The 56635-nt window shown below is 65.8% G+C and carries 50 protein-coding genes, 4 tRNA genes and 2 pseudogenes (1 of these 56 cut by a window edge); 22 read left to right on the top strand and 34 right to left on the bottom strand.

All coding sequences use genetic code 11. From position 1 onward, the window contains the following. Positions 1-11: 11 nt before the first annotated feature. Complete coding sequence (locus PSm6_RS15825) at positions 12-494, top strand: Lrp/AsnC family transcriptional regulator (RefSeq protein ID WP_265167720.1); 483 nt, start codon at positions 12-14, stop codon at positions 492-494. 340 nt (positions 495-834) lie between these two features. Here the strand turns inward: PSm6_RS15825 and PSm6_RS15820 are convergent, their stop codons facing one another. The 5 genes from PSm6_RS15820 to PSm6_RS15800 all read right to left on the bottom strand — a co-directional run bounded on the left by PSm6_RS15820 (position 835) and on the right by PSm6_RS15800 (position 7314). Further along, positions 835-1761, bottom strand: a complete 927-nt coding sequence (locus tag PSm6_RS15820; protein ID WP_265167719.1) for a 5-oxoprolinase subunit C family protein — start codon at positions 1759-1761, stop codon at positions 835-837. Then, entirely contained in the window at positions 1758-2435 is a 678-nt protein-coding gene (pxpB, locus tag PSm6_RS15815) for a 5-oxoprolinase subunit PxpB (protein ID WP_021217734.1), read from the bottom strand. Before pxpB ends, PSm6_RS15820 begins: the two co-directional genes overlap by 4 nt. Further along, on the bottom strand, positions 2432-3178 hold the full coding sequence (locus PSm6_RS15810; protein ID WP_031287146.1) for a 5-oxoprolinase subunit PxpA: 747 nt from the start codon (positions 3176-3178) through the stop codon (positions 2432-2434). The genes pxpB and PSm6_RS15810 overlap by 4 nt, the downstream gene beginning before the upstream one ends. A gap of 125 nt (positions 3179-3303) precedes the next feature. Further along, positions 3304-5931 carry a sulfite reductase flavoprotein subunit alpha gene (locus tag PSm6_RS15805; RefSeq protein ID WP_265167718.1) on the bottom strand — a complete coding sequence of 876 codons (2628 nt, stop codon included), beginning with the start codon at positions 5929-5931 and terminating at the stop codon, positions 3304-3306. A gap of 219 nt (positions 5932-6150) precedes the next feature. Continuing rightward, the gene (locus PSm6_RS15800) at positions 6151-7314 is read right to left on the bottom strand and encodes a type III PLP-dependent enzyme (RefSeq protein ID WP_021217731.1); all 1164 of its coding nucleotides are present in this window, start codon (positions 7312-7314) and stop codon (positions 6151-6153) included. Between the two features lie 562 nt (positions 7315-7876). Between PSm6_RS15800 and PSm6_RS15795 the strand changes: the two genes are divergently transcribed. After that, entirely contained in the window at positions 7877-9460 is a 1584-nt protein-coding gene (locus PSm6_RS15795; RefSeq protein WP_265167717.1) for a peptide chain release factor 3, read from the top strand. A gap of 97 nt (positions 9461-9557) precedes the next feature. Next, complete coding sequence (locus PSm6_RS15790; protein ID WP_265167716.1) at positions 9558-10346, top strand: TatD family hydrolase; 789 nt, start codon at positions 9558-9560, stop codon at positions 10344-10346. A 115-nt stretch (positions 10347-10461) separates the two neighbouring features. Here PSm6_RS15790 and PSm6_RS30515 read toward each other — a convergent pair whose 3' ends face one another. The 5 genes and pseudogenes from PSm6_RS30515 to PSm6_RS15770 form a co-directional block, all read right to left on the bottom strand. Then, positions 10462-11166: a methyl-accepting chemotaxis protein gene (locus tag PSm6_RS30515; RefSeq protein WP_371877131.1), complete on the bottom strand. Its 705-nt coding sequence runs from the start codon at positions 11164-11166 to the stop codon at positions 10462-10464. Between the two features lie 153 nt (positions 11167-11319). Next, positions 11320-11610, bottom strand: a pseudogene (locus PSm6_RS30510) (HAMP domain-containing protein); the annotation flags it as partial. Between the two features lie 1165 nt (positions 11611-12775). Continuing rightward, a complete protein-coding gene (gene ampE, locus PSm6_RS15780) occupies positions 12776-13612 on the bottom strand; it encodes a regulatory signaling modulator protein AmpE (RefSeq protein ID WP_021221843.1) in 837 nt (278 codons plus the stop codon). Then, positions 13609-14172: a 1,6-anhydro-N-acetylmuramyl-L-alanine amidase AmpD gene (gene ampD / locus PSm6_RS15775; RefSeq protein ID WP_021221842.1), complete on the bottom strand. Its 564-nt coding sequence runs from the start codon at positions 14170-14172 to the stop codon at positions 13609-13611. The genes ampE and ampD overlap by 4 nt, the downstream gene beginning before the upstream one ends. A gap of 105 nt (positions 14173-14277) precedes the next feature. Next, positions 14278-16617, bottom strand: a complete 2340-nt coding sequence (locus tag PSm6_RS15770; RefSeq protein ID WP_265167714.1) for a DUF1631 domain-containing protein — start codon at positions 16615-16617, stop codon at positions 14278-14280. A 321-nt stretch (positions 16618-16938) separates the two neighbouring features. Between PSm6_RS15770 and nadC the strand changes: the two genes are divergently transcribed. Continuing rightward, a complete protein-coding gene (gene nadC / locus PSm6_RS15765; protein ID WP_265167713.1) occupies positions 16939-17787 on the top strand; it encodes a carboxylating nicotinate-nucleotide diphosphorylase in 849 nt (282 codons plus the stop codon). A 61-nt stretch (positions 17788-17848) separates the two neighbouring features. Here the strand turns inward: nadC and PSm6_RS15760 are convergent. Both PSm6_RS15760 and PSm6_RS15755 read right to left on the bottom strand, forming a co-directional pair. After that, positions 17849-17924, bottom strand: a tRNA-Thr gene (locus tag PSm6_RS15760). A gap of 39 nt (positions 17925-17963) precedes the next feature. Beyond that, positions 17964-19691, bottom strand: a complete 1728-nt coding sequence (locus tag PSm6_RS15755) for a Wzy polymerase domain-containing protein (RefSeq protein WP_265167712.1) — start codon at positions 19689-19691, stop codon at positions 17964-17966. Between the two features lie 155 nt (positions 19692-19846). Between PSm6_RS15755 and PSm6_RS15750 the strand changes: the two genes are divergently transcribed. The 6 genes from PSm6_RS15750 to yacG all read left to right on the top strand — a co-directional run bounded on the left by PSm6_RS15750 (position 19847) and on the right by yacG (position 25003). Continuing rightward, positions 19847-20272 (top strand): pilin, encoded by a 426-nt coding sequence (locus PSm6_RS15750; RefSeq protein ID WP_265167711.1) that lies wholly within the window; start codon positions 19847-19849, stop codon positions 20270-20272. Positions 20273-20397: 125 nt separating this feature from the next. Continuing rightward, positions 20398-22101 carry a type IV-A pilus assembly ATPase PilB gene (gene pilB, locus PSm6_RS15745; protein WP_265167710.1) on the top strand — a complete coding sequence of 568 codons (1704 nt, stop codon included), beginning with the start codon at positions 20398-20400 and terminating at the stop codon, positions 22099-22101. A gap of 3 nt (positions 22102-22104) precedes the next feature. Next, a complete protein-coding gene (locus tag PSm6_RS15740) occupies positions 22105-23325 on the top strand; it encodes a type II secretion system F family protein (protein WP_265167709.1) in 1221 nt (406 codons plus the stop codon). Beyond that, positions 23326-24195 carry a prepilin peptidase gene (locus PSm6_RS15735; RefSeq protein ID WP_265167708.1) on the top strand — a complete coding sequence of 290 codons (870 nt, stop codon included), beginning with the start codon at positions 23326-23328 and terminating at the stop codon, positions 24193-24195. Next, complete coding sequence (gene coaE / locus PSm6_RS15730) at positions 24195-24806, top strand: dephospho-CoA kinase (protein ID WP_265167707.1); 612 nt, start codon at positions 24195-24197, stop codon at positions 24804-24806. Before PSm6_RS15735 ends, coaE begins: the two co-directional genes overlap by 1 nt. After that, a complete protein-coding gene (gene yacG / locus PSm6_RS15725) occupies positions 24803-25003 on the top strand; it encodes a DNA gyrase inhibitor YacG (protein WP_265167706.1) in 201 nt (66 codons plus the stop codon). Before coaE ends, yacG begins: the two co-directional genes overlap by 4 nt. A 3-nt stretch (positions 25004-25006) precedes the next feature. On the opposite strand, the gene PSm6_RS15720 is transcribed toward yacG, so the two are convergent. The 4 genes from PSm6_RS15720 to PSm6_RS15705 all read right to left on the bottom strand — a co-directional run bounded on the left by PSm6_RS15720 (position 25007) and on the right by PSm6_RS15705 (position 26902). Further along, complete coding sequence (locus PSm6_RS15720; RefSeq protein WP_265167705.1) at positions 25007-25222, bottom strand: hypothetical protein; 216 nt, start codon at positions 25220-25222, stop codon at positions 25007-25009. Positions 25223-25329: 107 nt separating this feature from the next. Further along, positions 25330-26016, bottom strand: coding sequence for an energy-coupling factor ABC transporter permease (locus PSm6_RS15715; protein ID WP_265167704.1), 687 nt, complete (start codon positions 26014-26016; stop codon positions 25330-25332). Continuing rightward, complete coding sequence (locus PSm6_RS15710; protein WP_265167703.1) at positions 26013-26480, bottom strand: FAD/FMN-containing dehydrogenase; 468 nt, start codon at positions 26478-26480, stop codon at positions 26013-26015. Before PSm6_RS15710 ends, PSm6_RS15715 begins: the two co-directional genes overlap by 4 nt. Then, a complete protein-coding gene (locus PSm6_RS15705) occupies positions 26477-26902 on the bottom strand; it encodes a GNAT family N-acetyltransferase (protein WP_265167702.1) in 426 nt (141 codons plus the stop codon). The genes PSm6_RS15710 and PSm6_RS15705 overlap by 4 nt, the downstream gene beginning before the upstream one ends. Before the next feature lie 113 nt (positions 26903-27015). Here PSm6_RS15705 and PSm6_RS15700 point away from each other — a divergent pair, with 113 nt between their 5' ends. From PSm6_RS15700 to PSm6_RS15650, 10 genes and pseudogenes are all read left to right on the top strand, one after another. Then, positions 27016-27642: a DUF1780 domain-containing protein gene (locus tag PSm6_RS15700; RefSeq protein ID WP_021221827.1), complete on the top strand. Its 627-nt coding sequence runs from the start codon at positions 27016-27018 to the stop codon at positions 27640-27642. Between the two features lie 86 nt (positions 27643-27728). After that, positions 27729-27901, top strand: a pseudogene (locus tag PSm6_RS15695) (DUF3094 family protein). A gap of 63 nt (positions 27902-27964) precedes the next feature. Beyond that, the gene (locus tag PSm6_RS15690) at positions 27965-29266 is read left to right on the top strand and encodes an NAD(P)/FAD-dependent oxidoreductase (protein WP_265167701.1); all 1302 of its coding nucleotides are present in this window, start codon (positions 27965-27967) and stop codon (positions 29264-29266) included. Between the two features lie 312 nt (positions 29267-29578). Beyond that, the gene (locus PSm6_RS15680) at positions 29579-30589 is read left to right on the top strand and encodes a LysR family transcriptional regulator (protein ID WP_021221824.1); all 1011 of its coding nucleotides are present in this window, start codon (positions 29579-29581) and stop codon (positions 30587-30589) included. Positions 30590-30615: 26 nt separating this feature from the next. Next, on the top strand, positions 30616-31329 hold the full coding sequence (locus PSm6_RS15675) for a 2OG-Fe(II) oxygenase (RefSeq protein WP_265170534.1): 714 nt from the start codon (positions 30616-30618) through the stop codon (positions 31327-31329). 57 nt (positions 31330-31386) lie between these two features. Continuing rightward, on the top strand, positions 31387-31623 hold the full coding sequence (locus PSm6_RS15670; protein ID WP_265167699.1) for a hypothetical protein: 237 nt from the start codon (positions 31387-31389) through the stop codon (positions 31621-31623). Positions 31624-31633: 10 nt separating this feature from the next. After that, a complete protein-coding gene (locus PSm6_RS15665) occupies positions 31634-32179 on the top strand; it encodes a methylated-DNA--[protein]-cysteine S-methyltransferase (RefSeq protein ID WP_031288647.1) in 546 nt (181 codons plus the stop codon). A gap of 177 nt (positions 32180-32356) precedes the next feature. After that, the gene (gene ada, locus PSm6_RS15660; RefSeq protein WP_081711552.1) at positions 32357-33490 is read left to right on the top strand and encodes a bifunctional DNA-binding transcriptional regulator/O6-methylguanine-DNA methyltransferase Ada; all 1134 of its coding nucleotides are present in this window, start codon (positions 32357-32359) and stop codon (positions 33488-33490) included. Then, the gene (locus tag PSm6_RS15655; protein ID WP_043244216.1) at positions 33487-34101 is read left to right on the top strand and encodes a 2OG-Fe(II) oxygenase; all 615 of its coding nucleotides are present in this window, start codon (positions 33487-33489) and stop codon (positions 34099-34101) included. Before ada ends, PSm6_RS15655 begins: the two co-directional genes overlap by 4 nt. Before the next feature lie 3 nt (positions 34102-34104). After that, on the top strand, positions 34105-34386 hold the full coding sequence (locus PSm6_RS15650) for an Ada metal-binding domain-containing protein (RefSeq protein ID WP_265167698.1): 282 nt from the start codon (positions 34105-34107) through the stop codon (positions 34384-34386). Between the two features lie 805 nt (positions 34387-35191). Here PSm6_RS15650 and PSm6_RS15645 read toward each other — a convergent pair. The 15 genes from PSm6_RS15645 to PSm6_RS15575 form a co-directional block, all read right to left on the bottom strand. After that, on the bottom strand, positions 35192-36442 hold the full coding sequence (locus PSm6_RS15645; RefSeq protein ID WP_043244217.1) for an acyltransferase family protein: 1251 nt from the start codon (positions 36440-36442) through the stop codon (positions 35192-35194). Between the two features lie 25 nt (positions 36443-36467). Beyond that, positions 36468-37214, bottom strand: a complete 747-nt coding sequence (locus PSm6_RS15640; protein WP_265167697.1) for an SDR family NAD(P)-dependent oxidoreductase — start codon at positions 37212-37214, stop codon at positions 36468-36470. A 29-nt stretch (positions 37215-37243) separates the two neighbouring features. Then, positions 37244-38014, bottom strand: coding sequence for an aldolase (locus PSm6_RS15635; protein WP_021221815.1), 771 nt, complete (start codon positions 38012-38014; stop codon positions 37244-37246). A 58-nt stretch (positions 38015-38072) separates the two neighbouring features. After that, on the bottom strand, positions 38073-39791 hold the full coding sequence (locus PSm6_RS15630) for a GMC family oxidoreductase (RefSeq protein ID WP_265167696.1): 1719 nt from the start codon (positions 39789-39791) through the stop codon (positions 38073-38075). A 56-nt stretch (positions 39792-39847) separates the two neighbouring features. After that, on the bottom strand, positions 39848-40612 hold the full coding sequence (locus PSm6_RS15625) for an SDR family oxidoreductase (RefSeq protein ID WP_021221813.1): 765 nt from the start codon (positions 40610-40612) through the stop codon (positions 39848-39850). Between the two features lie 35 nt (positions 40613-40647). Continuing rightward, on the bottom strand, positions 40648-41124 hold the full coding sequence (locus PSm6_RS15620) for a cupin domain-containing protein (RefSeq protein ID WP_213628491.1): 477 nt from the start codon (positions 41122-41124) through the stop codon (positions 40648-40650). Further along, positions 41073-41372, bottom strand: a complete 300-nt coding sequence (locus PSm6_RS15615) for a hypothetical protein (protein ID WP_265167695.1) — start codon at positions 41370-41372, stop codon at positions 41073-41075. Before PSm6_RS15615 ends, PSm6_RS15620 begins: the two co-directional genes overlap by 52 nt. Before the next feature lie 36 nt (positions 41373-41408). Further along, on the bottom strand, positions 41409-43139 hold the full coding sequence (locus PSm6_RS15610; protein WP_265167694.1) for an FAD-dependent monooxygenase: 1731 nt from the start codon (positions 43137-43139) through the stop codon (positions 41409-41411). Between the two features lie 22 nt (positions 43140-43161). Then, complete coding sequence (locus tag PSm6_RS15605; RefSeq protein ID WP_021221810.1) at positions 43162-43875, bottom strand: methyltransferase; 714 nt, start codon at positions 43873-43875, stop codon at positions 43162-43164. 35 nt (positions 43876-43910) lie between these two features. Beyond that, the gene (locus tag PSm6_RS15600) at positions 43911-46358 is read right to left on the bottom strand and encodes an AMP-binding protein (protein ID WP_265167693.1); all 2448 of its coding nucleotides are present in this window, start codon (positions 46356-46358) and stop codon (positions 43911-43913) included. A gap of 56 nt (positions 46359-46414) precedes the next feature. Continuing rightward, entirely contained in the window at positions 46415-47212 is a 798-nt protein-coding gene (locus PSm6_RS15595; protein WP_037022255.1) for a class I fructose-bisphosphate aldolase, read from the bottom strand. 9 nt (positions 47213-47221) lie between these two features. Continuing rightward, entirely contained in the window at positions 47222-48547 is a 1326-nt protein-coding gene (locus PSm6_RS15590) for a 3-dehydroquinate synthase II domain-containing protein (protein WP_265167692.1), read from the bottom strand. 585 nt (positions 48548-49132) lie between these two features. Continuing rightward, positions 49133-49208, bottom strand: a tRNA-Lys gene (locus PSm6_RS15585). Positions 49209-49219: 11 nt separating this feature from the next. Further along, positions 49220-49296: transfer RNA gene (locus PSm6_RS15580), tRNA-Pro, on the bottom strand. Positions 49297-49305: 9 nt separating this feature from the next. Next, a tRNA-Asn gene (locus PSm6_RS15575) sits at positions 49306-49381 on the bottom strand. Positions 49382-49585: 204 nt separating this feature from the next. On the opposite strand from PSm6_RS15575, the gene PSm6_RS15570 reads away from it, so the two are divergent. Then, entirely contained in the window at positions 49586-51898 is a 2313-nt protein-coding gene (locus PSm6_RS15570) for a DUF1631 domain-containing protein (RefSeq protein ID WP_021219352.1), read from the top strand. 9 nt (positions 51899-51907) lie between these two features. Beyond that, on the top strand, positions 51908-52240 hold the full coding sequence (locus tag PSm6_RS15565; protein ID WP_021219353.1) for a PilZ domain-containing protein: 333 nt from the start codon (positions 51908-51910) through the stop codon (positions 52238-52240). A gap of 58 nt (positions 52241-52298) precedes the next feature. Here PSm6_RS15565 and clpB read toward each other — a convergent pair whose 3' ends face one another. The 3 genes from clpB to rluD form a co-directional block, all read right to left on the bottom strand. Then, the gene (clpB, locus tag PSm6_RS15560; RefSeq protein ID WP_021219354.1) at positions 52299-54863 is read right to left on the bottom strand and encodes an ATP-dependent chaperone ClpB; all 2565 of its coding nucleotides are present in this window, start codon (positions 54861-54863) and stop codon (positions 52299-52301) included. 166 nt (positions 54864-55029) lie between these two features. After that, positions 55030-55755: a peptidoglycan editing factor PgeF gene (gene pgeF / locus PSm6_RS15555; RefSeq protein WP_265167691.1), complete on the bottom strand. Its 726-nt coding sequence runs from the start codon at positions 55753-55755 to the stop codon at positions 55030-55032. After that, on the bottom strand, positions 55755-56635 hold the 3' portion of the coding sequence (gene rluD, locus PSm6_RS15550) for a 23S rRNA pseudouridine(1911/1915/1917) synthase RluD (protein ID WP_021219356.1). The gene runs 91 nt beyond the window's last position; only the last 881 of its 972 coding nucleotides appear in the window; the start codon falls outside the window, past its right edge; it ends in the stop codon at positions 55755-55757. Before rluD ends, pgeF begins: the two co-directional genes overlap by 1 nt.

The raw sequence follows: 56635 nt of genomic DNA, 5'->3' as shown, positions 1-56635 counted from the left end.
ACCATCCATTTATGCCAAATCTCAAACTGGACGCCTTCGACCACAAGATACTCGCCGCCCTCCAGCGCGACGGCCGCCTGAGCAACGTGCAGCTGGCCGAGGAGATCGGCCTGTCGCCCTCGCCCTGCCTGCGCCGGGTGCGCCTGCTGGAGGAAGCCGGGGTGATACGCGGGTACCAGGTCGACCTGGATCGCTACGAAGTGGGGCTGGGCCTGACGGTGTTCGTCGGCATCAAGGTCGAGCGCCACAGCCCCGACCGCGCCGACGCCTTCCGCGAGGCGGTGGTACTGCTGCCCGAGGTAATCTCGGTGCACCTGGTGTCCGGCGAGGCGGATTTCCTGCTGCAAGTGGTGGTGCCGGACCTGCGCGCCTACGAACTCTTCCTCACCAACCACCTGATCAAGCTGCCCGGCGTCAGCGACATCCGCAGCAACTTCGCCATCCAGACGGTCAAGGCACCGGGCCCGCTGCCCCTCAACCACCTGCCGAAATGACGCACCCGCACCCGGTACTTCACCCGTAGGTCGGGTGCAACCCGACAAGAGCGCACGCGGGTTTCACCCGCCCTACGCCCCAACACCACCCGTAGCCCGGACTTCAGTCCGGGAACACCAGCAGCGCCTTTCCCGCGCTGAAGCACGGGCTACAGAACGACACGGCTCTTGAAGGTCGGGGACAACCCGGCCAGAACACACGCGGGTTTCACCCGCCCTACACTCCAACCACACCCGTAGCCCGGACTTCAGTCCGGGAACACCGGCAGCGCCTTTCTGCGCGCTGAAGCACGGGCTACGGAACGACACGGCTCTTGTAGGTCGGGTGCAACCCGACGCCCTACGAACCGGCGCCGAAGAAGCGGCGGAACGCACGCACCTCGGCCTGTACCGCCGAGATATCCACAGCCTGGAAACGCAGCCTCTGGTGCGCCGCGCACTGGGCCAGGCGGTCGCAGTCCCGGGGGTGCAGCCAGCCGAGGATGGGGTAGCCGCCCATGGTCTGGTGGTCGGCCTGGAGGATGATCGGCTGGCCGTCGGGCGGGACCTGCACGGTGCCGCGTACCACGCCCAGGGACCATTGCCGCTGCGGCGCACGGATCGCCTCGCCCTGCAGGCGCGCGCCCATGCGATCCGATTGCGGGCTGAGCTGCCAGGGTCGCTGGAAAAAGGCCTGTAGTTGGTCATCAGCGAACTGCCCGGCATCGCCGCCAAGCATCACCCGCAACGGGCGCTCGGCGCGGTAGTCCGGCTGCCAGGGCCAAGGCACACTGGCGCCCCGCTCGAAACGCCCTTCCCCGCCCGGCAACAGGTCGCCGTCGGCCAGCTTCGCCCCTTGGCCGTTCAGCCCGCCAAGGCCTTCACGCACCTGGCAGGCGACGCTGCCCAGCACCGGCTCGACGCGAAAGCCACCGGTGATGGCGAGATAGGCCCGCTGGCCGTTGCGGGCGAAGCCCAGCTTGATGCGCTGCCCGGCGCGCAGCGGGAAGCGCGACCAGTTGGGCCGCGCCTCGCCATCCAGGGTGATGGGCAGGTCCGCGCCACAGAGCGCCACCCAGCCATCGCCCAGGCTTTCCAGCTCGACACCGCCCAGGGCGATCTCGACCAGGCTGGCGCCCGGCGCATTGCCCAGCAGGCGATTGGCCCAATAGGCGGCGTGGCGATCCATGGGCCCGCACGGGGAAACCCCCAGGTGCTGCCAGCCGCTGCGCCCGCCGTCCTGCAGCAGGCTCAGGGGCCCGGCCTTGATCACCCGCAGGCCGTTCATGGTTCGCCCCGTTCGCGGCGGTAGGTCCGTTCATCGATGGGCACGAAGCGCACACGGTCCCCCAACGCCAGCGGGCACGGCGGCTCACGCGTCGGGTCGAACAGCGCCGTCGGGCAGAGGCCCAGCAGGTGCCAGCCGCCCGGCGAGGCCTGTGGATAAATCGCCGTCTGCCGCTCGGCGATGGCCAGGCTGCCCGCCGGCACCCGCGTGCGCGGCGTGTCGCGCCGTGGCAGGGCGAGGCGTGTATCCAGCTCACCCAGGTAGGCGAACCCCGGCGCGAAGCCGATGGCGCCGACGCGGTATTCCACCCCGGCGTGCAGCTCGATCACCTGCCCGGTACTGAGCCCACAGGCATCGGCCACCGTGGCCAGGTCCTCGCTGCCGTACCAGACGGGCAGCTCGTGCAGGCGCCCGGCCTGCTCGCCCGTAGCCGCCCGCTGCCACTGCTCCAGCAACGGCGCCAGCTCGGCGGCCAGCCGGAGGTGATCGGTGTGCAGCAGGTCGTAGTGCAGCAGGAGGGTGGTCCAGCCCGGCACCAGCTCGCGGAGCCGGTGGCCAAAGTGCTGGCGCAGAACAGCGGCGAGCTGGGCGATGCGTTGCGGCAGACGGCTGTCCGGCTCATCCGCCAGCACCAGCAGCAACGCCTCGGCGCCGACCGGTTCGATACGGATCACGAGGCGTCCAGGTAGGCTCGCAGCCGGCGCAGCACCGCCAGGGATTGCGGGTTGTCGCCGTGCACGCAGAGGCTGTCGGCCACCAGTTGCAGCGGCTTGCCGTCGATATCGGCGAAGGGCTCGCCCCGGGCGATGGCCACGGCCTGCCCGATGATGCGCTCCGGCTCGTGGTGCACCGCGCCTTCGAGCCGGCGCGGCGCCAGCTGGCCGTCGGCCAGGTAGGCACGGTCGGCGAAGGCCTCGAACATCAGCGGCACATCCGCCTCGTCCGCCAGGCGTATTTCACGACGGTTGTCGGCCAGGGCCAAGACCATCAGCGGCAGGCCCTGGCGGTAGCTGGCACAGGCGTCCAGCACCGCTTCCAGCAGGGCATCGTTGCGCACCAGCTCGTTGTACAGCGCGCCATGGGGTTTGACGTAGGCCACCTGGGTACCGGCAGCCCGGCAGAAGGCGTCCAGCGCACCGATCTGGTAGAGCACCAGGGCGCGGACCTCTTCCACCGACAGGGCCATCTGCCGGCGGCCGAAACCGATCAGGTCCGGGTAGGCCGGGTGCGCGCCGATGCTAACGCCGTGCTGCACCGCCAGGTCGACGGTGCGTTGCATGGTCATGGGATCGGAGGCGTGGAAGCCGCAGGCCAGGTTGGCCTGGTCCACCAGCGGCATGGCGTGTTCGTCGTCGCCCATGGTCCAGACGCCGAAGCTCTCGCCCATGTCGCAGTTCAGCAGGATTCGATTTTTCATCGCCTGATTATGGCGACAGCGGGCGGGCTGTGCGAGATGGGGTTATCCACAGGTGGATCAGCGACCGCAGCCCGGGCTTCAGCCCGGGAAGCCCACCCGGGTCTGAAGCACAGCCCATGAACCGATCAATACACGTCGCGGCGGTAGCGGCCTTCGGCGGCGAGGGCATCCAGGGCCTCGTCGCCCAGCAGTTCGCGGAGCACACGGTCGACGCCGTCGGCCATGCCCTGCAGGCTGCCGCAGATGTAGAACACCGCGCCCGCCTCGACCCAGGCACGGACTTCCGCCCCGGCTTCGCGCAGGCGGTCCTGCACGTAGACCTTGTGCGCCTGGTCGCGGGAGAAGGCCAGGTCCAGCCGCTCCAGCTCACCACTGGCCAGCCAGCCTTCGATCTCGTCACGGCAGTAGTAGTCGTGGGCCTGGTTGCGCTCGCCGAACAGCAGCCAGTTGCGGCCGTTGCCGGCAGCGACGTTGGCCTTGAGCAGCGCACGCAGGCCGGCGATACCGGTGCCGTTGCCGATGAAGATGGCCGGGCGCTCGCCTTCCAGGCGGTGGAAGCGGGCATTGCGACGCAGGCGCAGCGGCAGGTTGGCGCCCACCGGCAGCGCGTGGGTGAGCCAGCCGGAGGCGATGCCCAGGGTGCCGTCGGCGTGCTGCTCCTGGCGCACGATCAGTTCCAGGGCGCCGTCGCTTTCCAGGGAAGCGATGGAGTACTGGCGCACCGAAAGCACGATCAGCGCATCCAGCAGCGCCTGCGGGTGCAGGCCCACCAGGTGCTCGAAGGAGTCCGGCAGCAGGCGTGCGCCCAGGGCCTGGCGCAGGGGTTGGGCGATGCCATCCACCGTCACCTGGGCCTCGCCGTCGAGGCCATGGCGGTCGAGCCAGCCCTGGATGCGCGGGTCGGCCTGGCGCGGGAGGATTTCCACCAGGTCGCCGGCCTGCCAGCTGATCTGGCTGCCCGCCGGGGCGCCCAGGCGCAGCAGCCAGGTGGATTCGCCCTGGCTACCGGGGTTGAGGTGTTCGCGGCCGGCCAGGGTCCAGGTTTCGAAAGGCTGCTCGGTCCATGCCGGCACCAGGCTGGAGCCGGACAGGCTGGCCAGGTGCTGCTGCCAGCTCTGCAGTGCGCCGGCGTCGCCGTTGTCCACCTCCACCGTGTCGAACAGGGTGTTGGCGCCCTGGCCCTGGAGCCAGGCCTGCAGGCGGTGGGCGAAGCCACAGAAGTGCTGGTATTGGCGGTCACCCAGGGCGAGTACGGCGAAGCGCAGGTCGGCCAGTTGCGAGGCCTGGCCCAGCATCTTGCGCTCGAAGCCGCGGGCAGCGTCCGGGGCCTCGCCATCGCCGAAGGTGCTGACCACGAACAGGGCGTTGCGCGCTTCGGCCAGTTGCCCGGCATCCAGTTCGCCCAACTGCTGCACGCGCACCGGGTAGCCGGCGGCCTGGAGCTGGCCGGCGCTCTGCCAGGCGAGCTGCTCGGCGAAGCCGCTCTGGCTGGCGAAACCGATCAGCCAGGGCTCGCCGTCACCGCCGTGGCCGAGGCCGCCACGAGCGGCCTTGATCGCGCGCTTCTTGCGCCGGCGGTCGAGGTAGAGCAGCCAGCCGGTGATGAAGAACAGCGGCATGGCGAGGCTCGCCAGCATCATCAGGATGCGCCCGGTCAGGCCGAAGTACTCGCCCACGTGCAGGGCATAGATGCTGGTGAGCAGCTGCGCCTTGAAGCTCTTCTCGGCGTAGCGCTCGACGCGGGCGACCTTGCCGGTGGCCGGGTCGAGGGTGATCTGGTTGGTGGCACGGGGATGGCTGGAATCCCCCAGGAGGTAGAACACCGTGGCCGGCTGCCCACCCACCGGGGGCAGGCGCAGGTTGTAGGCGGTCATGCCGGGGCCGGCGGCCTCGCGGATGCTGGCCCAGACGGCGTCATAGTCCACCACCAGCGGCGGGCCCGACGGCGCTTGCTGCATGCCCGGGCGGCCCCCTTCGCGGCGCTCGCCACGCCCCTCACCACGTCCTTCGCCCCGACGTTCGCCAGGCTTGGCCTGCTGCTCGGAGGGGGCATCGGCCAGCAGGCGCTGCAGGCCGGCGCGGTACCACTCGTAGGACCAGAACAGGCCGGTCAGCGCGGCCAGGAGGTAGAGCGCCAGGCACCAGGTGCCGGCCACCGCGTGCAGGTCCCAGTTGAAGCTGCGGCCCTTGCGCGCCCAATCCAGGGTCAGCCAGGCACGCCAGCTGCCGGCCTGGCGCGGCCAGCGCAGATAAAGGCCGGAGAGGCAGAAGAAGATCAGTGCCAGGGTGCTGGCGGCAGTGATCTGCTTGCCGGTCTCGCCCATGGCGAGGAAGCGGTGCAGTTGCAGCATCAGGCCGAAGAACGGCTGGCCGACCGGGTCACCGAGCAGCTCACCGGTGTAGGGGTCGAACCAGCGCATGGGGCCACGCCGCTCGCCGGGCGGCGGCATGAAGAACACCCGCGCCGGCCCGCCGGACTGGGTTTCCACCCAGAGCCCGGTAACCTGCTTGCCTTCGGCGGCTTCGATCTTGCGCACCAGTTCGGCGGGCGGCAGCACACCGCTGTCACTCACCTCGATACGCAGGGTGTCGGCGTTGAGCCAGTCGAGGATTTCGTCCTGGAAGCTGTAGGCGGCACCGGTGACGCCCATGACGGACAACACCAGGCCGGCACTGATGCCGAGGAGCCAGTGCAACTGGAACAGGACTTTCTTGAACACGGTGACCCCTTGTGGAAAACAGACAGCCGCCATCAGCCGGTCGGACGGAGGCCATGGATTCTCAGATGGGATGCGATTCTATTTGAGAATAAATTTCACAAACAGAGTATTCGACGCGTTTTACTTTCTATTTACCTTCGCCCGTAGCCGGCATGCCGCGACGGCACGGGCTCCCGGGCAGCCGCTGCGGTCCCAGGCACCACGCGGGCATAAAAAAGCCTGCCGGAGCAGGCTTTTCCTTCGGGCCGGCGCTTACAGGTAGAAGGCCTTCAGCGGCGGGAAGCCGTTGAATTCCACCGCGCTGTAGCTAGTGGTGTACGCACCGGTGGAGAGCCAGTAGAGGCGGTCGCCGCTGGCCAGGTTCAGGGGCAGGCCGTACTTGTAGTTCTCGTACATGATGTCGGCGCTGTCGCAGGTCGGGCCGGCGATGACCACTTCTTCCATCTCGCCTTTCTTCTCGGTCCAGATGGGGAACTTGATGGACTCGTCCATGGTTTCGATCAGGCCGGAGAACTTGCCCACGTCGGTGTAGACCCAACGCTCCACCGCAGTGCGGGACTTGCGCGCCACCAGCACCACTTCGCTGACCAGGATGCCGGCGTTGGCGATCAGCGAACGGCCCGGCTCGAGGATGATTTCCGGCAGCTCGTCGCCGAAGTCTTCCTTGAGGAAGCGGGTGATTTCCTCGGCGTAGGTTTCCAGAGCGTTGGTGCGCTGGATGTAGTTGGCCGGGAAGCCGCCGCCCATGTTGATCATCTTCAGGGTGATGCCGTCTTCTTCCTTGAGGCGCTCGAAGATCACCTTGACCTTGGCGATGGCGGCGTCCCAGACGTCGATGTCGCGCTGCTGGCTGCCCACGTGGAAGGACAGGCCGTAGGGCTCCAGGCCCAGCTGCTTGGCGAGGATCAGCAGGTCCAGCGCCATGTCGGGGTTGCAACCGAATTTGCGCGACAGCGGCCAGTCGGCGGAGGTGGAACCCTCGGTGAGGATGCGCACGTAGATCTTCGAGCCTGGGGCAGCCTTGGCGATGTTGCGCAGGTCGGCTTCGGAGTCGGTGGCGAACAGGCGCACGCCCTTCTCGTAGAAGTAGCGGATGTCCCGGGCTTTCTTGATGGTGTTGCCGTAGCTGATGCGCTCCGGGCCGACGCCGGTCTTCATCACCTTGTCCAGCTCGTAGATGGAGGCGATGTCGAAGTTGGAGCCCTTGTCACGCAGCAGTTCGGTGATTTCGGTCGCCGGGTTGGCCTTCACCGCGTAGTAGATCTTGGCGAAGGGGAAGCAGCCGACCAGTTGGTCGTAGGCATCGGCGATGGTCTGCTTGTCGATCACCACGAAAGGGGTCTCGTGTTGATCAGCGAACGCTTTCATGCGCTGGAAAGTGGCGGGTGCGAAATAGTCTTCGACCTTGATCGACATACTGGGGCTCCATTGGGCAAAAAACACAAAAGTTGCAAGGGATGGGCTTGGTGCGAAAAGCCTGAACGTCTAATCCGTTTCCCCACTTTGGTTCGCCTACTTCCCAAGGCATGTCGCCGAGGATTTGCAGCCTTGCGGCCGCCAACCTCTCGTCGTCAGTACTTGAGCCGGATGGATCGTTTCCAGCATGGACGTTCGGGCGCGAACTTTAGGACCATGGGGGCGCAGATCAATCAAAAAATGCCGCTTTTTCACATCCCTTTGTCGCGTTACCTGTTGACTGTTCTGTATTCAAAACAAAACGTTATGAAATGCTGCACAAAACCGCTGGCGACGGCCCTTGCAGCGCATCGGTACGCGCCCGGACCTGGCGATCATGGCCCTCTTTTCTGACAGACCGATGATCCCCTCGAGGGTTCATCCCCATCGCCCGACTGGGTGCCGGCAACACCATCACCGCCGCCTGCGACATGCGGACTGATCCCCCGGTCGTTTCCCGCTATAATTCCGCGCTTTTCGGGCCGCACATGGCCCGCAACCGTTTCCAGCCAGGCACATATCCATGACCATCCAGGCCGCCGAAGTCGCCAAACGCCGCACCTTCGCCATCATTTCCCACCCTGACGCCGGTAAGACCACCATCACCGAGAAGCTGCTGCTGATGGGCAAGGCGATCGAGGTCGCCGGTACGGTGAAGTCGCGCAAGTCCGACCGCCACGCCACCTCCGACTGGATGGAAATGGAGAAGCAGCGCGGCATCTCCATCACCACCTCGGTGATGCAGTTCCCCTACCGCGAGCACATCATCAACCTGCTCGACACCCCCGGCCACGAAGACTTCTCCGAAGACACCTACCGCACCCTGACCGCGGTGGACTCGGCGCTGATGGTCCTCGACGGCGGTAAAGGCGTAGAGCCGCGCACCATCGCGCTGATGGACGTGTGCCGCCTGCGCGACACGCCCATCGTCAGCTTCATCAACAAGCTCGACCGCGATATCCGCGACCCCATCGAGTTGCTCGACGAGATCGAGGCGGTGCTGAAGATCAAGGCCGCGCCGATCACCTGGCCCATCGGCTGCTACAAGGACTTCAAGGGCGTCTACCACCTGGCCGACGACTACATCATCGTCTACACCCCGGGCCACGGCCACGAGCGCACCGCGGTGAAGATCATCGAGAAGCTGGACTCCGACGAGGCCCGTGCCCACCTGGGCGACGAGTACGACCGTTTCGTCGATCAGCTGGAGCTGGTCCAGGGTGCCTGCCATCCCTTCGACCAGGACGAGTTCATCAGCGGCCAGCTGACCCCGGTGTTCTTCGGCACCGCGCTGGGCAACTTCGGTGTCGATCACGTGCTCGACGCCGTGGTCGACTGGGCGCCCAAGCCGCTGCCGCGCGCAGCCAACGAGCGCAGAGTGGAGCCGCAGGAAGAGAAGTTCAGCGGCTTCGTGTTCAAGATCCAGGCGAACATGGACCCCAAGCACCGCGACCGTATCGCCTTCATGCGCATCTGCTCGGGCAAGTACAGCCAAGGCATGAAGATGCGCCATGTGCGCCTGGGCAAGGACGTGCGCGTCGGCGACGCCCTGACCTTCTTCTCCAGCGAGCGCGAGCAGCTCGAGGAAGCCTTCGCCGGCGACATCATCGGCCTGCATAACCACGGCACCATCCAGATCGGCGACACCTTCACCGAAGGCGAGGCGCTGGGCTTCACCGGCATCCCCCACTTCGCACCCGAGCTGTTCCGCCGCGTGCGCCTGAAGGACCCGCTGAAATCCAAGCAGCTGCGCCAGGGCCTGCAGGAACTGGCCGAGGAAGGCGCCACCCAGGTGTTCTTCCCCGAGCGCAACAACGACATCATCCTCGGTGCGGTCGGCGTGCTGCAGTTCGACGTCGTCGCCAGCCGCCTGAAGGAGGAATACAAGGTCGAGTGCGCCTATGAGCAGATCAACGTCTGGTCGGCCCGCTGGATCGAATGCAAGGACGAGAAGAAGCTCAAGGAGTTCAAGGACAAGGCCTTCGAGAACCTCTCCGTGGACGGCGGCGGCCACCTCACCTACCTGGCCCCGACCCGCGTCAACCTGGCCCTGATGGAAGAGCGCTGGCCGGACATCCAGTTCCGCGCCACCCGCGAACACCACTGATCGCGCCTTATCGATCGGATGCACGACAGAGGCGCCGCTTCCCGGCGGCGCCCCTGGGCTAGGCTGACACCCATCCCCTGATGCGACCGCCGCCCCGATGCTGATCGACACCCACACCCACCTGGATTTCCCCGAGTTCGACGCCGACCGCGCCGAAGTGCTGGCCCGTGCCCGCGCGCTGGGGGTGCAGCGCCAGGTGCTGATGGGCGTGACCCGGGGCAACTGGCAACGCATCTGGGAACTGGCCACCACCAAGGACGACCTCTACGCCGCCTTCGGCCTGCATCCCATCTATCTGGACGAGCACCAACCAACCCATCTGGACGAGCTACGCGAGACGCTGCAGGCCCATGCCGGGCACCCCAAGCTTTGCGCAGTGGGCGAGATCGGCCTGGACTATTACCTCGAAACGCTCGCCCGCGACGCCCAGCAGGCGCTGTTCGAGGCCCAGCTCGCCATTGCCGCCGATGCTCAGTTGCCGGTGCTGCTGCATGTGCGCAAGAGCCACGCAGCGGTGATCGCCACCCTCAAGCGCTTCCGCCTGCAGCGCGCCGGCATCGTCCATGCCTTCGCCGGCAGCTTCGAAGAGGCCCGCGAGTACCTGAAGCTGGGCTTCCGCCTCGGCCTCGGCGGCGCGCCTACCTGGCCCCAGGCTAACCGCCTGCGCAAGGTGGTGCCGCAACTGCCGCTGGAGGCCATCGTGCTGGAGACCGACTCCCCGGACATGGCGCCCTCCATGCACCCGCACCAGCGCAACAGCCCCGAGTACCTGCCGGATATCTGCGCCAACCTCGCCGAGCTGCTGGGCATCACCCCCGATGAGCTCGCCGCCGCCAGCAGCCGCAATGCCTGCGAGCTGTTCGGCTGGCCGCCCCTCCCGGGCTGAAGCCCGGGCTACGAAGCTCCACAGGCCAGATGTAGGATGGGCTTCAGCCCACCGGCGGCGCCTCCAATAAACGAAAAAGCCCGCCAATCGGCGGGCTTTTGCATGGCGCACTGGATCAGACGCGGAACGCGCCGATCAGCTGCTTGAGCTGCGCCACCTGGTCGGAGAGCTGGCGGCTGGCCTGCTCGGTCTGGCTGGCGCCTTCGGCGGTGCGCTCGCCGGCGCTGTTGATCTCGACGATGTTCTGGTCGATGTCGTGGGCCACGGCGGTCTGCTGTTCGGCAGCGGCAGCGATCTGCTGGTTCTGGTCGACGATCATGCCCACCGCACCGAGGATGTTCTCCAGCGCCTGCTGCACGCGGCCGGACTGGTTGACGGTGCCGTCGGCCATCTGGTGGCTGGTGTTCATCGCCTTGACCGCCGCACCGACGCCGCCCTGGAGACGGACGATCATCTGCTCGATCTCTTCGGTGGACTGCTGGGTACGCTTGGCCAGGGTGCGCACCTCGTCGGCGACCACGGCGAAACCACGGCCCTGCTCACCGGCCCGCGCAGCTTCGATGGCGGCGTTGAGGGCCAGCAGGTTGGTCTGCTCGGCGATGCCCTTGATCACCTCCAGCACGCGGCTGATGGAGGCGCTGTCGGAGGCGAGCTGGTTGATCACGTTGACCGACTGCTCGATCTCCTGGGCCAGGCGCTCGATGCTGCCCAGCTGGGATTCCACCAGGGCGCGGCCGCTGACGGTTTCCTGGTTGACGCTCTGGGCGCTGTTCACCGCGGCGGCCGCACTGCGGGCGACTTCCTGGGCCGTGGCGGACATCTCGTTCATAGCCGTCGCCACCTGCTCGATCTGGCTGCGCTGGCCGGCGACGGCCTGGTTGCTCTCTTCGGACACGCTCTGCACACGGCCGGCCTGGCGCTCGACCTCGGTGACGGTCTGGCCGACCAGCTCGATCAGGTCGTGGATCTTCGCCACGGTGCCGTTGAACACCTGGCCCAGTTCGCCGAGCTCGTCCTTGCTCTGGGCGCGGAAGTTGACGGTCATGTCGCCGGCGGCGACCTGGTCCATCACCCTGCCCAGGCTCTTGAGGGTGGTGCGGGTGGAAACGTAGAAGCCGCTGTAGAGGTAGACGATGGCGAGGAACACCACCAGCAGCGCGACGACCAGCAGCACGGTCTGGGCGCGCTTCTCGCCGAGGCGCTTCTCCAGTTCGCTCTTGAGCAGGCCGAGGGCGGCGTCGTTGAGCTGGTAGGTCTTGTCCATCTGCACGGTGACCTGGTCGTAGAACTGCGGCCAGGGCGTGTCGAGGGTGTCGGCCATGATCACCTGGTCCTCGAACAGCGTGGCGCTCTGCTTGAGGGTTTCACGGCTGGCGGCGGCCAGGTCGCCCAGCGCGGCCTGGGCGCGGGGGTTGCCGTTGAGCGCGTCCTGGACCTTGAGGCCGTACTCGGAACCGATCTTCTCCAGCTCCAGCAGCAGGTCGTCCAGCTTGGTGCTGGCGGCGGAGTTGAGGAACCCCTGGCCCAGGGAATAGGCGCCGATGGCGCGGCCCTTGCTGATGGCGGCGGTGACGGTCGGCGTAACGCCGGTGACCAGCTCGGCCACCTGGCGCACGTCGCGCTGGCTGTCCTGGCTGAGGCCGGCCTGGCTGGCCACCAGCTTGATGAACACCTGGGCATTGCCCAGCTGCTTCTCGATCATGGCGCTCTTGCTCTGCAGGGAGGTTTCCGTCTCGGCGGCCTGCAGGCCCTTGAGCATCTCTTCGCGCTTGTTGTTGAACTCGGCGACCTGCTCCGGCTCGGAGGTGACGGGGGCGAGGTTCTCCAGCGCGCCCGTGAGGTCCTTTTCCAGCTTGCCGATGCGTGTGTCGAGGTCACCGGCCTGGCCGGACTGGCCGATCAGCGAGTTGATCAGCACCAGGTCGTTGAGGTTTTCCAGGTTGCGGCGGATGCCCTGGCTGGTACCCAGCAGGTCGAGGCTTTCCAGCTCGGAGCGGGTACTGACGAACTGGTCGTAGGACTCGCGCACCAGGTAGAAGTTGGTGACCAGCATGGGCAGGAAGAACAACACGCTGATCAGACTGAATTTCATGCCAAAGCTGAGGCGATTCATCAGCGCGATGGCCGGATACAACACGGTCTTCACAAGACGTCTCCTGTTTCCTAATTATTCTTATGGGTCGCCTCGGGGCGGCCAAGGATCGCATCTGGCAGTGCGGCCGTCCCAGATCGTCCGACCTGTGGCTGACAGATAAGGACTACCAATGCCGGACAATAATCGTGACGCATTTCACGAAAAAGCCGGCGAGGTTCAAGAACTGTGTACCTGATATCGGCGGAAGTTTCTGTAACTTAAGGTTAAGAAAGCCCCGTTAGCAGGAGCGGAAAAGGTAGCGGCGGGCCGGCGGCATTGCACCGCCGGCCATCCGTCAGAACAGCAGGGTCCAGACCGCGAAGCCCGCATACCAGAGCACGGCGGCGCGCACCAGCAGATGCCAGAGCGCGTCCAGGCTGGCCACACCTGCTTCGCCGGCCGTGTCGTCCGGCAACTCACCGGCAGCACGCCCGGCGATGACCACGAAACGCTCGGCGGCGATGTCCCAGTTCAACAGCTCGTGCAGCAGCACACGGCTGACCGCGACGAAATTACCCACCAGCGAGAAGCTCGCCGCCAGTACCCGCACCGGCAGCCAGTCGAAGGCGTGGCGCATCTGCGCGGCCCGCTCACGCAGGGCCGGCTCTTCGGCGTGGTCGGCGGCCAGCGCCAGGAGGCGATAGGCCAGGGCCGCGACCGGGCCGAGCAGGAAGTACCAGAAGATCACCGCGAAGAAGCTTTGATAGGCCTGCCACACGAGGTGACCCTGGACCCGCAGCAGCAGGTCGTTGCCCTCCTCCACTTCCAGGCCGAGGTCACGCTCGGCGACGTGGTAGGCGCCCTGTATGTCGCCCCGGCGCCAGGCATCGCGGAAGGAACCGAGGTCCGCCTGCACATCGCCACGCCCCAGGGCGTAGATCACCACCAACAGGTGCAACGGCAGGGCCAGCCAGCCATAGGCCAGGGGTTGCAGCGCCATCAGCACCAGGGCCAGGAGCACCAGCGGCAGCACCACCAGCAGGCCGAGCACCGCCCAGGGGCGGCCGGCCAGGCGCGGGTTGGCGGAGAGACGGGCCAGTTGGCGGAGCCAGGGCCCGTCCTGCTGGATGCGCTGGCGCAGGCTGGAGAACTTCTCCACCCACAGCACCAGCAGGAGAACCAGGAAACTCATGGGTGTACCTCCTTGTCGAGCAGGCTGGCGCGGAATCGCGCCCAATCGAATGCAGGGCCGGGATCGGTCTTGCGCCCGGGAGCGATGTCGCTGTGTCCCTGGATGCGCGCCGGGGTGATGCCGGGGTAGGCGCGCAGCAGGCCGCGAGCGAGCTGGCCGAGCACGGCGTACTGGGCATCGGAATAGGCCTGGTCATCGGTGCCTTCCAGTTCGATGCCGAGGGAGAAGTCATTGCAGTTCTCACGGCCGTCGAAGAAGGACTTGCCGGCGTGCCAGGCGCGCTCCAGGCAGGAGACGAACTGGGTGACAGCACCGTCGCGCTCGATGAGGAAATGCGCCGAGACCTGCATGGCGGCGATATCGGCGAAGTAGGGATGCTCCTCGGCATCCAGGCGGTTCTGGAAGAACTGCTGGACCTTGCCGGTGCCGAATTGCCCGGGCGGCAGGCTGATGTTGTGGATCACCAGCAGGGAGATTTCCCCCTCCGGGCGGGCGTTGAAATTCGGCGAGGGGCAGTGGTGGGCGCCTTGGCACCAACCTGTCGCGGGGTCCGGCTGCATGAAGGGCTCCTTGGTTGGCGGACACTCTAGAGCAGGCCGCGCCCAGGGCCAAGGCCCGGAAACGACGACGCCCGGCAAGCCGGGCGTCGTGGAGGGAGCGATGACTCAGGCGCCCTTGAGGCGGCGCAGGTTGCCGATGACCGATTCCAGCGCGCGGTCGAACAGCAAGGCGTCGTCCAGCAGGCGGATGGCTTGGCGGCGGAACTCCACGGCCAGGCCCATGCGGGTCTTCTCCAGCACCTTCATGCCGGTGCGGTTGACGAAAATGTACTTGCCGGTGGGCTTGATGATCGCCGCCAGCTTGCAACGCACCTTGTGCTCTTCGTCTTCCTGGAACTCGACCCAGCTGCCGACGCGCAGGTTGTCGACGTGGCCCAGCGCCTCGTCGTCATCCGGCAGGGCGGCATCAGGCTCGGGCGCACGGGTCTCGCCGGGGGCGAGCAGGACGATTTCCTCGACCACTTCGACCATCGTCGGCGCTTCGGCGGGCATGCCCACTTCCAGGTCGGCGGGCAGGTCGAGCAGAGGCATTACGACTTCCGCGGTCAGGCTCTCGCCCTCGCCTTCGGTAGCCGCCGGCACGCTGACCGGCTCCGGCTCGACGCGCTTGAAGCGCTGGAAGGCCTGCACATGCAGGGTTTCCAGCTGGCTGAAGAATTCACTGGTAGAGAAGGGATCGAAGGCGGCGCTGGTGAGCCCCTCGCGCAGGGCCTTGAGCAGCCCCGGTACCAGCTCCAGCAGACGCATACGCGCCTCGGGCGCCTCGTGGGACTCCACGCTCCAGATCAGGTCGTCCATGGTCGACAGGGTGGCCTGCCATTCCTCGGAGTCGACACCGTGCTTGAGGCAGGTCAGCAGCATGACCTTGCTCCAGGCTTCCTGCAGCAGGCGCACCACCACTTCGGGCAGGGTGCGGCCCAGCAGGCGCTCGTTCAGGGCCTGCTCGACCTGCTGGCGGGCCAGTTCGGCCTTGGCACGGCCTTCCTCGGCGTCGCGGGTGCGCTGTTCCAGCAGGTCGCTGCGACGGCGCTCGTCACCGGTGTAGGCAAGGAAGTCGGACAGCAGGTCGGAGAAGATGGTCGGGTCGTCGACGAAATCGTTCAGCAGGCGCAGCACGACCTGCTCGATGCGCTGGTAGAGGGCATCGCGCTGGACATCGTCCTGCTCGTTCCAGCCCATGGCCGCCGAGGCGATTTCGTTGAGCAGGCGACGCGCCGGGTGGCTGCCGCGGCTGAAGAAGGTCTTGTCCAGCACCGCGACCTTGAGCATCGGGATCTGCAGGCGGCCGATCAGGGCCTTGAGCGAATCCGGCAGGGAGCGGTCGTCGAGGATGAACTCGAAGAGCATCGACACCAGGTTGATGACGTCGTCATCTACCTGGCCCACGACACGGGACTTGCCGCTCTTGGCGCTGGCGCGGGTGAGCAGGTTGTCGAGCTGGAAGCGCAGGTCGACATCGCCGGCGTTCTGCACGGGCAGGTGCTGCTGCAGGTGCGAGAGCAGGCGCATCAGGTCGTTGCTGGTGATGGGCACCGCATCGGCGGGCATCTCGCGGCGCTGGCCGCCCATGCCCATTCCCACACCGCCGCCGGAGCCTCGGACCTGGGAGAGCAATTCCTGCAGTGCACCGAAGACTTCCTGCACGCCCTCATCGGCGTAGGCGCCTTCGCCCATCGCCTCACCGCCTGCGGCAGCCTGTGCAGAGCGGGCGGCACCTGGGGTACGCCCCTGGGGACGACGGACCGGTGGCGCGGACTTGAGTTCGGGAAGCACACCGGCGGTGATCAGCGCCAGGTTGGATTCGGCATAGAGCTGGTCGAGGTCGCTGAGGACGTATTTCTCGAACAGCTTGAAGATGATCAGCTTGACCTTGATCTCTACGCCCAAACTACGGCAGGCGTCGAGGAAGGCTTCGCACAGGGCGCGCGGGCCGAGCGGATTGCTCTTGTCCTCGATCTTCTTGGTGACCAGGGTGTTGAGGCGGGTGGTCAGGTGGCCGAGGGCGACGCCGTCACGGCTCATCACCTTGGCGACCATGGCGTCGAGGGCGACGGACTCTTCCAGCTCGTCGTTCTGCACCAGGCTCAGGCTTTCGAAGGACACCGCATCCAGCACCGGCGCCTTGCCGATCTCGTACTGGTTGAGGTTGGCGAAGGTCTCGAACACTTTCTGCAGGAAGCCGCGCTCGATGCTCTTGCGCTTGAGGCGCAAGTCGCGCATCGCCTCGAAGAAGGCGTTCTGCTCGGCGTTGCTGGTCGCACGGTCGGCCATCTGGAAGAGGGTGTCGTCCGCGTTATCGAACAGCGCCTGCAGCGCTTGCTTCAGCTGTTGTGCAGCCTTGTCGCGCACCTGAATAAGTGCCACGGGCAGCCTTCCTACCGGCGAAGTTGGCGATTGCTCGGAGGCGCCCTTGTTCAGGGGCACCACGTTCGCGTCGGTCTGCATAGTGAATCTCCCGCAACCAGCGTCCGATCTAGTGGGCTTCGCTGGCTGCACAGCTATAAACGGGGAGTTATCCCTAACGTCAAGCTTCTGGCGTCAAATAGAAAAAGTCAGAATCATTATAGGGATACTCTCGTCGCAACCAAGGGGAGATTTCCTCCAGACATGAAATACGTCACAGATGTCCCAACCCTTTGTGGGACGACCTCTGACAGACCGTCCCATCCCCTGAATATCTAGCAGAAAGCCCAAGACAGTTGCCACCAGCGCTGTACCAGCGGTCGCCTGCCTCTATAATCGCGCCATTCTGCAGCGGAGCCTCCCATGCCCAATTTGAAACTCGCCGACCTGAGCGCGGAGATCGAAGCCAACGTCCGCCGGGCACTGACCGAAGACATCGGCAGCGGCGACATCACCGCCCAACTCATCCCCGAAGAGCGCCTCGCGCACGCCACCATCATCACCCGCGAGGCCGCCGTGATTGCTGGGACAGCGTGGGTCGACGCGGTGTTCCGTCAGCTCGATCCACGGGTGGCCGTGCACTGGCAGGTGGCCGATGGCGACAAGGTGCAGCCGAACCAGCCGCTGTTCCACCTCGAAGGCCCCGCCCGCGCCCTGCTCAGCGGCGAGCGCAGCGCGCTGAACTTCCTCCAGTGCCTCTCCGGCGTCGCCACCCGCGTGGCCCACTACGTGGAGCTGGTACAAGGCACCCAGGTGAAACTGCTCGACACCCGCAAGACCCTGCCCGGCCTGCGCCTGGCACAGAAATACGCCGTCACCTGCGGCGGCGGCCACAACCACCGCATCGGTCTGTACGACGCCTTCCTCATCAAGGAAAACCACATCGCGGCCTGTGGCGGCATCGCCGAAGCCATCGCCGCCGCCCACCGCATCGCCCCCGGCAAGCCGGTGGAGATCGAAGTGGAAAGCCTCGACGAACTGAACCAGGCCCTGGCCGCCGGCGCCGACATCATCATGCTCGACGAACTCAGCCTCGACGACATGCGCACTGCCGTCACCCTCACCGCCGGCCGCGCCAAGCTCGAAGCCTCCGGCGGCATCAACGACACCACCCTGCGCACCATCGCCGAGACCGGCGTCGACTACATCTCCATCGGCACCCTGACCAAGGATGTCAGGGCGGTGGACCTGTCGATGCGCCTGAGCATCTGACCCTTTCCCTTATATAGCGCCCAACAAAAAGCCCCGCAGAAGCGGGGCTTTTCGTCTGAGCTGGTGCCGGAGACAGGAATCGAACCTGCGACCTTCGCGTTACGAGTGCGCTGCTCTACCTACTGAGCTACACCGGCGGCGGGGCGGAAATTAGCACCCCCCCTCTCGGAAGGCAATCACTGCTCCACTGCCTTGGATAGAGCCGAGAAATCAACATCAGGGAACGCTCGCTCAGCCTCTTCAAGCTGTGACGAAACATTCTCCACTGACTCATCACCATAATAAATTCGCATCTCCTCAAGCGTCTTGAAGCTACCTGCAGAGTCCCCCGTTGCAAATTGCAAAATCGCAAGACGCGCTAGAACGGGGTCATATGGGAGGTGGCGCCGGAACTTCTCAAGCATTTCCAAATCCCGCTGAGCCGTTTTGGGCGAAACCTCAAAATTGGCGACATAAATCAGATACCCATAAGGCTCCATCAAAGGATCCCTGATGAGCGAATCGACAAAGACATACTGACTTATGTCAGTAGGCGCCCGAACAAGATACTGCTTCAACGACCAGTAGAATCGCTCAATAAGCGGCACATACACGATAGTTACCGCACAAAAAATGAATGCCAGAATAGCGGAGAAGACCTTCCCCAACCTCAAGCTTACTTGCAGCTGCCCTCCCCCCAAAGCACTCAGCACAAGCAAATTAAGGACGAAGAAATGCATGATCCAGTAGGGAAACTCAAAGAGACTATATACACTGAAAATCAATAATATTGAAGCTGGAAGCACCCGCCGTACATCCGCAGCAGCATGCCACCAACCTTTCGCGCCCAAAATAAAGAAAAGCAAGAGCCAAAGCCCGCCAAACACACCCAACTCCGCAAGAAATTGCAGCAATATATTATGGGAATGTATAAAAAAACCGGCCGGAGACGGGACACCTAACTCGATATGTTTCGCAAAAGCTGCCTCTCCATAATTACCAATGCCCACTCCCCAAAAGGGATTATCGCAGAACACCTGCCAGGCGATGGCCCACTCCCTGAGGCGCCCAGAACTGTCCCCCCCCTTGCCACCAAATGCTGCCAGCCTCTCATCAACGACAACATTGGCCGCCCCCCCACCCAAAAACTGACTCAGCAAGCCACCAAAAGGCTGCAATAGAACTAATGCAGCCAATCCCACTAAAACCACAAGCATGAACCGGCCGGCATTGAGCCGTTTGAACTGTAACGACAAAAGCAGAGCCAGTACAAACCAGGCAACAACTACCGAGCGAGTCCATGTCAAGACAATACAAACTACAAAAATCGTGACGGAAGATATAACTCCCAACGCCCCTAACTTGCCACGCTGAAACAACCAAGCAGCCGACAAGACACCAATAAGACATACGAAAGCAAAGTAATTGCTATGCCCAATAAGCCCCATCATTCGCTCTGACCGGTACATGGGAATGAAAACCGCAACATCCTGCCAAAGTAGGTCAAAGTGACGCAGCAGCCCAACCACCGCACACACCAGCGCCGAATAAAGCAACATCGTTGCCAAGACGTCGGAAACACCATGATCTTCCCAGTCCACCTGCTCACTGATCAGTAGCGCCAAGGCCCCAACGAACCAAAAGAAGATATAGAACAACTTGAAAGCAACGAATGAGGCACTGTGTGTCAGGGCTGAAGCAATAAAAAGCCCACCCAAAAGAAGCCAAAGGCCAGACCATACGGAAAACTTCAGACCCACTCTTTGCCACATCAGCCATGCCGAGCAGGCGAACACCCCCAAGGTGACCAATAGCTCCTCAATATAATTTGGGAAGGGGTAGAGGTGCAGAGGTATACAGAAAGACAGGCCTACGACGATCACAGCTAACGCAAAGATTGGGCGAGCGCTTGAGTTCAGGTGCATTCTTAGGGACTCATTGACATTTTTTGTCAGTGCAGCAGTTGAACCAGCATGCCAGCACCTGCAAAAAGTGGAGGCCTGGCAATCTGGCAAGGGAATTGCTTAGAAGAATGTCAGCTGCGAGTGCAGCCGTAAACACCACATTTGGAGATCCACGAATGAAAGCACAGAAAGGCTTCACCCTGATCGAACTGATGATCGTCGTCGCGATCATCGGCATCCTGGCCGCAATCGCCATCCCCGCGTACCAGAACTACATCGGCCGCTCCGAAGCAGCCACCGGCCTGGCAGCCATCGCTCCGTTGAAAACTGCCGTGGAAGACTACTACGCCCAAGGTCGCAACGAAGGCTCGATCTCCGTCACCACCCTCGGCAGCGCTGCAACCGCTAGCCCGCTGGGCGAGATTACCACTACCAACTTCGTCAACGGCGCAGGCAACCTGGTCTTCACCTTCGGCGCAGCCGGCACTTCCTCCGGCCCCAAAACCAGCACCAAGAACATCACCCTGGCCCGCAACACCAGCGGCACCTGGACCTGCACCACTACCCTGGACCCCGACTTCAAGCCTCGCAACTGCCAGTGATAGCTTGAGCTCCAGTTGGAAGGCGCCTTATGGCGCCTTCTTCCTTTGTGTACCCTCTTCAGCTTCACTTCGTTTTAGAATTTCGGCTATAACCCCTAAAATCGCCACAGATAGCTAGCGCCCACATGAATGACAGCATAAATCTTTCCGGCTTGGCCAAGCAGATGGTCCTCGCAGAGCTGATGGACGAAAAAAGTGCTCAGCAGGCGCAACTGCAAGCCCAGCGCAACAAGCTTTCTCTGGTTACGTACCTAGTACAGAACAAGCTGGTAAAAAGCAGGGCGCTTGCGGAGCTGTCCGCCGAGCAATTTGGGGTCGCTTTCTTCGATTTGGGCGCGATCGATAAGGAAGGTCAGCCAAAAGAGCTGATCAGCGAGAAGCTGATCCGCCAGCATCGCGTGATACCGCTGTGGCGTAGAGGCAACAAGCTGTTCGTCGGGGTTTCCGATCCCACCAACCACCAAGCAGTCACCGACATCCAGTTCAGTACCGGCCTTACTACAGAGGCAATTCTGGTTGAGGATGACAAACTGGGCGATGCCATCGAGAAATTCTTCGATAACGCCAGCTCCGGCATGGAGGACCTCGGTGACGTCGATCTGGACGGCGTTGATATAGAAGCGGTCGATGACGACAAGCAAGACAGCGGTACAGGCGAGAGCGCCGATGACGCCCCGGTCGTACGCTTCGTCAATAAAATGCTGCTGGACGCCATCAAGGGCGGCTCTTCCGACTTGCACTTCGAGCCCTACGAGCGTTCGTACCGGGTCAGGCTACGTACCGATGGTATCCTCCACGAAGTAGCGCGCCCACCGATCCAACTGGCCAGCCGCATTTCCGCACGCTTGAAGGTCATGGCAGCCCTGGATATTTCCGAACGTCGCAAGCCTCAGGACGGCCGGATCAAGATGAAGATATCCAAGACCAAGGCCATCGACTTTCGCGTCAACACGCTGCCCACACTCTGGGGCGAAAAGATCGTGATGCGGATCCTTGACCCATCCAGCGCCCAGATGGGTATCGATGCCCTTGGTTATGAGGAAGTGCAAAAAGAGCTCTATCTGAACGCCTTGAAACAGCCCCAGGGCATGATTCTGGTGACTGGCCCTACGGGTTCGGGCAAGACAGTTTCGCTCTACACCGGCCTCAATATTCTTAATACCGTCGATATCAACATCTCCACAGCCGAAGATCCTGTGGAAATCAACCTGGAAGGCATCAACCAGGTCAACGTCAACCCACGTCAAGGCATGGACTTCGCCCAGGCCCTTCGTGCCTTCTTGCGTCAGGACCCGGACGTGATCATGGTTGGCGAAATTCGAGACCTTGAAACGGCTGAAATCGCCATCAAGGCAGCCCAGACCGGGCACATGGTGATGTCCACCTTGCACACCAACAGCGCTGCGGAAACCTTGACCCGTCTTCGCAATATGGGTGTTCCAGCGTTCAACATCGCAACCTCAGTCAACCTGATCATTGCCCAGCGCCTCGCCCGAAAGCTCTGCAACACCTGCAAAAAGGAAGTCGAGGTTCCCCGCGATACGCTCATCAAAGAAGGCTTTCCCGAAGACAAGATCGGGACCTTCAAGATATTCGGTCCTGTCGGCTGTGATAATTGCAAAGGCGGTTACAAAGGCAGGGTCGGTATTTATGAAGTGGTTAAAAACACGCCGTCCCTGCAGCGGATTATCATGGAGGAAGGCAACTCCATCGATATCGCCGCGCAGATGCGTAAAGATGGCTTCAACGATCTGCGCAACTCGGGGCTACTGAAAGCCATGCAAGGCGTTACCAGCCTCGAGGAAGTCAACCGCGTGACCAAGGACTAATCCATGGCGGAAAAAGCACTAAAAGCGAGTGTCTTCAAATGGGAAGGCACCGACAAGAAAGGTACCAAGGTCACTGGTGAAATCAGCGGCACAAACCCGGCGCTGGTGAAGGCACAGCTCCGCAAGCAGGGTATCAACCCGCTCAAGGTACGCAAAAAGGCGGCATCCCTTTTCAGCGCCGGCAAGAAAGTCAAGCCGCTGGATATCGCCTTGTTCACCCGGCAGATGGCTACGATGATGAAGGCCGGCGTTCCGCTATTGCAAAGCTTCGACATCATCGGTGAAGGTTTCGAAAACCCCAACATGCGCAAGCTGGTGGATGAAGTGAAACAGGAAGTGGCAGCAGGCAACAGTTTCGCCAACTCTCTGCGCAAGAAACCCATGTATTTCGATGACCTGTACTGCAATCTGGTCGATTCCGGTGAGCAGTCCGGTGCGTTGGAAACGCTTTTGGACCGAGTCGCGACCTATAAAGAGAAGACCGAACAGCTAAAAGCCAAGATCAAGAAGGCCATGACCTACCCGATCGCAGTTTTACTCGTTGCGGTCATCGTGTCAGCCATCTTGCTGATCAAGGTCGTGCCGCAGTTCCGGGACGTTTTCAAAGGTTTTGGCGCAGAGCTGCCTGCATTTACCCAAATGGTCGTGAACCTTTCCGAAGCGCTTCAAACTTGGGGGTTCCTCATACTAATCGCCGCATTCGGAATCATTTTTGGTATCGGCCAATTCTACAAGCGCTCACAGAAATTCCGAGACACTGTAGATAGAGGTGTACTAAAAATGCCCATCGTCGGTGATATTGTTTACAAGTCGTCTGTAGCTCGTTATGCCCGTACACTGTCAACTACATTCGCAGCTGGTGTTCCGCTGGTGGATGCATTGGACTCCGTTTCCGGCGCCACCGGCAACGTCGTGTTCAAGAACGCAGTCGGCAGGATCAAACAGGACGTATCCACCGGCATGCAGTTGAACTTCTCCATGCGCAGTACTGGTGTGTTCCCCTCAATGGCCATTCAAATGACAGCCATTGGCGAAGAGTCCGGCGCGCTCGATACCATGCTCGACAAGGTCGCCTCGTTCTATGAAGAAGAAGTCGATAACGCCGTCGATAACCTGACCACGCTGATGGAGCCTCTGATCATGGCGGTCCTCGGTGTTCTGGTCGGCGGCCTGATCATCGCGATGTACCTGCCTATCTTCCAGCTCGGTTCGGTAGTGGGATAAGTGACCGTCATCGACTTCCTGGCCGGCAATTTGCCGGCCTTTGTTTTCTGCATCTTCCTACTAGGCCTTCTCGTCGGCAGCTTCCTCAACGTCGTCATCTACCGCTTGCCGGTGATGATGTTCCGTGACTGGAAGGCGCAGGCTCGGGAGGCGTTGGAGCTTCCGGCGGAGCCCAAGGTCGATACCTTCAACCTGATCCTGCCGAACTCGCGCTGCCCCCATTGCAGCCACGAGATCCAGGCCTGGGAGAACATCCCCGTGGTCAGCTGGCTGGCCTTGGGTGGCAAGTGCTCGTCGTGCAAGGCACCGATCAAGAAGCGCTACCCGCTGGTGGAACTGGCGTGCGGCCTGTTGTCGGCTTATGTCGCCTGGCATTTCGGCTTCACCTGGCAGGCCGGGGCGTTCCTGGTGCTGACCTGGGGCCTGCTGGCGATGAGCATGATCGACGTCGACCACCAGTTGCTGCCGGATTCCCTGGTACTGCCGCTGCTGTGGCTTGGCCTGATCCTCAACAACCAGGGCATGTTCGCCACGCCCAGCGATGCGCTCTGGGGCGCGGTGGGCGGCTATCTCAGCCTCTGGTCGGTGTATTGGGTGTTCAAGCTGGTGACCGGCAAGGAAGGCATGGGCTACGGCGACTTCAAGCTGCTGGCGATGCTCGGTGCCTGGGGTGGCTGGCAGGTGTTGCCGCTGACCATCCTGCTGTCGTCCCTGGTGGGCGCGGTGCTGGGGATCATCATCCTCAAGCTGCGTGATGCCGACAGCGGCACGCCCATCCCCTTCGGCCCCTACCTGGCGATTGCCGGCTGGATTGCATTGCTCTGGGGTGATCAAATAACCGGGACCTATCTCCACTTCGCCGGTTTCTGATGAACAAACCCTGGATCCTTGGCCTTACGGGCGGCATCGGCAGCGGCAAGAGCGCTGCCGCCACCCACTTCGGCAACCTCGGCGTGCACCTGGTGGACGCCGATCACGCGGCGCGCTGGGTGGTCGAGCCCGGCCGCCCTGCCCTCGCGCAGATCACCGAGCACTTCGGCCGCGATGTATTGCAGGCCGACGGCCAACTCGATCGTGCCACCTTGCGCCAACGCATCTTCGAGCACCCGGAAGAGCGCCGCTGGCTGGAAAACCTGCTGCACCCGCTGATAGGCGAGGAAATCGTCCGCGACCTGGCCAGCGCCCAGTCGCCCTACGCCATCCTCGTCTCGCCGCTGCTGATCGAGTCCGGTCAGCACCGCATGACCCAGCGCGTACTGGTGGTCGACGCACCGGAAGCGGTGCAGATCCAGCGCACCATGGCCCGGGACAAGGTGTCCGAAGAGCAGGTCGGCGCCATCCTCAAGGCCCAGGCCAGCCGTGAAAAGCGCCTGGAAGCGGCGGATGACGTGCTGGTCAATGACCGTGACCTCGAATGGCTGCAGCGCGAAGTCGAGCGTCTGCACGCTTTCTACCTGACCCTGCGCGGAGGCCAAGCATGAGCCAGCCCATGACCGTCGAATGCCCCACCTGTGGCGCCCCCGTCGAATGGGGCCCGCAAAGCCCCAGCCGGCCCTTCTGCAGCGAGCGCTGCAAGCTGATCGACCTGGGGGCCTGGGCCTCCGAGGAACATGCGATCCCCGGCGACGTCCAGGAAGACGAACTCTTCACCAGCGACCTGCCTGAACGGGGCCACTGAGCCTCAGGGGCGCATGAAGGCGTAATCGCGGTCGTCATCGAGGTTGTCGGCCAGGAAGCACAGCTCCTGGGCCAGATCATCGATGGGCCGCACCGCCTTGCTGCGCTCCACCACCTCGCTGAGCAGCGCCCGCAACGCCAGCGCCTCGCTCATCCCCGCACCCCTGGCCACGGCCAGCTCCCGATCCAGCATCTCGCGCGCCCATTTGTGCATGGTCATCTCCCGCTCTTCGTCTGTGAAGGCGCCATGATCAGCGCGCGGAGGGCTGTGGATAATTGACCGGGATCAAGCCGCCAGGCGTCATGCCCGCGGTGAATTCCCGGCCATCACTTCGGCTCGTCGTCCTTCCAGGGCGCCTGCAGGTAGCGCGAGCGGTTGAAGGTCTCCAGCCAGTCCGGGTAGAACACCACCAGCGCCGTCACCGCGGTGCCGTTGATAAAGGCCTCGGGGAACATCACCAGCCAGAGGTAGCCGACGAAATCCTCCAGCCAGGGCGGCATCGGGAAGATGCCGTCCAGCCAGAGCACGCCCAGCCCCACCAGCGTGCACAGCAGCGCCGTCAGTGCGGCGGGGAAGAAGCCGCAGCAGAAGATGTAGACGAAGAGGTTGCGCGGTTGATAGCGCTCCACCCAGAGGGCGCAGCACTCGGTCACCAGCACCGGCAGCAGCACCAGCAGCGCGCCGTTGAGCCCCAGCGCGCCGAAGTCCTGGCGCCCCAGCGCCAGCAGACCAAGCTGCGCCACCAGGCCGCCGAGCACCGCCAGCGGCCAATCCAGCAGCAACGTCACCGCCGTCATGCCGATGAAGTGGTAGGAGACGCCCGAATCGAAATCTCGCCGCACCAGCCACAGCAGGAACAGCGCCAGCACGGTGCCGAACAGCAGGTGCTGGCGCCGCGTATCGCTGAACAGCTCCACCCAGGGCGCCCGCCAGATCGCCCAAGCGATGGCCGGCAGGTAGATCGCCCAGCCCAGGCCCAGGCTGGTGGTGGAGAGCAACTGGGACGCGATCACTCTGCGGAGGACTCGAGAACGGCGCGCAGCGCCGCAGCATCGGTGAAGGTCAGGGTTTCACGCACTACGCCACCTTCCAGGCGCAACAGCAGCACGCTGCCCGCCTCGGCCGGATAACGGGGCGCCACGCGGGACTCACGGTCCAGCATCACCCGGTAGTTGTAATCCCGCATCGCCGGCACCGCGAAGAGCTTGGCGATCACCGCCGGCATGCGGCTCACATCGGCGAGGAACACGGCCTTGCGCGCCTCCAGGTAGCCCTTGGGTTGCCCCTCCAACGCCGCCTTGACCAGCTTCGCGCCGTCCATGTCGCGGGCCACCAGCAACAGCCGCAGCCCGTCATCGAGGGTGTAAGGCTGGTCGTACTGGTCCAGCAACGTCCAGGGCGCGAGCCGTGAACCCTCCTCCTGCGCCTGGGCAAACCCCATCCACGCCATCAGCACCACCACGAAAACCGCTTTCATTCACTCGCTCCCCTTGTGGAAAAAACCTGGATGTCCCCACGCTCGCCCCAGCCTTCCTGCGCTCGCCAGAAGGCCAGCGCCTGGGGTGCATCACGCAGGACGAAGACATGGGATTTGCCGATGCCCTGCTCCGCCAGCCGCGCCAGCACCTCATCGAGCATCCGCCGGGCCAGCCCGCGCCCGCGAAAGGCCTCGTCGACCACCAGGTGCTGCAGGTAGCCGCGTCGGCCGTCGTGTCCGGCCATCAGGCAGGCGACCACCTCGCCCCCGGCTTCGACCAGCAGGCTCAGCCCGGGGTTTCGTGCGAGATAGGCGCAGAAGGGTGCGTACTCGTCCTCCGGGCGCAGGCGGATGCCCGGCGTCCGGCTCCAGAGGGCCAGCAATCGGGAGTGGTCGGCAGGTGTGGCGGGGCGCAATTGCATGGGAAGGTTCCAAGGCAAGGTCCGGAGTTTATACCAAGGCCCGCCACAGGGCGCCGTGCCCGTATGCCGCGTCGGGCTACCACAGCGAGGCGCGGCGAGGCTAAGCTCCGCTCATGGACGAATCCGACTACCTGCGCCTGCTCACCCGTCAGGCGGAACAGGCCAACGACTTCCTCTCCAACGCACGCAAATGGGAGCGCGAGCGCTGGGTCTGCCAGCGCCTGCTGCAGGCTCTTAACGTGCCCCATCGGCTGGAAGACTTCAGCACCGGCGGCGAGCCCCCGGATGTGCAGTTCCGCGATGCCGCCTTCGAGGTGTTCTTCGTCCTCGACGAGGGCCGGCGGCTCAATGATGAATGGCGCGCCGAGCTGGAACGCCGCCGCAGCGCCTTCTCCCTCGCTCAACTGGTGCGCCGCGAGGCCCGGCCCAAGCGCATCGCCACCGCCGAGCTGCAGGCCCGCCTCGCGCCGACGCTGCGCAAGAAGGCCCACAACTACACCGAGCGTGGCCTCGAGCTGAACGAGCTGGACCTGGTGGCCTTCGTCAACCTCAAGCGCTCGGTGCCCGATTTCAACAGCCCCTTCCCGCCGCCCACCGAATTCCTCCGCCAGGGCTGGCGCTCGCTGTCCATCGTCGGCTCCACCTACGCCCGCGTGCTCTTCGCCCACCCGGATGCCCCGGAATTTTTACGCGCCAACCTGGGTCGAACGGTGATCTTCGACGCCGGCATCGGACTGTGACGCGACAGTCGAATTATTCGCGCCGTCGATTGAGCCTTCTCGAAACACACAGCTAGAATGAGCCCATTCCCCCGTCGAGGCTTACCATGAGCAGCCGCCTGACACCCGAAGACCAGCAGAAGGTCGACCAGTACCTGAATCTCCCCAGCACCAGGTGGAACGCGAGCCGTTCAAGCCCTGGCGCCTGCTGATGATTCTGCTGGTGATGGTTGTCGGGCTCGGCATCCTCAGCCGCCTCCTCGCGCGCCTCGTGCTATGAGCAGCCTCCCCCGCTCGCCCGGCGCCAACCATAAGAATTCTTATAGCCTTGTGAGATGTTCCCATGACCCATCGTATCGTTATCGTCGGCGGCGGCGCCGGCGGGCTGGAGCTCGCCACCCGTCTGGGTAGAACCCTGGGCAAGAAAGGCCAGGCCAAGGTCATCCTGGCCGACGCCAACCTGACGCACATCTGGAAACCCCTGCTGCACGAAGTGGCCGCCGGCTCCTTGAACTCCACGGAGAACGAGCTGAACTACGTCGCCCAGGGCAAATGGAACCACTTCGAGTTCCAGCTCGGCCGCATGAGCGGTCTGGACCGCACGCGCAAGGCCATCCAGCTCGCCGCCACTCTCGACGAGGACGGCCGTGAACTGGTGCCCGCCCGTGAAGTGCCCTACGACAGCCTGGTGATCGCCGTCGGCAGTACCACCAACGACTTCGGCACCGAAGGCGCGTCCCGCCACTGCATCTTCCTCGACACCCGCGAGCAGGCCGAACGCTTCCACCGCCAGCTGCTCAGCCACTACCTGCGCGCCCACGCCCGGGAAGGCAACAGCGACCAGATCAGCGTCGCCATCGTCGGCGCCGGTGCTACCGGTGTGGAACTGGCCGCCGAGCTGCACCACGCCGCCCACGAACTGGCCGCCTACGGCCTGGACAGCATCCAGCCGGAGAACATGCGCATCACCTTGATCGAAGCCGGCCCGCGCGTCCTGCCGGCGCTGCCCGAGCACATCAGCGCGCCGGTGCACAAGACCCTGGAACAGCTCGGCGTCACCGTGATGACCGGCGCCGCGGTCAGCGAGGTCACCGCCGAAGGCCTGCGCACCGCCCAAGGCGAGGTGATCCCCGCCAGCCTCAAGGTCTGGGCCGCCGGCATCCGCGCGCCCGCCTTCCTCAAGGACCTGGACGGCCTCGAAAGCAACCGCATCAACCAGCTGGTGGTCAAACCCACCCTGCAGACCACCCGTGACGACGCCATCTTCGCCTTCGGCGACTGTGCCGCCTGCCCCCTGGGCGACGGCAGCGACCGCAGCGTGCCTCCGCGCGCCCAGGCCGCCCACCAGCAGGCCTCGCTGCTGGTGAAGTCGCTGAAGCTGCGCATCGCCGGCCAGCAGGAGCTGCCCGAGTACCGCTACAAGGACTACGGTTCGCTGATCTCCCTCTCCAGCTTCAGCGCCGTCGGCAACCTCATGGGCAACCTGATGGGCAGCGTCAAGCTCGAAGGCTGGCTGGCGCGGATGTTCTACATCTCGCTCTACCGCATGCACCAGATGGCGCTCTACGGTGGCTTCCGCACCCTGCTGCTGATGCTCAGCGACCGCATCGGCCGCAGCACCGACCCGCGCCTGAAGCTCCACTGATCCACCCGGCCGGCATCCCCGCGATGCCGGCCTTCCCTCGCCTCTCCCCGCCGCTCCAAGCCCCTTTCCGCCCCACCGTCCGTCGCCCTTTCCCGCCCAGCAGATTCGACCGCAAGAAACGGAGTGCGGGACGGTCTCTTCACGCCGATATTGAGCCCCGCAACGCGTCTGGCCAGGGCGTTTGCGCCATCGGATAGGCGCCACCCGGGCCACTCGCGCACCAGGACCACTACGCAGTAAGGGCTGGAGGAACGCAGCACACCGGGCACGGCCCGGAACCCAGGGTCGATGACAGACAGGAGAGACTCATACATGGAACTACGTCATCTTCGCTATTTCCTCGCCGTGGCCGAGGAGTTGAACTTCACCCGCGCCGCGGCGCGCCTGCACATCGAGCAATCGCCCCTGTCGCGGGCCATCAAGGAGCTGGAGTCGGACCTCAACACCCTGCTCTTCGAACGCAACCCGCGGGGCGTTCAACTGACCTGGGCCGGCACCGTCTTTCTAGAGAACACCAAACGCATCTTCGCCGCCCTGGAGCAGGCACGGATGGACATGCGCGGCGTCGCCATGGGCTTTCGCGGCACGCTGCGGGTCGCGGTTTCCGACGGCATCGCCCCGCAAAAACTCGCCGACCTGCTGGCGCGCTGCCGCCAGGAGGAACCGGAAATGGAAATACGCCTGTTCGAGGTGAGCCACGCCCAACAGGTGAAGGGCATGCTCGACCACAGCTACGACGTCGGCTTCGCGCGAACCGACAACGCCGTCGATGGCCTGTGCGTACGGCCGATCTGGAGCGACCCTCTGGTCGCCGCCCTGCCCGCCCGCCACCCGCTGCTGTCGCACCGCAAGATCCCGCTCAAGGAGCTGGCGCGCCACCCGCTGATCCTCAGCCACCCCGAAGTCCACGAAGGCCAGCACCAGCAGATCAGCCGCATGCTCAAGGCCAACCTCAGCGAAGCCGAGGAGGCCTCGCTGAACATCGTCGAGCAATACATCTCCCGCGAAACCATGCAGGCACTGGTCTCGGCCGGCTACGGGGTCGCCCTGATCTGTGGCACCGAGCAGAGCTACCTGCCCGGCAGCGAGATCGTCACCCGCGCGCTGTCGGTGCCCGACTCGGTGCTCACCACCTACCTGTTGCGCCCGGACAGCGAACCCTCGCCACACCTGGCGCGCTTCCTCGAGCGCATTGAGCAGGTGTGCAACCAGCAGGAAGAACCGGAAACCTGCCTGTTCTCCGAACTCCACCCCCTCGCCCCCGTCTCGCGGCTGGCGCGGGTGGGCCTGTCCTTCAGCGCCGGGGACTTCTCCACGCCATGACCGCGCTCGCCACCCTCGAACACCCCATGCCCGATGCCGCGCTGGAGCGCATCGAGCGCCTCGACTGGCAGGCCCTCGAAACCGAGCTGGAGGCCCATGGCTGTGCGCTGATCCCGCGCCTGCTGGACGACGCCGCCTGCGCCCAGCTCGCTTCGATCTACAGCCGCGACGAAGGCTTCCGCTCGCGCATCGTCATGGAGCGCCAGGGCTTTGGCCGGGGTGAGTACAAGTACTTCGCCTACCCGCTGCCCACCCTGCTCGGGCGCCTGCGCCACCGCCTCTACCCGCCGCTGGCGGCCATCGCCAACCGCTGGAACCAGCGCCTGGGCATCGACACCCGCTACCCCGCGCGGCTCGACACCTTTCTCGCCCGTTGCCACCGCGCCGGGCAGCGCCGCCCCACGCCCCTGCTGCTGCAGTACGGGCCAGGCTGCTACAACCGCCTGCACCAGGACCTGTACGGCGAGCACGTGTTCCCGTTGCAGTTGGCGATCCTGCTGTCGGCGCCGGATGCGGACTTCAGCGGCGGCGAATTCGTCCTCACCGAGAACATCGCCGGCCAGCAACGGGCGGAAGTGGTGCCCCTGGGCAAGGGCGACGCGGTGCTGTTCCCGGTGGACCTGCGCCCCGTGCCCGGCAAACGCGGTGGCTTCCGCCGCGCCGCCATGCGCCACGGCGTCAGCCTCGTCACAAGCGGCCAGCGCCGCACCCTGGGGCTGATCTTCCACGACGCCAGCTAAGGGGGCCACGACGATGAACACACCCTTCACGCACAGCCCCCACAGGGTGGGCTGACCATGCCACTTCACCCCAGGGAGAGCGGCACGCTGCCGTCGTTCGAAGCCGGCACGCTGGCGGTTGGAACGACGACCGGTGACCCGGCCGCGCGCCTGCGGGTGATCAGTGCCTTCCAGGCACTGGTGGATGCCAGGCAGGCCCGCTGGCACACGGACGATTCGGGCCGGACCGAGCTGCACCTGGACAGCGGGGAAGTCTTCCTGCTGCGCCCCCACAGCGTCACTCGACTGCGATAAGGAGATTGCCATGACATTGATGATGAGCCGCCTGAGCTCGCCCCTGCGCGAGCTGCTGCTGGTGACCGATGAACAACGCCGCATCTGCGCCCTCGGCTTCGCCGACTACAAGCGCCAGCTCACCCGCTCGCTGAAGGACCGCCCCAGCCCCCGGGACCTACCGGAAATCCCCGCCCCCAAGGAGATATCCACAGCCCTGCGCCGCTACTTCGAAGGCGACGGTGATGCCCTCGACGACCTCGTCATCGAGCCCACCGGCACGCCCTTCCAGCTTCAGGTCTGGGCGGCCTTGCGGCGCATTCCGGCCGGCACCACTCGCAGCTATGGCCAGTTGGCCCGCGAGCTGGGCCTGGAAGACCCGCGCGCCGCCATCGACGTCGGCGCCGCCAATGCCGCCAACCCCATTGCCCTGGTCATACCCTGCCACCGGGTGATCGCCGCCAATGGCGAACTGCGCGGCTACGCCTGGGGCCTGGAGCGCAAGCGCTGGCTGCTGGAGCACGAGAAAGCCCTGCGCCCTCTCGCCGCCGAGCCGCAGACCGCCGCGCTGTTCTGACCGAACGCGCAGCGCTGGACGCTGGAGAGGCTCATCATCTATACCCTCCAGCGCCCCCTCCGCCCGCATCGGAACGCCTCGGCGGAGCCACGGTGGATTCGAACGCAAGAACCGGAGTTCTTGCGTTTGAATTCGGTTTTAACCTGCAATAGTCAACGGTACTTCTGGATAGCCACCATGAGCAGGAACCCGCACGAAACCGCTCTCTACCTCACGGACGATCAACGCTGGGCAGCCGTCATCGCCCGCGACAGCGCCGCCGACGACCAGTTCGTCTACGCGGTGAAGACCACCGGCGTCTACTGCCGCCCCAGCTCCTCGACCCGTCTGCCCAACCGCAAGAACGTCGAGTTCTTCGATAACCCGGCCGCCGCCGAAGCCGCCGGCTATCGCGCCAGTCGCAGCCTGGCCGGCGACCGCACCAGCACCGCAGCCCGGCGCACCTCGTTGATCGCAGAGGCCTGCCGTGCCATCGAGGCCGCCGACACGCCGCTGAACCTCAACCAGCTGGCGCAGCGCTCGGGCATGAGCCCCTCGCACTTCCACCGGGTGTTCAAGACCGAAACCGGGCTGACCCCCAAGGCCTATGTCTCGGCCTACCGCGCGCGCCGCCTGCGCCAGGAGCTCAGCGATGTCGGCACCTCGGTGACCGACGCCATCTACGGCGCCGGCTTCAACTCCAACAGCCGCTTCTACGAAACCTCGGACCAACTGCTCGGCATGCGCGCCAGTGAATACCGCGATGGCGGTGCCGGCGCCTCCATCCACTTCGCCGTGGCCCAGTGCTCACTGGGGGCCATCCTCGTCGCCCAGAGCCAGCGCGGGGTCTGCGCCATCCTCCTGGGCGACGACCCGGACGAACTGGTGCGTGACCTGCAGGACCAGTTCCCCAAGGCCCAGCTGGTGGGGGGCGATGCCGACTTCGAGCGCCTGGTGGCCCAGGTGGTCGGTTTCATCGAGGCGCCCTCCCTGGGCCTCAACCTGCCCCTGGACGTGCGCGGCACGGCCTTCCAAGAGCGGGTGTGGAAAGCCCTGCGGGACATCCCGCCAGGCACCACCGTCAGCTACACCGACATCGCCGAGCGCATCGGCGCGCCCAAGGCGGTGCGGGCGGTGGCCCAGGCCTGCGGTGCCAACCACATCGCGGTGGCCATCCCCTGCCACCGCGTGGTGCGGCGCAATGGTGATCTCTCCGGCTACCGCTGGGGCATCGACCGCAAACGCGAACTGCTGTTGCGCGAAGCCAAGCCGGCCAAGACCGCCACTGCCAGCGCAGCCCCCCGCAGCAAGCAGGCCGTGGCCCAGCCATGACGCTGGACTGGCCGGCGCTCACCCGCAGCCTGGAAGACGACGGCTACGCCCTGCTGCCCGGCCTGCTGGATGCAGGCACGGTGCAGCACTGGCGCAGGCTGGCGGAAGCCCCAGGCGCTGGCCTCGCGCCCCCGGAGCCCGGCCGTGGCGAGTGGATCGCCACGGCCGGCACGTCGTTCGCGGACGCATACCCTCCCGAGCTCGCCGGCCTGGCCAATCGCTGGAACGAAGCCCTGGGTGAAGCGCACCGCTACCCACTCCAGGGCATCACAGTCGACGCACAGCTGTGCCGGCTGGAAGCCGGCGACTACCTGAACCTGCACCAGGGCGACGGCACAACCCTGCCACTGCGTATCGCCATCCTGCTGTCCTGCCCCGGGCAGGACTTCAGCGGTGGCGAATTCGTCGTTACCGAGCAGCGCCCGCGCATGCAGTCGCGAGCCACCGTGCTGCCCCTGCGCCAGGGCGACGCGGTGCTCTTCAGCACGGGCCGCCGCCCGGTGCGAAACAGCCTCGGCCAGCTCTACGGTGCCGGGCTCAAGCACGGCACCAGCCGGGTGCGCAGCGGCCAGCGCCTGAGCCTGGAGCTGGACTTCCCCGCCAGGCACTGAGCCATGCCGGACAGAACCTGGACCCTGATCGGCGCCGACGGCCGCCCCTTTGCCAGCAACCGCCCCGGCACCCTCGGCGGCCACCGCCGCAACAAGCTCTACGGCCGCCTTGACTGCCGCAGCGCCCTGCAGGCCCTGGCCCGGGGTGGCTACCGGGCACAGCGGGTGTTCTTTCTCGACGAAGCCACGGCGCTCAGCGCGGGATATCGGCCTTGCGCGGTGTGCATGCCGGAGCGGTACAGGATGTGGAAGGCGGGGGAGCTGGGTGTCCAGGATGACGCCTGATCGCGATGAATTCGCGCCTACGGGCGGACGACGCTACGCGCCGCTGGGCGACTGAAGTGGCTCTGTCTGCGTTAGCTGTTGTGGTTTTAATGCAGGCGCTCAAGCACGGTGCTTTCCGGGCACCGAAGTATTTCTGCCACCTCCACCGCATGGGTTTCGCTTCGCTCTACACCATCCTACGAAAGCCCATGCGCACCACGTGGTGATGCGCTGGACGAAGAAAGTTGGAGCAGCCGCCAACGCCCCTCCAGGAGGCCGAACGCAGTCGTTGCGCCGGGGGACGAGCGGCATGGATGCCGCGAGAGGCGCGCCAGGCCATGGATGGCCCATCGCGCCGGCCCCCAGACGACGCTTGCGGCGAACGCACTTCAGTGCGGCCCGAAGGGCGAGCGTAGCGAGTAACGGCGATGGAGTGAGGGAACCCGACGCAGTCGGGCCGGATGATGGGGCAAGCGTTTTTGGTTCCTTTTTTGTGGTTCGGCATCCCGACGATTGAAAAAAGGGACTCGCCCGGGGGGGCGAAACCAGAAACATCACCAGAGCTCGGCAATCAGCTGGACTCAAATCCTCTAGCAACACTTAACGCAGACAGAGCCACTGAAGTCGCCCCTACAAAAAACCTGCAAGACAACACCGCCGAATGGACGTGACCGCTGTGTAGGGTGGAGGTCGCTCTTTACCTCCACCAGGCGGGGTCGAACAGGGCACGCCGTTATGCCCGAAGCGTTGCATTGAAACCCGCCCCCGCCCGGTGGATGGGTGAAGCGTCATCCACCCTACCCAACCTCAGCACCGCGCCGGCGACCTACGGGGCCGGCGTGGGGGCCAGGGCTTGCGCGGCCGGTTCGGCGGGCAGGCGGGAGCGTTCGGTGATGCGCTTGCCGAGGGCGATCATGGGTTTCTCCACGGTGCGGTGGATCAGTTCGGTGGCGCCGAATACCAGCACCAGCATCAGCGCCGTGTACTGCGGCCAGAGCGCGTCGGTGATGGCGATACCCTCGCTGCGGGTGTAGCGAAACATCAGCTCCAGGGTCAGGTAGAACATCGGGATGTGCACCAGGTAGAAGGTGTAGGAACGCTTGCCGAGGTAGTCCAGCACCCACTGCAGCGGTTGCGGGAAGACGATCAGGTTGCCCTCGCAGGCGGCCATGAACACCAGTGCCAGGGACAGCGCGCAGACCACCGGCACCGCCAGGGTGTTGCCGAAGCCGATGGCGGTGACGCTGCCCAGCACCAGCGCCAGCAGCGTCACCACCAGCGCCCCGGCGTAACGATGGCGGCCGGCACGCACGCGGATCGCCTCGAACCAGCTCTGGGTGGTGGCCAGGTACAGCAGGCAGCCATAGATCAGGCCGTCGCAGCGGGTCTGGGTGAAGAAGAACACCTTCATCGGGTCGGACAGGCTAAAGGGCCGCAGCACCAGGCTGACCAGCAGCAAGCCGCCCACCAGAGCCATCACCCGCGCGCGGGTGCTTTTCAGCAACAGCAGGAACAGCGGGTAGAACAGGTAGAACTGCTCCTCCACCGACAGGCTCCAGTAGGGCGCCAGCGGCACGCCGCCGGCGATCTTGTTGTCCGGCAGCCAGAAGTTGAAGGTGTAGGTGAAGATGCCCAGCGCCGCCTGGGCGTTGTACACCGGCGGAGCGAAGTACTGGCCCTGGTTGAGGAACAGGCTGAATAGCATCACCAGCGCCACCACCAGCCAGGCCACCGGCAGGATGCGGAACACCCGGCGCACGTAGAAGGCGCGGATGCAGGCCGCCCGCTGCACGCCACTGCGCAACCCGTCCAGCTGTTCCAGCAGGGTGCGCGAGATGATGTAGCCGGAGATCACGAAGAACAGGTCGACCCCGGCCCAGGCGTTGCCGAACAGGTCGAGCACCGACTCGGGCTTGGGGTAGTGCATGGTGAAGGTCCAGGGGTAGAACACCTGGTACAGGTGGACGTAGAAGGTCAGCAGCACGGCGATGGCGCGCAGCCGGTCGAGTTCGAGGTTCCTCGACGTGCCGCCGTGGCCGGCGAGCCCGGTGGCGGGCAGTTCGGTCTTCATGTTCATGGTGTCTACCCCTGGCGGCCCGTGGTTACAGCTTGGTGCCGCCGTCGACGCTGAGGATGTCCCCGGTGATCCAGCGCGAGGCGTCGGAGGCCAGGAACAATGCCGCGTCGGCGATATCCTCCGGCTGCGCGATGCGCTGCAGGGCCTGGATGCAGAGCACGAAGTCGCGCCCCTCGTCGCTGCGCACGAAGCTGGACATCTCGGTGTCCACCACCCCCGGGGCCAGGCCGTTGACGCGGATGCCGCGCCCGCCGAGCGCCTGGGCGAAATGCAGCACCAGGGTGTCCAGCGCGCCCTTGGTGGCGGCGTAGGCGGGAATGTCCCCCACCGCCGAGCGCGCCCCCAGGGAGGAGATCAGCACCAGGCTGCTGCCCTCGCCCAGCAGCGGCAGCAGCTGCTGGACCAGGAAGAACGGCGCGCGCACGTTGACCGCGAACAGCCGATCGAAGTCCTCGATGCGGGTCTCCTCCAGCGTCGCGGTCTGGGCGATGCCGGCGCTGGCCACCAGCACGTCCAGGCGGCGCACGCGCTCACCCACCTCGGCGGCGAGGATGCGCGGCCCTTCGGCGCTGGCGAGATCGGCCACCAGCACGTCGGCACGGCCGCCCCGGTCGCGGATCTCGGTGACCACGCCATGGGCCTCGTTGACCCCACGGTTGCAGTGCACCAGCACATAGGCGCCGGCGGCGCCTAGGGCCAGGGCGGTGGCCTTGCCGATGCCACGGGAGGCGCCGGTGACCAGGGCGTTCTTGGAAAGCAGGGATGGCTGCATGGCGGAAACCTCGTGAAGAAAGTGAAGGGTCAGAAGGGCAGCTCGCGCAGCGCGCGGCGGGCGAAGTAGTCGAAGGTGGCGCGGCTGCGCGTGGGCTGGAGGATCCAGTCGTGGGCCTCGCGGGCCAGGCCCGGGTCGATGTCGCAGATTTCCCCCGCCGCCTCGGCCAGCAGTTGCATGCGCGCGGTGCGTTCCACCTGCACGGCGAGCACGCAGGCTTCCTCGACGCTACGCGCAGCGATCACCAGGCCGTGGTGGGCCAGCAGGGCGGCGCGGCGATGCTGCAACACCGAGGCGATCAGCTCGCCCTCCTCGTTGCCCACCGGCACACCCGGCCAGCGCGCGAGGAAGGACACCTCGTCGTAGAGCATGCAGCTGTCCATGTGCGCCACCTTCAACGGGCGCTCCAGCAGCGACAGCGCGCTGGCGTGCATGGGGTGGGTGTGGACGATGCAGTTCACGTCCGGGCGCGCACGGTAGATCCAGGAATGGAAGCGGTTGGCCGGGTTGGCCATGCCGTCGCCGGCCATCACCACCAGGTCCTCGTCCACCTCCAGCAGGTTGGCCGGGGTGATCTCGTCGAAGCCCAGGCCCAAGCGCTGGGTCAGGTAACGCCCCGGAGCCCCGGTGCGCGCGGTGATCTGCCCGGCGAGGCCAGAGTCGTGCCCATGGGTGAAGAGCACGCGGCAGGTCAGCGCGACCTTCTCGCGCAGCGGCCGCTCCGTCGCCACCAGGTGGGTGTTCATGGCGTCGACGCTCTTGTCGATCAGCTCGGCCTTCTCGGCCAACAGGGTCTTCATGGCGTTGCCTCGGGTTCGGGTTGGGAAGGCCCGCGCCACCAAGGGCGCGGGCGTCGGTTCAGGCCGTGGCGTGGTGGTGGTGCGAGCGGCGCTCCTCCACCAGTACCTTCGCGGCGAGCTGGGCGACCGAGAGCACCGAGGCGTGGATGTTCACCGCCGGCATCTCGGGGATCACCGAGGCGTCCACCACCCGCAACCCGTCCACGCCCCAGACCCGGAAGCGCGAGTCCACCACGCTGCTGGCCGGGTCACGGCCGGCGGAGCAGGTGCCGGTGTAGTGCAGGCCGGGGCCGGCGTTGCGGGCGATGAAGGCCAGCTTCTCGGCGTAGGTGCGCAGCGGGTCGGCCGGGTAGAGGCCGCCGTTGAAGCTGGCCAGCGCGCGGCTCGCGCCCAGGGCCAGGCCGCGCTCGAGGGCGAAGACCATGTTGTCGCGGTCGACGCGCTCGGCGAGGTAGCCCGGGTCCAGCAGCATGCTCTGGCGCGGGTCCGTGCCGGCCAGGCGCGCACGGCCGCGGCTGCGCGGCTTGGCGAGGAAGGGGATCAGCGTGTAGGAGCCACCGGCCGGCGTCTGCAGCGGGCCGAAGGGGTATTGCATGCCGGCCACCTGCACGTCCGGGGCGAGGTGCGCCGGGCCGTTGCTGTAGTACGACATGGTCGACACGCCGTTGGAGAGCTGCGGCGGCACGAACACCCGAGAGCGGTACTGCAGGCTCAGCAGCAGGTGGTCCTGCAGGTTGCGCCCTACCGCCGGCAGGTGCTGGCGCACCGGGATGCCCTGGGCGCGCAGCTCGTCCAGCGGGCCGATGCCGGAGAGCATCAGCAGCTTGGGCGACTCGCAGGTGCCGGCGCAGAGGATGGTTTCGCGGTTGGCGCGGATCTGCACCAGGGCGTTGTCCACCAGCGCGCGCACGCCCCGGCAGCGGTTGCCCTGGATGATCAGGTTGGTGATCAGCGCATCGGCCAGCACGCTGAGGTTGGCGCGGGCCAGGGCCGGCACCAGGAAGGCCTGGGCCGGGCCGACCCGGTAGCCGTCGGCGGTGGCGTTGACCTCGGTGACCCCGGCGCCATTGAGCGGGCGGCCGGCATTCAGTTCGATGGTGCGCAGCCCGGTGTCGCCGCTGGCGGCCAGGTAGGCGGCGGTGAGCGGGTGCGGGTCGGCGTAGCGGCCGACGCGGATGCGCGAGGGGCCGCTGCCGGGGCTGCCCACCGGGCGTGCCATGTCGTCATAGGCGCGGAGCAGCGCCTCGGCAGTCCAGGGGCCGCCGACATGGCGTTGCCACTGGGCCAGGTCGCGGGGGTCGCCGCGCAGCCATATCATCGCGTTGATGCTGCCGGAGCCACCCACCACCTTGCCGGCCGCCAGGGCCTGCTGACGGTTGTCCAACTGCGCCTGGGCGGTGCTCTGGCGGGCCCAGTCGGTGTCGCTGCCGATGTTCTGCAGCCACAGGGCCACTTCGCGGACCTTGGGTTGGTCGATGCGATGGCTGCCGGCTTCGATCAGCAGCACCGAGGCGCCGGTGGCGGACAGGCGGTCGGCCAGCAGGCAGCCAGAAGAACCGGCGCCGACTATCACGTAGTCGTAGTCCAGGCGCTGGGCCGGGCGGCCATCGCGCTCGCCGGCCAGGGCGGCGGCGGGCAGCAGGCCCATGCCGGCGGCACCGGCGCCCGCGCCGAGGGCCAGCAGGCGGGTGAGGAAATCGCGACGGCCGGAGGCGCCGAAGCCGGCTGCGCCCTCCCGGATGGCGTCGAGCGACGGGGAGTCGTTGTGCTTCTTCATGTTCGTTCCTGAACGGGGTCGGCTTCCTGGGGCGGGGGCGCGAGGCCCCCGCCGGTTCACGTGCGGGTGATGGTCACGCCGCCTTCCACGAACAGGGTCGTGCCGGTGACGAAGCTGGAGGCATCGGACGCCAGGTACAGCGCCGACTGGGCGATCTCTTCCGGGCGCGCCATGCGCTTGAGCGCGTGGATGCTCTCGACGAAGGCCTTCTGCTCCGGGGTGGAGGCGGCGGCGCGGCCCATCTCGGTGTCGGTGCCACCGGGCAGCAGCACGTTGACGCGCAGGCCCTGGCCGCCGTACTCGGCTGCCAGGGTGCGGGTCAGGCCCACCAGCCCGGCCTTGCTCGCCGCGTAGGCGGCCATGCCCGGGAAGCCGACGCTGTGGCCGACGAAGGACGAGGTGAAGATCAGCGAGGCGCCGGGGCGCTTGAGCAGCTCGGGGATCTGGTGGCGCGCGCAGAGGAAGGCGCTGGTCAGGTTGGTGTCGATCGTGTCGTGCCAGCCTTCGAGGGAGATATCGGTCACCGCGCCCAGGGCGCCCATGGAGCCGGCGTTGTTGAAGGCGATGTCGAGGCCGCCGAAACGGCTCACCGCCAGGGCCACCGACTCACGCACACACTGCTCATCCTTGATGTCACCGGCCAGGGCGACGGCCACGCCGCCAGCAGCGGTGATCTCGTCCACCAGCCGCTCCAGGGCCTCGCCCCGACGAGCCACGGCCACCACCTTGGCGCCCTCTTTCGCGAAGAGCTTCGCGGCCTCGAAGCCGATGCCGGAGCTGGCCCCGGTCACGATCGCGGTCTTGTTCGCCAGAATACTCATGTGTCACCTCGTTCCTTGTTGGGTTGTCCCGTGTTTCACGCCTGCTTGGCGGATTCGAACAGCCTGATCAGGCCGTCCAGGTTCTTGCCGAAGGGCGCCTCGCCCTCCTCCACCTTCTCGGCGTACTGCCAGAAGTCGGTGCTGAACATCATTCCGTAGTCGCGCGCCTCGCTGACCGCCTTGAGCTGCACGATGGGGTTGTTGCGTGCGCCACGGACGCCCGGGAGGATCGGCCGGGCGATGGATTCGAAGTAATCCTTGAGGGTCACTTCGGGGGTGTCGGGGGTCCACACCAGCCACATCATCACGGTCTTGTCGGAGATGTTGAGGAAGCCATGGATGTGGTTGCGCCGGCCGAAGACCATGGCGCCCTTCTTCATGGGGATCATGCGGATGGTGTCGCGCCCGGAAACGTCCGGCGGGTTGTCCATGTCGGTGTAGGTGCGGGTGCCCATGAGCATCACCACACCACCGTCAGGGGCGTAGAACCACTCGTCCGTGCGGGTGTGCACGTGCAGCGGCGGGCCCGAGCCCGGGGGATTTCCACCTTGGCCATCAGGTAGCGGCCACGGGTGGTCTCGCCGGTCTTCACGAAGCGGATCGAGGCGCCTTCCGGTTCGCCGTTGACCACTTGCGGGTTGGGGTCGTCCTCGATCAGGGCGAAGGCCGCCGCGTTCTCCTCGGCATCCTCGGCGTAGTCCGACTGCAGGTCCTGTTCCAGCATCTCGCCGGTGTCGAAGCCAGCTTCCAGTGAGCTCATACATCCTCCTTGCGGGTCAGTGACCCGGTCGTTGATCTAGCCAACCGCACCCAGGACGCTACCCAGCGCCTGGCCATCCTTCGGGCTCACGGCACAGCCGTGGCCCACGAGTTTTTCCAGTACCGCGCCGGCGTCTTCCGGCACCGCATCGCCGCGCCAGCCGATGTGCTGGTCGGGGCGCACCAGCAGCAATCCGCAGCGGTAGCAGTCACGGGCGCTGGCCGGCAGTTCCACCACCGTCAGCGGAATGCCACGGGCGGCGGCGGCATCGCGCAGGCGCTCCACCGACGGCGCATCAGGGCCGTTGCGCAGCAGGGTGAAGCCGCTGCCGAGCAGGTCGAATACCGAGCGTCGCGAGCCCTCACCCGCCGGCAGCCACAGGTGCGGCAAGCGCCCGCCGGGCACGGTGCTGGGTCGGTAGTGCAGGGGGTCGTCCTCGGGCGGCTGACCTTGCTGCCAGACGATGGGCGAGCCGTCGTAGCGCGCGCCCAGCTCCACACCGATGGAAGTGAACTGGCCACGGAAACCACGCAACGAAACACCGAGTCGGGCACGGGCGCGCTCGCCCTCGGTGCCCCGCGCCTCGACGGCGGCGGGCACTTCCACCTTGCCCACCCGTTGGGTGAGCTGGCGCGCGGCCTCGGTGTTGCGCAGGGTGACCGGGCGCCGCTCCGCCTCGTAGGAAGCCAGCAACCCTTCACCGGCCCAGCCCTGCACCGCGGCGGCCAGCTTCCAGGCGAGGTTGGCGGCGCCGTCGATGCCGGTGTTCATGCCGAAGCCGCCGGTGGGCGAGAACAGGTGGGTGGCATCGCCGGCGAGGAACACCCGGCGATCGGAGAAGCGCTCGGCCACCAGAGCCAGGCCGCCGTGCCAGACGGCGTGGGCCAGCACCTCGACGCCGACCTCGGCGCCGATGCCCTGGCGAATGGCGGCGATGACCCGGTCGTCCTGGGGCATCTCGTCATGGGAGCGCGCCTGGGTCATGAGCAGGAACTCGTCCGCGCCGTCCAGGCTGATCAGCAGCATGCGCGCATCGGGCGCCACCACGTTGTACATCCAGGCCTTGCGCCCGGCGAGGATGTCGCGGTGCAGCGCGGGGATGCGCACGTGGCTGGAGAACATGCGCCCGCTGAGGAAGCCGCCACTGGAGCCGTCTGGCCCCAGGTAGCCGATGCCGAGGGTGCGGCGGACGAAGCTCTGGCCACCGTCGCAGCCCACCAGGTAGTCGGCGGTCCAGTGCTCGATGGCTTCGCCGCTGGCGCTTTCCACGGCGATCAGGCGCACGCCGTCGGCGTCCTGTTCGAAGCCGCTGACCCTCCAGCCGAAGCGCAGCTGGATGTTGGGCCGGGTGCGGATGTGTTCGAGCAGGAAGCGCTCGACGTACATCTGGTTGGCCCGCAGCAGCGGCTCGGGCACCTGGTCGGTGTCCTCGGCGCTGCGTGCGGCCGCCATGCGCTCGCGCTCGGACGGCATGTCCAGCCGCGCCAGTTCCCAGGCGTTGAGGCGAGTGAAGTAGGCGACGTCGCGCGGGTGGTCCAGGGGCAGGCCGAGACGGCGGATGGCCTCCGCCAGGCCCAGGCGCCGGTAGTGCTCCATGGTGCGCGAGTTGTGGGTATTGCCCTTGGGGTGCCAGCGGGTGTTGCGCTCGCTGTTGAACAGCACCACGGGCACGCCATGGTGGTCCAGGAACAGCGCGAGCATCATGCCCACGGGGCCACCGCCGACGATGGCCACGGCGGCGTGCTGGGTCTTCTGGCCTGTGCTCACGATGAGCCTCCGTCGCTGCCGGTCAGGCGCCTGCGGATGCGTGCGCACCCGGCAGGAGCTGGAGGATGTCGTAGCGTGGCGCGCCTGTGCCCTGGCCGGTCACCGAGGACAGCAGCCGCGCGCCGTAACCGTGCTCGGCGAGCATCGCCTCCAGCGCGCTGCCGTCGCCCTGGCTGCTGAAGCCCATCAGCAGCAGGCCGCCTTCGGCGAGGTAGTCCGGCGCCTCGTCGAGGAAGCGCTTGTGGGCGGCGTAACCCGGGTCGCAGAAGGCCAGCATGATGGCCTTGTCGAACACGTGTTCCGCCTCGACGAAGACGAAGTTGGAATTCCAGAAGATGACGTCGAAACGCTCGCCCGCCTCCAGCACCTTGAACAGGTCGCCCTGGCGGACCGACATCACCCCGGTGACGCCATGCCGCGCCGCATTGGCGCGGGTGTTGCACACGGCAGCCTCGCTGATGTCGCTGGCCACCACCTCGCGGCAGCCCTCGAGGGCGGCGGTGACGGCGGTAACGCCGGCGCCGCAGCCGATCTCGAGGAAGCGCCCGCCCCGTGGGTAGGGCAGGTGGCGGGTGAAGATGCCGGTGGACTGGAAGTGGGTCGGCGGGAACACCCCCTCATGCACCACGAAATCGCGGCCCATGCATTCGTATTCGGTCTGCCCATCGGCCTCGGCAGCCGCGAGGCGCTGGCGGACCGACGCCAGTGCGCCGGCCTCCTGGATTGCTTGAGTCATGCTGAGATTCCTTCTGTGGATAACCGGCGCGGGGCTCAGAGCCCGTGCCCGGCAGCGGCGAGTTGGCGATCGGCGAGGGCCGGGCGCAGCAGGTGCAGCACCTGGTGCCCGCCCTCCCCGGTCAGCAGCGCCTGGGCCACGCCACGCAGGTGACGCTTGAGCACCTTGCCGGTGGCGCCGACCGGCAGGAACGCCAGGTCACTGACCACGGCGACGGCGATGAAGCCCTCGGCGACGATCACGCCGCGCTGGGCGCAGGCCTCGTGCAGGGTGCGCAGCACACGGGAGGCGATGGTGGCCGGGTCGCCCGCATAGCGGTCGGGCAGCACCAGGGCGACCAGGCCGACACCGCCGCTGCGGGCCGGGTCGACGCCGACCACGGTGACGTCGCAGACGCTTTCCACCTGCTGCGCCGCTTCCTCCAGCTGGAGGGTGTGCAGGGCGCCGGCGGGCGACTCGATGACGTCCACCGCGCGGTCGATCTGGAAGAACTCGCCGTCCTTGCAGAAGGCGATGTCACCGGTGAGGAAGTAGCCGCCGCGCCAGGCGTCGACGGTCTTCTGCGGCTGCTTCCAGTAGCCGGAGGTGACGGTGGGCGAGCGCACGGCGAGCAGGCCGACTTCGCCGGGCTTCACTTCGTCGCCGCTGTGCGGGTCGAGCACCTTGGCCACGGCGATGTCCACCGGGCGGCCGATGCAGCGCTGGGCGGCGACGGCATCGAGGGTCGATTCGCTGCGGAACAGCGCCATGCCCAGTTCGGAGCTGCCGAAGGCGTCGATGAAGCGCGATTGCGGCGCGCCTTCGAGTACCTGGCGGATATGGCTCTGGTGCGAGGCATCGCCCATGGCGAACCAGCGGCGCACGGTGGGGAACTCGTCATGGCCGATGCCGCCTTCGACCAGCAGCACGTAGCTGCGCGGGAAGGCCGCCACCGTGGTCGGCGCAAAGCGCTGGATGGCTTCGCGCAGCGCCTCGCCCTGCTGGGTACCGAGGACGAAGGTGGGAATGCCGTGGAGGATGGCGGTTTCCAGGTGGCTGATGGCCGCCGAGTGGGACTGCGGCAGGGCGCTGAGGAAGCGCTCGTCCGGACCTTCGGCGAAGCGCCCGATGCGGGCCCGCTTGCCCATGAAGAACTGCCGGTGCTCGAAGCGCACCGCCTTGGGCAGGCCGGTGGTACCGGAGGTGTGGCTGAGCATCACCAGGGTGGAGTCCTGCGGCTCCAGCGGCCACCAGGCGGGCATGCGCGGCGCCGGGTCGAGGGCGGCGCGGGTGACATCGAGTACCGGGCGGCCGGCATCGCGCCACTGCCGGGCGAAGTCGCTGGTGATCAGGGTGACGGCGTCGGTCACCAGGCGCTCGAAGCCGTTCTCGTCCATGTAGGCAATGCCGAACTCGGCCGGCATGGCTGGGTTCATCAGCGAGATGGCCGCACCCAGGCTGGTCAGCGCCAGGTAGTGCAGCAGCGGCGCGAGGCCGTCTTCGACGGTGACGGCAACCACGTCGCCGGGCTTCACGCCCTGCTCCAGGTACCAGGCGGCCAGGGCCATGCGGTGGTGCTGCAGGTCATTGAGCGACAGGGCGCCGACCGGCGTGCCGCGCAGCAGGGTCAGGGGCTTGTCGAGGAACAGGAACGGCTCGTCGGGGGTGGTGCTCAATGCCAGGCAACGGTCGAGGAAGTTGCCGCTGCCGAGGGAGGCGTCGGCGCGCAGCGTTTGCAATGCGTCGGCGCCCATCAGGGTGCTGGCGGCACCAAGGGGCTGGCTGCTGGGGCCCTGGGCCAGTTCGGTGAGCATGGCCATGCGCAGGTGCACCATCTCCTCGCCGATGGCGATGACACGGGCACGCAGGTAGGGCCGCTCGACGAGCATGCGGTCGATGATCTCGCGCATGACGATGGCGTGGTCCTCGTCCTCCTCGATGTGCAGCACGAAGAAGTGCTCGGCCTCGCGGGGCGCGTTGTGGCTGCGCAGGGCATCGAGCACCGGGCCGTAGATCAGCGGGACTATGGCCTCGGCGCCGAGGCACAGGGCGGCCAGACCGTCTATGGGGTCGCTGCTGCGGCAGTGGCGGAACATGCCGTCGATGAGCTGGCGGGTGCCGGGCAGCAGCGGGCGGCTGCGCGGCGGTGCCGACATCAGGTCCATGGAGCGGCGGTACAGCTCGGCGTGGGAGATGTCCACGCTGTCGCCACCGGAGAGTTCCTCGGTGAGGTTGCAGGACAGCGACTTGAACTCGCCCTGGTCGGCGATGCCGCCCATCAGCGCGCAGAGGTAGCGGGTGAAGTACTGCGAGTAGTAGTGGTGCTGGATGAGGAAATGGCGCACCTGGTCGAGGCTGACCGCGCCGTTGCGGCAGGCCACGAGGAAGGGGTTGGCGTTGAGCCGGCCCAGCAGCCCCTCGGGGAAGAGGTCCTTCCAGAGCGGCGAGAGCACGTATTCGTTGCGGGCACCGATGGGCGCCGCGTTGTCGTCGAGGTATTCCATTGACCTGTCTCCCGGGGTTGATCGCTTGTGGCGATCGCGTGGGGGTTGAGTTCCGTTCAAACGGCGCGGCTGAGGTATTCCGTCTCGCCCTTGATGCAGTCGGCGAGGCGCCGCAGCAGTTCGAGGGGGCGTGGGTGCTGGAAGACGTTGCGCCCGACGCAGAGCCCCGCCGCGCCACTGGCGAGGATGGAGCGGGTGAGGCCGAGCAGGCGTTCGTCTTCCGTGCGTTCGCCGCCGGCGAAGAAGATGCGGATGTCGCGGCAGTGGGTTTCCACCAGTTCGGTGCAATCACTGGCGGACTCGGGCATGGCCAGCTTCACCGCGTCGGAGCCGAGTTCGGCCACCACCCGTACCAGGTGGCTGAGGCGCTTCTGCCGATCACTGGCGGAGAGCCCACGGACCTTGTCGTAGAGCATGGTGAGGATGGGGAAGCCGGCACTGTGGGCGGCGTCGGTCATGGCGCCGAGCAGGGCGACGTTGTGCTGGAAGTTGTCCTCGGTGAAGTTGATCTGGATCGACACCGCGTCGGCGCCCAGCTCCAGCGCCGTATCGATGCTCGACACCATGATCTTGGTGTCGGGCTCGGGGGCGATGCTGGCCATGCCGTTGAGGTGGAGGATGACCCCGGTGGAGGGGTGCAGCATGTCCCGCAGGATCAGCCGCTCGATCAGGCCCTTGTGGCCAATGACCGCGCTGATGTGGTCGCTGGCGATCCATTTCTCGAAGTCGGCGGTGTGGGTCATGCCGGCAATGGGCCCGAGGGTCAGGCCGTGGTCGATGGGCACGATCAATCCGCGCCGCGAGGCCGGGAACAGCAAGCGCCGCTCCCTCAGTACTCTGCTGACGTAGCTCATGGCGCGCCCCTATTTCTCGATGATCGATTCGTTGATCTTGATGCCCACGTGGCGGCCGGGCTCGGTGACGTAGCCGAGGACCTTGTCGCCGGGCTTGAGCTCGGAGATGTTCAGCGGCTTGGCGACGTCGGAGAAGATGCGTACGTGCCAGTCGTCCTGCATGAGGATGTTGACCCGCTCCTTGCCGGGGAACTCGACCTCGATCAGGCGCAGCGGGCGCTGCTCGATCTTCATGCGGCCCACGGCGGCGCGGCGCACGCGGCCCTTGGAGTTGACGATCATGATCGGCGAGCCGGCCTTCAGCTCACTCATGTAGTCGGTGCGGTTTTCGGTGTTGAACACGTAGCAGTGCACGGCGCCGGCGTTGACGCGGAACGGCCGCAGCTCCATGTAGGGCAGGAAGTAGACTTCGGGGCAGCACAGCAGCCCGCCCTGGGAGGTGCTGCCGACCAGCATGCCCTCGTCGGGTTCGAACAGGGTGGAAGCGTCGATGCAGGCGCGGTAGCCCATGCCCACGGGGCGGCTTTCGATCACGGTGCCGACCTGGATATTGAGGTTGGCGGCGCTCTGCGCCTGGGACATGCGGGCGAGGAATTCGCTCATCACGCCGTGGTCGCGGGGCGAGAAGATCACCCCTTCGGCGCCGTATTCCATCACCCCGTAGGAGACGATGGCGTCATCCACGTCTGTGGGCGCCTTGATCTCCTTCATCAGCACGGTGGAGGTGGATTGCAGCGAGGCGATCACCAGCTCCAGCGGGATGTTGGTGGGGTCGCGGAAGAGGATCCACAGGTAGTTGCTGCGCAGCCCCAGGTCGATGGCGGCCAGCAGGCTTTCGCGATCATCGACGTAGCTGGTGTAGCAGGTGAGCAGGCCGTCGCGAGCCAGATCGGCCAGGACGTCGGCGTCGTTGTAGGCGACGGAGCGGTTGCGGGCGACGACGCCCTTCTTGAAGTCCTCGAACTGCGGGCCTTCGCGGAAGGCCTTGAGCTCGGCCGCGTTGCGCAGGCGCAGCACCACGTGCATCCGCGAGGGGACGGCGGGGAGCAGTTCGGCGAGGTTGTCCATATAAAGGACGATGCCGGTGTAGAGCGAGTTGATGACGCGGACGAAGATGCCATCGTCGGGGCGGCGGGTCGCCAGCTGGGCGCTGTCGAACCAGACCAGCTGGCTGTCATTGGCGGTGCGTTTGCTTTCGCCGTTGCTGCGGATGTTGGTGAGCCGCACCGACGTTCGCTTGGATACCGTTTCGGGGGTCTCGAAGGCCTGGTCGGCGGCGTCTTCACGGATCACCGGGACCTCCTTGCCTTTCACCCCTGCGCTTGCGTTGCTCATGTTCCCTCCAGGCTGCGAGCCATTCCATTCAACTTGGTCATGTAGAGGCATCCAGAATCAGCTGCGTACAGCATCTGCATCGCGCAACCACAATCGGGAGTTCCTCTCCCGCTGGAACCGTTCTCGTGCACCCGGCGCGGTAGTGCGTCTGGGCAAGCGTGCAAAGAGCCGAAGGGGACGAACGGTTCGTCTCCGCCTGCTTTTGCGTGGAGCGGAGTCTTTCCCAGGGGCAGGTACGAGGAAAGACCATGTGAGCGATGGGGTATTCACTGAGGGGGATGGGGCGCAGGCAGACGCGACAGGTCCGCAGGCAGACCGGCCGCAGGCAGGCGAAAAACAACGAAGCGGCACGGGCAGGCGGGAGAAAACCAGTCCCGTGAGGTCGGGTGTCAGACCCAAAAAGAATGTACGGACCTGCGGCAACTCGCCGCAGCAACCGATCGACCGCCCGAACACGGGACTCTGGAGGTCTGGCGCCAGTGCGCAGGTGCAGGAATGAAAGGCCGGAAACGAAAAAGCCCACCTCGAGAGGTGGGCTTCTTGAGGAAGCCTGGCAACCTGATGGCTACCGGGCATTCCTGAATATGGTGGGTCGTGTAGGATTCGAACCTACGACCAATTGGTTAAAAGCCAACTGCTCTACCGACTGAGCTAACGACCCATAAAAAGGAGTGGTCGGGGTAGAGAGATTCGAACTCCCGACATCCTGCTCCCAAAGCAGGCGCGCTACCGGACTGCGCTATACCCCGTTTGGAAGTTGGCTCCGCGACCTGGACTCGAACCAGGGACCCAATGATTAACAGTCATTTGCTCTACCGACTGAGCTATCGCGGAACTTCTAACTTTCCAATCTCATCCGCTTTGAACCGTGGTTCGCTGCATCTGAGGCGCGCCATTTTACGTTTCCAGAACGAGCTGTCAACCCCTGAAAAGCGAATTTATACAATGCTTTGCAGTTGTCTGGCCGACTGCTATATCTGTGCCTATTCAAGATCACCTACAGGACGCGCCGGCCAAACGGCCCCGGCAGGACAGTCCATGAGCACCCAGGACACCCCTCCCCCTTCCTCCCGCCCGCAAACCATCCTTGCCAGCCGTGGTATCCAGCCACGCTTCGGCGAGTTGGTGCAGAGCTGCCGCAAGCTGGTGATGAACCGGCTGGCGGAACACCTGACCGGCGTTTTCGCCCAGGTCGACGACACCTTGTTCGAATGCGCCGAAAAGGCCGAGAACAACCAGGTGCAGACGCTGTTCTTCGACAGCATGCGCGACGTGCGCAAGCAGCGGCCGCAGATCGAACGCGCCTATCACCAGCGCATCGCCCAGCAGTTCGCCGATTTCCTCGATGGCACCCTCAAACCGGAACAGACGGCGGCCGAGATGGATGCCGACCGCCTGGAGCTGGTGCAGAACGAGGCCTATGAAGAGAGCTTGCTGGTCACCAATATGGTCAGCCGGGTCAAGGCACGCTGCGCGCAGTCGCTATTCGCCCTCGACCAGCGCCTGGCGCTGCTCAACAACGGCAAGAAGATAGGCGAGGACAGCAACCCCTTCGGTCCCCAGGCCATCGCCCAGGCCTTCCGCGAAGCCCTGGAGCCGACGCCCTTCCCGCTGCGCATCAAGACCATCCTTTACATGCTCTTCGACCAGCATGTGATGCAGGGCCTGGAGACGCTCTACGACGCACTCAACAAACGCCTTATAGAAGCCGGCGTGCTGCCCAACCTCAAATACACCGCGCAACGGGCCCCCAGCCCGGCGCGCAGCGCAACGGTGAATGGCCAGCCCGCACCGGCCGCCCGCAGCGAGCAGCACGCGCCAGCCGCACCCCTGCCACCGCCGCCCGCCGACCTCGGAGCGCCGCCGCCCCTGGACCCGGGCGCCCTGTTCAGCGGCCTGGCCGCACTGCTGGAGGAACACCGCCAGCGTAACCTCGACACACCGCTGCTCGGCGGTACCCCGAGCATCGCCAGCTACGCCCCGCGAGGTGCCACGCGCACCTACAGCGCAGCGGAACTGCTGGAAGCGCTCAACCGCCTGCAGCAGCAGTCGGCCCATGAACTCGCCGCGCGCCTGCAACAGCCGCAGCGGGTGGACGGGCTCAAGGCCGACCTGCAACAGCAACTGGAAACCCACAGCAGCCTGCCGGGGCAGCAGAAGCTTTCCGACCAGGAAGCCGACGTCATCGACCTGGTGGGCATGCTCTTCGACTTCATCCTCGACGACGACAACCTGCCGGACAGCTGCAAGACCGCCCTTTCCCACCTGCACACGCCTTATCTGAAGGTGGCGCTGCAGGACAAGGCGCTGTTCACCCAGCATCACCACCCCGCCCGGCGCCTGCTCAACACCATGGCCCAGGCCGGCGTGCTCTATGGCGGCGAAGGCGAGGAGCGCGGGCTGCTGTCGAAGATGCAATGGGTAGTGGAGCGGATCATCCACGGCTTCATCGGCGACCTGCAGCTGTTCGACAGCCTGCTGGACGAGTTCAACGAATACGTCGCCACCCTGCGCCACAAGGTCGAGCTGCGCGAACGCCGCGCGGTCGAGGCGGCCAAGGGCCGCGACAAACTGCTCAGCGCACGCCAGCAGGCGGTGGACGCCATCGCCAAGGTGCTGGCCGGGCGCGAACCGCCGAGCATCATCCGCAACTTCCTCGAACAGACCTGGAGCGACGTGCTGGTCTTCGTACTGCTGCGCCACGGCGACCGTGGCGAGGAATGGCGACGCTCGCGGGAAGTGGCCGAGCAGCTGGCCTGGAGTGGCACACCGCTGGATGCCAACGGCCGCGAGCGCCTGCAAGGCCTGCGCGTGGCCCTGCTGGAAGACCTGCGCAAGGGCCTGGAACTGCTCGGTGGCTACCACGAGGACGGTATCCGCCGCCTGCTGCAGGACCTGGTGGCGTGCCAGCACGCCGTGCAGGGCAAGCAGCCGCAGCTGGCAGCGCAGATCAACCCCGACCTGCCCAAGAGCCCGCTCAGCGAAATGCTCGGCGAAGACGCCGGGCTGCTGGCGCCGGCACGCCCGTCGGGCCTGTCGCCGCGCGCCCAGTTGCTGGTCAAGGAGCTGGAGAGCCTGGAGTTCAACACCTGGTTCGAGTTCGTCGAGGAGGGCCAGGGGCGCAAGCTCAAGCTGTCCTGGTACAGCCCGACCACGCGCAACTACATGTTCGTCGACCACAGCGGCCAGCGCGTCGCCATCAAGCCCATCACGCTGCTGGCCAGCGAGATGGAACAGGGGCTGGCACGCATCATCGCCCCGGAACACAACGCACCGCTGGTGGACCGCGCCTTGGGCGCCATCTACCGCGTCCTGCAACGTTTCACTGGCCGCAATGCCGAGCCGAGCTAAGGAGCCCCCATGGAAGACCGTCGACATAGCAGCCGCCACGCCACGGAACTCCAGTTGGAGGTTTACGACCTGCACTCCGCCCAGCGCCTGGGCCGGGTGGTGGACCTCTCCGCCGATGGCTTCATGCTGTTCAGCGAGTCGCCGCTGGCCACCGATTCGGTGTGGGAATGCCGCATCGTCTCGGCCACGCCGGTGGAGGGCGTCAGCGAAGTGCGCCTGGGCGCCGATTGCCTGTGGAGCCGCCCGGGTGCGGACGGCCAGCACAGCTGGGCCGGCTTCCACATCATCGACCTGGCCGAAGACCAGGCCGCGTCCCTGGACGTGCTGCTCCGGCACATCTGAGGCCGCGCACACTAAAAAGCCCCGCAATGCGGGGCTTTTTCTTTCCGGCTGGACGGTATCAGACGAAGACGATGTCCTCGCCTTCCACCTTGCCGCTGATGGCGATGCCCGGGGCGAACTTGCCAGCCAGGATCAGTTGCGCCAGGGGGTTCTCGATCCAGCGCTGGATGGCGCGCTTCAGCGGGCGCGCACCATAGACCGGGTCGTAGCCGACGGCGATCAGCTTGTCCATCGCCTCGCTGGACAGCTCCAGGTTCAGCTCCCGCTCGGCCAGGCGCTTGCGCAGGCGCTGCAGCTGGATCTCGGCGATGCCGGCGATCTGCTCGCGAGCCAGCGGTTCGAACACCACCACCTCGTCGATACGGTTGATGAACTCGGGGCGGAAGTGGTTGCTCACCGCATCCATCACCGCCGCGCGCTGGGCTTCGCGATCCCCTACCAGTTCCTGGATCTGCGCGGAACCGAGGTTGGAGGTCATCACCACCACCGTGTTGCGGAAGTCCACGGTACGGCCGTGGCTGTCGGTGAGGCGACCGTCCTCCAGCACCTGCAGGAGGACGTTGAAGACGTCCGGGTGGGCCTTCTCGACTTCGTCCAGCAACACCACCGAGTACGGCTTGCGACGCACGGCCTCGGTCAGGTAGCCGCCCTCTTCATAGCCGACATAGCCCGGAGGCGCGCCGATCAGCCGTGCCACGGAGTGCTTCTCCATGAACTCGGACATGTCGATGCGTACCAGCGCCTCTTCGGTGTCGAAGAGGAACTCGGCCAGGGATTTGCACAACTCGGTCTTGCCGACACCGGTCGGGCCGAGGAACAGGAACGAGCCGCTGGGCCGGTTCGGGTCGGACAAGCCCGCACGGGAGCGGCGCACGGCGTTGGCCACGGCGACCACGGCTTCGTCCTGGCCGATCAGGCGCTTGTGCAGCATGGCCTCCATGTTCAGCAGCTTCTCGCGCTCGCCTTCGAGCATCTTCGAGACGGGGATGCCGGTCCACTTGGAGACGACCTCGGCGATCTCCTCGTCGGTGACCTTGTTGCGCAGCAGCTGGTTCTCGGTCTTGCCGTGCTGGTCGACCATCTGCAGGCTGCGCTCGAGGTCGGGGATGATGCCGTACTGCAGTTCGGCCATGCGCTGCAGGTCGCCCTTGCGACGGGCGGCCTCCATGTCCAGGCGGGCCTGCTCGATGCGCTGCTGGATCTGCGCCGAGCCCTGCACTTCGGCTTTCTCGGACTTCCAGATCTCTTCCAGGTCGGCGTATTCGCGCTCCAGGCGGGCGATGTCGTCCTTGAGCTTTTCGAGGCGCTTGAGGGCGGCGTCGTCGTCCTCTTTCTTCAGGGCCTCCTGCTCGATCTTCAGCTGGATCAGGCGGCGTTCGAGACGGTCCAGCGCTTCCGGCTTGGAGTCGATCTCCATGCGGATGCGGCTGGCGGCTTCGTCGATCAGGTCGATGGCCTTGTCCGGCAGCTGGCGGTCGGTGATGTAGCGGTGCGACAGCTTGGCGGCGGCGACGATGGCGCCGTCGGTGATGGTCACACCGTGGTGCACCTCGTAGCGCTCCTTGAGGCCACGGAGGATGGCGATGGTGTCTTCCTCGCTGGGCTCGTCCACCAGCACCTTCTGGAAGCGGCGCTCGAGGGCGGCGTCCTTCTCGATGTACTGGCGGTATTCGTCCAGGGTGGTGGCGCCGACGCAATGCAGCTCGCCGCGTGACAGCGCGGGCTTGAGCATGTTGCCGGCATCCATCGCGCCTTCGGCCTTGCCGGCGCCGACCATGGTGTGCAGCTCGTCGATGAACAGGATGATCCGGCCTTCCTGCTTGGACAGCTCGTTGAGCACCGCCTTGAGGCGCTCCTCGAACTCGCCGCGGAACTTGGCGCCAGCAATCAGTGCGCCCATGTCCAGGGACAGCAGGCGTTTGTCCTTGAGGCCATCCGGTACTTCGCCGTTGACGATGCGCTGGGCCAGGCCTTCGGCGATGGCGGTCTTGCCGACGCCGGGCTCGCCGATCAGCACCGGGTTGTTCTTGGTGCGGCGCTGCAGGACCTGGATGGTGCGACGGATTTCGTCGTCACGGCCGATCACCGGGTCGAGCTTGCCGTCTTCGGCGCGCTTGGTCAGGTCGACGGTGTACTTGTCCAGCGCCTGGCGGGATTCCTCGACGTTGGGGTCGTTGACCGCCTGGCCGCCACGCAGGTTGGCGATGGCGTTCTCCAGCGCCTTGCGGGTGACGCCCTGGCCGAGCAGCAATTTGCCGAGCTTGGTGTTCTCGTCCATGGCGGCGAGCAGCACCAGCTCGCTGGAGATGAACTGGTCACCCTTCTGCTGGGACAGGCGGTCGGCCTGGTTGAGCAGGCGCGCCAGGTCCTGGGACAGGTTCACGTCGCCGGTGGGGTTCTGGATCTTCGGCAGCCCGTCCAGCTCCTTGGTCAGGGCGCTGCGCAGGGCGGCGATGTCGAAGCCCACCTGCATGAGCAGGGGCTTGATGGAGCCGCCCTGCTGGTCGAGCAGGGCGAGGATCAGGTGAAAGGGTTCGATGGCCGGGTGATCGTGGCCCACGGCCTGGGACTGGGCATCGGAGAGCGCCAGTTGCAGCTTGCTGGTCAAACGGTCGATTCGCATAGGGCAGTCCTTCCTTTAAAGAGCGGGCTGGAGCGATGAAGGCTCCGGAGACGAGAAGCCCGCCGAGATGAAGTCTAGATAAGGACGATTCTGGGCGATTCAAGCCATCGCGACTTGACGGAGGTCAGTCGACGACGGTCGGCGCGGCGATCCGCAGGAGGAAAAGTCAGTCGACGAGCCAGACGAGGCTGGCGAATCGCCCGGTGCGCGAGGCGCGACGGTAGGAGAAGAAACGCGGATCGGTGACGGTACAGAAGCCGCCGCCAAAGACAGCGGTGACGCCCCGTGCAGCGAGACGGATGCGCGCCAGGGCGTAGATATCGGCGATCAACCGGCCTTCGTTGTGGCTCGGGCGGAAGGCCGACTCGGCTTGCGGGTGCTGGGCGACGAAGACGTCGCGCACTTCCGGCCCGACCTCGAAGGCATCGACGCCAATGGCCGGGCCGAGCCAGACCAGCACCTGGTCCGCCGGGCGGTCTAGGGCATTCAGGGTCGCTTCGAGCACGCCATTGGCAAGCCCGCGCCAACCGGCGTGGGCCGCCGCGACACGGGTGCCGGCGCGATCGCAGAACAGGGCAGGCAGGCAATCGGCGGTCATCACCAGGCTGGCGATTCCGGGCGTCGAGCTCCAGCTGGCATCGGCCGTCTCGACACAGGTCGGATCGGCCTCGACCACGCGCACGCCGTGCACCTGGCTGAGCCAGGCGGGCTGGCAGCCGAGCGTCTCGACCAGGCGCTGGCGATTGCGGGCAACGGCAGCGGGAACGTCATCGACGTGATCGCCCAGATTGAAGCTGTCGAAGGGGGCCTCGCTGAAGCCCCCGGCACGGGTGGTGACGCAGGCACGAACCCGCTCGGGTGCAGGCCAGTCGGGCGTCAGCCAGTCATTCATCAGTTGAAGGACTCGTGGTCCTGGCGCAGCAGGGTGAGCAGCCAGACCATATCGTCGGGCAGCGGCGACTCCCACTTCATGCGCGCGCCGGTCACCGGGTGGTCCAGCTCGAGGAAGCGGGCATGCAGGGCCTGGCGGGGGAAGTCCTTGAGGGTCTGGACCAGCGTCTGGCTGGCTGCCGGAGGAATACGGAAGCGGCCGCCGTAGACGGGGTCACCCACCAGCGGGAAATTCACATAGGACATGTGCACGCGGATCTGGTGCGTGCGCCCGGTTTCCAGCTTGACCCGGGCATGGGTGTGCGAGCGGAAGCGCTCCAGCACACGGTAATGACTGACCGCCGGTTTGCCGCCAGCCACCACGCCCATGCGCTGGCGCTGCTGGGAGCTACGACCGATGGGGGCATCGACCTTGCCGCCGGCGGTGATCACGCCGACCACCACGGCCTCGTAGATGCGACTGACGGTGCGGGCCTGGAGCTGCGCCACCAGCTTGGTGTGGGCTTCCAGGGTCTTGGCTACCACCATCAGGCCGGTGGTGTCCTTGTCCAGGCGATGCACGATGCCGGCACGGGGCACGTTGGCCAGGTCCGGCACATGGTGCAGCAGGGCATTGAGCAGGGTGCCATCGGCATGCCCGGCAGCGGGGTGGACCACCAGCCCGGCGGGCTTGTCCAGCACCAGCAACTGGTCGTCCTCGTAGACGATGTTCAGCGCGATGTCCTGGGCGACCCACTCACCCTGGGATTCCTGCTCGGCGTTGAGCTCCAGCACGGCACCGCTGTAAACAGTGTCACGCGGGCGCAGCACCTGGCCGTCGACCGTGAGCAGGCCGTCCTTGATCCAGGCGGCCAGGCGCGAACGCGAATGCTCGTCGAAGA

Source organism: Pseudomonas solani (assembly GCF_026072635.1).
In the GTDB taxonomy this organism is placed as follows: Bacteria; Pseudomonadota; Gammaproteobacteria; order Pseudomonadales; family Pseudomonadaceae; genus Metapseudomonas; species Metapseudomonas solani.
The sequence above is the reverse complement of the archived record's forward strand: the minus strand, read 5'-3'. Positions and strand labels throughout refer to the sequence as shown.

Coding starts and splice junctions, on each gene's coding strand:
- PSm6_RS15770 (WP_265167714.1), bottom strand. CDS start 16,617: ATGCAGACCGACGCGAACGTGGTGCCCCTGAACAAGGGCGCCTCCGAG.
- PSm6_RS15790 (WP_265167716.1), top strand. CDS start 9,558: ATGCTGATCGACACCCACACCCACCTGGATTTCCCCGAGTTCGACGCC.
- clpB (WP_021219354.1), bottom strand. CDS start 54,863: ATGCGAATCGACCGTTTGACCAGCAAGCTGCAACTGGCGCTCTCCGAT.
- PSm6_RS15750 (WP_265167711.1), top strand. CDS start 19,847: ATGAAAGCACAGAAAGGCTTCACCCTGATCGAACTGATGATCGTCGTC.
- PSm6_RS15625 (WP_021221813.1), bottom strand. CDS start 40,612: ATGAGTATTCTGGCGAACAAGACCGCGATCGTGACCGGGGCCAGCTCC.
- PSm6_RS15825 (WP_265167720.1), top strand. CDS start 12: ATGCCAAATCTCAAACTGGACGCCTTCGACCACAAGATACTCGCCGCC.
- ada (WP_081711552.1), top strand. CDS start 32,357: ATGAGCAGGAACCCGCACGAAACCGCTCTCTACCTCACGGACGATCAA.
- PSm6_RS15740 (WP_265167709.1), top strand. CDS start 22,105: ATGGCGGAAAAAGCACTAAAAGCGAGTGTCTTCAAATGGGAAGGCACC.
- nadC (WP_265167713.1), top strand. CDS start 16,939: ATGCCCAATTTGAAACTCGCCGACCTGAGCGCGGAGATCGAAGCCAAC.
- PSm6_RS15630 (WP_265167696.1), bottom strand. CDS start 39,791: ATGAAGAAGCACAACGACTCCCCGTCGCTCGACGCCATCCGGGAGGGC.
- PSm6_RS15655 (WP_043244216.1), top strand. CDS start 33,487: ATGACGCTGGACTGGCCGGCGCTCACCCGCAGCCTGGAAGACGACGGC.
- pgeF (WP_265167691.1), bottom strand. CDS start 55,755: ATGAATGACTGGCTGACGCCCGACTGGCCTGCACCCGAGCGGGTTCGT.
- PSm6_RS15805 (WP_265167718.1), bottom strand. CDS start 5,931: ATGGCGGCTGTCTGTTTTCCACAAGGGGTCACCGTGTTCAAGAAAGTC.
- PSm6_RS15600 (WP_265167693.1), bottom strand. CDS start 46,358: ATGGAATACCTCGACGACAACGCGGCGCCCATCGGTGCCCGCAACGAA.
- PSm6_RS15755 (WP_265167712.1), bottom strand. CDS start 19,691: ATGCACCTGAACTCAAGCGCTCGCCCAATCTTTGCGTTAGCTGTGATC.
- yacG (WP_265167706.1), top strand. CDS start 24,803: ATGAGCCAGCCCATGACCGTCGAATGCCCCACCTGTGGCGCCCCCGTC.
- PSm6_RS15665 (WP_031288647.1), top strand. CDS start 31,634: ATGACATTGATGATGAGCCGCCTGAGCTCGCCCCTGCGCGAGCTGCTG.
- PSm6_RS15720 (WP_265167705.1), bottom strand. CDS start 25,222: ATGACCATGCACAAATGGGCGCGCGAGATGCTGGATCGGGAGCTGGCC.
- PSm6_RS15670 (WP_265167699.1), top strand. CDS start 31,387: ATGCCACTTCACCCCAGGGAGAGCGGCACGCTGCCGTCGTTCGAAGCC.
- PSm6_RS15570 (WP_021219352.1), top strand. CDS start 49,586: ATGAGCACCCAGGACACCCCTCCCCCTTCCTCCCGCCCGCAAACCATC.
- coaE (WP_265167707.1), top strand. CDS start 24,195: ATGAACAAACCCTGGATCCTTGGCCTTACGGGCGGCATCGGCAGCGGC.
- PSm6_RS15595 (WP_037022255.1), bottom strand. CDS start 47,212: ATGAGCTACGTCAGCAGAGTACTGAGGGAGCGGCGCTTGCTGTTCCCG.
- PSm6_RS15700 (WP_021221827.1), top strand. CDS start 27,016: ATGGACGAATCCGACTACCTGCGCCTGCTCACCCGTCAGGCGGAACAG.
- PSm6_RS15615 (WP_265167695.1), bottom strand. CDS start 41,372: ATGAGCTCACTGGAAGCTGGCTTCGACACCGGCGAGATGCTGGAACAG.
- PSm6_RS15650 (WP_265167698.1), top strand. CDS start 34,105: ATGCCGGACAGAACCTGGACCCTGATCGGCGCCGACGGCCGCCCCTTT.
- pilB (WP_265167710.1), top strand. CDS start 20,398: ATGAATGACAGCATAAATCTTTCCGGCTTGGCCAAGCAGATGGTCCTC.
- PSm6_RS15680 (WP_021221824.1), top strand. CDS start 29,579: ATGGAACTACGTCATCTTCGCTATTTCCTCGCCGTGGCCGAGGAGTTG.
- PSm6_RS15690 (WP_265167701.1), top strand. CDS start 27,965: ATGACCCATCGTATCGTTATCGTCGGCGGCGGCGCCGGCGGGCTGGAG.
- PSm6_RS15800 (WP_021217731.1), bottom strand. CDS start 7,314: ATGTCGATCAAGGTCGAAGACTATTTCGCACCCGCCACTTTCCAGCGC.
- PSm6_RS15565 (WP_021219353.1), top strand. CDS start 51,908: ATGGAAGACCGTCGACATAGCAGCCGCCACGCCACGGAACTCCAGTTG.
- PSm6_RS30515 (WP_371877131.1), bottom strand. CDS start 11,166: ATGTCCGCCACGGCCCAGGAAGTCGCCCGCAGTGCGGCCGCCGCGGTG.
- PSm6_RS15820 (WP_265167719.1), bottom strand. CDS start 1,761: ATGAACGGCCTGCGGGTGATCAAGGCCGGGCCCCTGAGCCTGCTGCAG.
- PSm6_RS15645 (WP_043244217.1), bottom strand. CDS start 36,442: ATGAACATGAAGACCGAACTGCCCGCCACCGGGCTCGCCGGCCACGGC.
- PSm6_RS15635 (WP_021221815.1), bottom strand. CDS start 38,014: ATGAAGACCCTGTTGGCCGAGAAGGCCGAGCTGATCGACAAGAGCGTC.
- PSm6_RS15705 (WP_265167702.1), bottom strand. CDS start 26,902: ATGCAATTGCGCCCCGCCACACCTGCCGACCACTCCCGATTGCTGGCC.
- ampE (WP_021221843.1), bottom strand. CDS start 13,612: ATGAGTTTCCTGGTTCTCCTGCTGGTGCTGTGGGTGGAGAAGTTCTCC.
- PSm6_RS15675 (WP_265170534.1), top strand. CDS start 30,616: ATGCCCGATGCCGCGCTGGAGCGCATCGAGCGCCTCGACTGGCAGGCC.
- PSm6_RS15795 (WP_265167717.1), top strand. CDS start 7,877: ATGACCATCCAGGCCGCCGAAGTCGCCAAACGCCGCACCTTCGCCATC.
- PSm6_RS15590 (WP_265167692.1), bottom strand. CDS start 48,547: ATGAGCAACGCAAGCGCAGGGGTGAAAGGCAAGGAGGTCCCGGTGATC.
- PSm6_RS15710 (WP_265167703.1), bottom strand. CDS start 26,480: ATGAAAGCGGTTTTCGTGGTGGTGCTGATGGCGTGGATGGGGTTTGCC.
- PSm6_RS15640 (WP_265167697.1), bottom strand. CDS start 37,214: ATGCAGCCATCCCTGCTTTCCAAGAACGCCCTGGTCACCGGCGCCTCC.
- PSm6_RS15605 (WP_021221810.1), bottom strand. CDS start 43,875: ATGACTCAAGCAATCCAGGAGGCCGGCGCACTGGCGTCGGTCCGCCAG.
- ampD (WP_021221842.1), bottom strand. CDS start 14,172: ATGCAGCCGGACCCCGCGACAGGTTGGTGCCAAGGCGCCCACCACTGC.
- PSm6_RS15810 (WP_031287146.1), bottom strand. CDS start 3,178: ATGAAAAATCGAATCCTGCTGAACTGCGACATGGGCGAGAGCTTCGGC.